Source organism: Peribacillus saganii, assembly GCF_003429095.1.
In the GTDB taxonomy this organism is placed as follows: Bacteria; Bacillota; Bacilli; order Bacillales; family DSM-1321; genus Peribacillus; species Peribacillus saganii.
Genome location: NZ_QVTE01000055.1, coordinates 57194 through 100692, shown reverse-complemented (window position 1 = coordinate 100692; position 43499 = coordinate 57194). Strand labels below are relative to the sequence as shown.

Here is a 43499-nt window from a genome sequence, read left to right as displayed (position 1 = left end):
CGCTTAAAAGCTAAAGTTACCTTTAGCCCTCCAAGACTCGCTACGAGCGAATGGCTAGTTCTTACTCGACGGGAATCCCACCCGCTATATGATACGACCTATGCTCGGCCGCACACGCACCTGTTAATTTAGTTAGTACGTTATGCAGACTCCGTTTACTGCCGCTAAAAACAAATGGGATTCCAATTATAGTTGTAAACAGCAGCATTCCTGCAATGGTACCTACACCAAATACCAGAATGTATATTGCACCCCAACTGCTATTCACCGTACTCATTGTTAACAAGACCATCGAAGCGCTTCCAGCAAGCCCGTGTATTAACGCCATAAACATCGATTTCCGGTATGAGCCACCCCTCCTTTTAGCAATTTTGGTATTACTGTGTAAATCATGATCATGTTCTGTATGTATATGTTGTTTTCTATAAGAAACTATCGTTGCTAACCCGAAGTATACAATCATAATGCCAACCAAAAATTCCATACTCATCGCCCATAATTCGGGGATTTCACCCTTAGCCAAGATAATAAACATACCGACAAACAACAATGTAGCTGTATGTCCAATTCCCCAGAATACTCCCGTCAAAGAAGACCGCATTAATTTTCTGCTGCGGCTTGCGATAGTTGAAATAGCTATAACATGATCAGGCTCTATCGCATGTTTAACTCCTAAGAGAAATCCTAACCCGAGAATCGACATGATTCCTTCTGCGCCCAAAAAAATCCCTCCAATCAGTGATAAACAAATCTATATTTTACTAGGACTACCACCGTTCCACAATTTCGTTGGAATCATTCAATTTGTTACAGAAAAATAGCAATATTATTTTCTGTTTTTTCTAAATTTATTGTATTTTCCTAATTTTTCTATCATAATTATACTAGATTACCAGTAAAATAAAAGCATCATTTTGAAATATTGTAAGCGTTCTCGCAAAGGATTGGAGTGATAGATAGCTATTCTTTAATATTTCAGCCATCTTTTCAATTGTAAGGCATTAAACAACCAATTTTATCATATATTCAAACGATTTTCATCCAAAGGAGCGTTCAGGTTAATATGCTACAGTTATAGCTAGAGCAAAAGGTTCGAAAGTTATTGTTGTTAACAGGGTTAAAAAGCAGACTTAACAGGCATGCTATTTCGTTATTGAAACGACTAATCCCTCTACAACTTTAACAGTATTAAGAGGTTTGTTTTCAGGATCACCGATGGAAATGTGACTCGTGCACCCATTTTTAGTGACCAATAAATCTAAAATATAGAAAGGCGGAAACACAATGAGTACAAATCTATTAGACTTAAACAAATTATTTATTAATGGTGAATGGGTACAGGCCGAATCAGGAGAGACATTTAACGTCTATAACCCTGCAACTGCTGAGGTAGTCTCCCCTGTTCCAAACGGTGGCGATAAGGAGGCGAGACTTGCAGTCGATGCTGCTCATGAAGCTTTCCGTACATGGTCACAAGCCACTGCCTATGAACGAAGCACATATATCAAAAAATGGCATGATATTATTTTAGAACATAAAGAAGAAGTCGCACAGGTATTGGTGGATGAACAGGGTAAACCAATGACTGAAGCCTTGGGAGAAGTAAATTATGCTGTCAGCTTCTTAGCTTGGTACGCAGAAGAAGCAAAGCGTATATATGGAGAAACCATTCCCGCCTCTGCAATTGATAAACGAATTATTATTTTAAAACAGCCTGTTGGAGTTGTAGCCGCAATTACACCGTGGAATTTTCCAGCAGCAATGATCACACGGAAAATTGCACCAGCCCTTGCTGCTGGCTGTACAGTCGTCATTAAACCTGCGGAGCAAACCCCATTGACTGCTATTAAGCTGGCGGAACTGGCTGAAAAAGCTGGGCTTCCTAAAGGTGTAATTAACGTTGTAACAGGTGATGCAAAGAAAATCGGGCAAGCTTGGCTTGAGGATGAACGAGTCGCTAAAATCACTTTTACAGGTTCTACCGAAGTCGGGAAACTGTTAATGCGCGGTGCTGCTGATACAGTTAAAAAGGTATCTCTTGAACTTGGGGGGCATGCACCTGTTATTGTATTCGGCGATGCTGATCTTGATAAAGCTGTAGAGGGTGTAATTGTCTCAAAGTTTAGAAATGCCGGACAGACCTGTGTTTGTGCAAACCGAATTTATGTAGAGAAATCTATCGTGCCCCAATTCACGGCAAAACTTCGTGAAGAAGTTGCAAAAATTAAAGTGGGAGCTGGAAATGAACCGGAAGCGAATATCGGCCCTCTGATCAATGAACAGGCCTATGAAAAAGTGCAAGCACATATTGACGATGCTGTGGAAAAAGGCGCTTCTATTGAATTGGGAGGAAAAAGAATCGCAGCATATGATAAAGGATTTTTCTTTGAGCCTACTATTCTATCAGGTGTTCGCGAGGATATGGTCATCATGCAAGAAGAAACTTTTGGCCCAGTCGCCCCGATAATCGAGTTTGATGATGTGGAAGATGTCATAAAGAAAGCAAACAGTTCCCGCTATGGACTCGCTGCCTATGCTTACACAGAAAATTTAAAAACAGCGATTACAGTATATGAAAAGTTAGAATTCGGAATTGTTGGCATTAACGATGGCTTGCCGTCAACTGCTCAAGCTCCTTTTGGCGGCATTAAGGAAAGCGGTTTGGGACGCGAAGGCGGCCATCACGGGCTGGATGATTTCTTGGAAGTGAAATACGTATCTATCAAGTTATAAATAAACTAATAAAAAATATCTCCTGAATATTATCAGGAGATATTTTTTATATTGGCAATTTGCACTTTAAGAATATATTTTAGAAAGCACTTTTTGAGGAGGAAACTCAGCTAGTTTATCGTTAACGGGATGTTATTTCATTATTACTGCTTTGAATGGTACCACCCTGCAAGAGACGCCCAATTTCTTCCTCATTATAGCCATTCTTTAATAGAATGTCTTTTGTATGCTCACCTAGTTTAGGAGGAGCCTGGTTTATAGAGGCAGGTGACGAGCTTAGTTCAAAAGGCAAACGAGGAAGACGGAAGTTTTCAATTTTACTATGCGATACTTCCTTCCACATTTTCACAGCTTGTGTTTGCTGGTCCTCTATAACTTCAGAGATTGCCTTAACTTTTGAACTCGGAACGCCAGCCTCTGCTAAAAGGGCTTCCCATTCACCTGCAGATTTTGACTGGAGAATGTTTTCGATTAACTCAGCTAATTCATTTCGATTTTCAACTCGCATAGGATTGCTCGCAAAACGAGGGTCCTCAGTCCATTCATCCTTGCCGAGAACTTGACATAAACGTTTGAATAAGGAATCATTAGATATTCCAATCATTACCGGTGCATCCGATGCCTGAAAGGCTCCATAAGGTGCAAACGCTGAATGGCTTGTTCCGTTTTTCTGCGGCTCTTTTCCGGTTGCAAGAAAGGATAGCATATGATATCCGACCCAGAAAACGCCAGTTTCATATAGAGAAGTTGTAACTTTTTGGCCCTCACCTGTTTTTTCTTTATGAAACAAGGCCGATATGACTCCAATTGCTCCCCACATAGCACTGCCCTGATCGAGGACAGAAACAGGTACACGTGATAAATCTGACCCTTGGGCACCGTTAATCCCGATGATGCCTGAATCTGCCTGAGCAATCGCGTCATAGCCAGATCTTTCACGCAGTTCCCCTTCTTGTCCGTATGCAGAAATTGAGCAGTAGATAATGGAGGAATTAATTTCCCTTAATTTATCGTATCCCAATCCTAGTTGTTCTGCTTTATTAAAACGAAAGTTTTCTACAAATACATCCGCTTTCTTGACGAGATCATATAAAATTTGCCTTCCTTCTTGCTGTTTTAGGTTAATCGCAATAGATTGCTTGTTTCGATTAATATGGAGGAAATAAACTCCCTCCCCTTCCCAAAATGGTCCCATTGCCCTTGAATCATCACCGATATCAGGCCGTTCAATCTTGATTATATCAGCACCCAAATCGGCAAGGATCATGGTTAAACTAGGACCTGAAATATTCGTCGTAACATCCACTACAGTAATACCGCTCAATGGTCCTGGCATCTTACTCTCCCTTTCAAAATCAGAGGACTTGTATAGTGACAAGTCCTCTGCGGTTTTTTAATAAGATAAGATAATTTATTTAACAAGCACTAATGTCTTGCTCCAGCATCCAGCCCCCCGAGGTCATAAGCCAATCGCTTCTGAAGGCAAAAAGCACCTTCTGTCAGCGCTTTTCTTATGCAAGTCGGGGCTGACAGGGCTCTTGCACTTTTCTTAATTAAAATGAGCGCGGCAGTCCAAGAACATGCTGACCAACATAGCTTACAACAAGATTATTTGTTACCGGAGCAACGATAAATAGGCGGGCTTCCCTGAATTTCCGCTCAATATTATATTCAGCCGCAAATCCATATCCTCCATATGTGTCCATCGCTGCATTGGCTGCCCGCCATGTCGCTTCGGATGCTAAATATTTCGCCATGTTCGCTTCAGCACCGCAATTTTCTCCGTTATCGAACATTGCCGCTGCCTTATCTCTCATCAAGGCTGCCGCCTGGATATCCATATAGGCCCTTGAAATAGGAAATTGAACTCCCTGGTTCTGACCGATTGGTCTTCCGAATACAACCCTTTCATTAGCATATTGAACAGATTTATCAACAAAGTACATACCATCACCAATCGATTCAGAAGCAATAAGAATGCGCTCTGCATTCATTCCGCCCAAAACATAGCGAAATCCTTTTCCTTCTTCACCAATCAAGTTTTCAACTGGTATTTCTGCACCTTCAATAAAAACTTCTGTAGTGGCATGGTTAATCATTGTATCGATTGGACGAATATCAATTTTATCTGCCTGGTCTTTCATGTCTAATATGAACAAGCTAAGCCCGTCTGTTTTTTTCGCTACTTGATCTTTCGGCGTGGTCCGCGCCAAGAGCATCATTAAATCAGAATGCTCTGCACGGGATGTCCATATTTTCTGACCATGAACGATATAACGGTCTCCTTTTTTCTCTGCAAACGTCTGGATGCTGGTTGTATCGCTTCCAGCTGTTGGTTCTGTAATACCAAACGCCTGCAAACGGAGTTCTCCACTTGCGATTTTTGGAAGAAACCTTTGTTTTTGCTCCTCATTTCCATGTCTCAGCAAAGCGCCCATAGTATACATTTGAGCGTGACATGCTCCTGCATTACCACCGGAACGGTTAATTTCTTCCAGGATAATGCCGGCTTCTGCCATTCCCAATCCTGCACCACCGTATTCCTCAGGGATTAAAACCGATAACCAGCCTTCTTGTGTGAGGGCTTGGACAAATTCTGTAGGATAGGAATCATCTTCATCCAGTTTTCTCCAATAGGTTTCAGGATAGCGTTCACATAGACTGCGTACACTCTTGCGGATCATTTCATGTTCAGTGTTTACTTCCGTTTTAGTAGTTGACATACAAATACCTCCAAAATTAGATTTAAATTACTTGCCTTTCCATTCCGGCTTTCGCTTTTCATTAAATGCATAAATGCCTTCCAATCTGTCTTCAGAATTAGCGCATCTGTAATAGGCTTCTAACTCGAAAGCAAGCCCTGTTGCCAAATCAGTTTCGGTGCCTTTATTTACTGCTTTCTTTAAAGATTGTAAAGACAGCGGTGCATTTTTCGCGATGTTCTCAGCCAGGTTAATAGTCCCTTCCAAAAGGGTTTCTGCTGTAAAAACTGCATTTATAAGTCCCCATTGTTTTCCTTCTTCTGCCGATATACGCTTTCCTGTATATAACATTTCTTTTGCAATACCAATTGGTAAAATTCTGGATAAAAGCTGCGATCCGCCTATCCCAGGAATAAGACCAAGCTTGGCTTCCGGTAATCCCATTTCTGCATGCTCGGCTGCTGTACGAATATCACAGCTAAGTGAAATTTCCAGTCCACCACCCAATGCATAGCCATTTATAGCGGCGATCACCGGGAATGGAAATTCACGGATCGACTCCGTAACTTCCTCAAAGTAATCATGCTGCTTTTTCCAGTCTTTCTTAGACATTCCATTCCGTTCTTTGAGATCGGCCCCAACGCAAAAACTTTTAGTGCCGGAGCTTGTTAAAACCACAACCCTTACTTTGTCGTCATATTTTAATTCTTGAAATGCTTCAATTAATTCGATAGCCATTTTCGTATTCATGGCATTCATCGCTTCCGGCCTATCGAGGGTTATTATCACAATACCCTCATTATGACTTGCTCTTTCTAATCTGATTGTTTCATAGGTTTGAACCAACATCTGCATCATCCCTCCCAAAGGTACAATTCATATATTCACTGCTTCGTTTTAATTTGGAACAGGGTATAACCGTGAGCTTTTGCCTGCTTTTGCGACCTGACCTGGCAATTCATGACCTAATATGTCTCTCAATCTCTTTGAAGCTTCAAGTAGAACATCAAGATCAATTGAAGTACGGACTCCCATTTCTTCTAACATGTGGACCACATCTTCAGTACATACATTGCCTGTCGCTCCCGGAGCAAATGGGCAGCCGCCAATGCCCCCTAATGAAGAGTCGAAAATAGATATGCCTGCTTCAAAACTGCCGATGATGTTAGCTAGTCCCATGCCTCTGGTATTGTGAAAGTGGCAGGCGAATTCAAAGTTTCTCCACTCATTAACCACTTCCTTCGTTAATGAATATACTTGTTTTGGGTTTGCCATACCTGTTGTATCTGCCAGAGTGATTCTTTTGATGTTATGTACAAGCAGCTTATCGATGATGTTCATGATTCTTTCTTGAGGTACTGTACCCTCAAAAGGACAACCAAACGACGTCGCAATGGTTACGCTTACATTTATACCGTTTGAAAATGCAAATTGAGAGATCTGGTGAAAGTTTTCTAATGATTCTTCGGTGGTTTGTCGAACATTTTGTTTATTATGCGTGTCGCTTGCTGAAATTACATAATTTACGGATTTTACTCCATTAGCTTTTGCCAATTCGAGCCCCTTTAGGTTAGGAACCAGCGCAACAAGCTGCATTTCCTCTAATTCCTTTAGGTGTGAATAGAACTCCCCGGAATTCGCCATTTGCGGAACCAGCTTTGGATGCACAAACGAACCAAATTCAATTTCGGATACATTAGCCTTTCGTAATAGATTAAATACACTCAATTTCTCTTCAACTGTTAAAATTTTAGACTCTAATTGGAGTCCATCCCTTAAACCAACCTCATAAATCGTTACTTGACCGGATAATTTCATAGTTATTTATTCCTCCATATATGCTGGAAAAAATCTATCTATAAATAGGATACTGGATCCAATTTTAATAATCAATCACTTTTTTTAGAATATTCATTAAATTTTTTATATTCCTTCATATTACTAACCTGAGTACACAGAGACAGTGAAAAAAGATACGCTAGATGTTTCAAAAGAAAATGTTTTTTAGACAGAAAAAATCCACAAATCTTGCTGTCTTCAAAATTTGTGGTTCATTTTAAAAAGCAATTTAGATTGAGTTACAGGTGATCCACCTACTTTTTTGATTCACTTTTCAAAAAAAACGTACCAAGAGCTTTTGCCACCAGTTTTTCATTCTCATCAATTATCGTGCAATCCGCGACAACTGTATTTTTCCCCATATGACTAATACTGGGTTTTGCATAAAGTTTTTCACCTTTACCTGGTCTGATGTAGTTCATCTTTAATTCTAATGTAACTACATCAGTATCTTTTGGGATTTTAGTCATAATGTAATTACCTAAAGCTATATCCGCTAATGTAAAAATGGCACCGCCCTGGGCAACATTATAAAAGTTTGAGTTTTGCTTACCTAATTGCATCGTTATTTCGCCAGCATCGTCAACATTAATGCCTAATAACGTACCATTATAGTGCAGCCCTCGTTCCGGGTTCCTCAAGGCATCAATCACATGAGAAATCTGGTCCAATTCATCAGCCGACATAGCTTGTAAGGCTTCTGAAATTTCATTTATCTTTGCATCCATATTTTCCAATCCTACCTTCTCTTTAATAAGAATTATATTTTAGTAATTTGCTACCTCAATCAAAGCTTGGTCAGGATCACTATTATAGTTAGAGGTGATTGGGCCTGCAGCACCTGTCCTGGCTATAGGTCCTTCTTCATTTCTGCGCCTGAACTCATAAGGTGGCTTATAACCTGTTTTAATGGCCTATCTGTAATAAAACAAAGATCTGCTTTCCCCGGTGCTGGATGAGCAGCTTTTGACTCGAATTCTCTTCCGGCTTCATGAAGGTTTATTTTTTGATTGCCGAATTTTTGCGCCTTCCTCCCCCCTGCAAAAGAAGCAACTTCTATCTCCATAACACGCTTAAAAAAATCACATGGGTTCTCCACGTTTTAGCAGTTAATACCAAATAACCCAGACTTTCTATTTTCAATCTATCATTGCTTTTCGCTAAAAAACATCCTCTGAATTGAGCTATTCAGAGGTAGTTTATTCATTATAAAGACCGTTAAATTCCCGCTGAGTCTAGAAGCGAAATTAAACCGGCCCCTCTTCCTGAAACTGCTGTTTACCAATCTGATACCAGTCATTTCCTTCGCTGTCGATAATCACAACCGCCGGGAAATTCTGTACGGTCAACTTATGTATTGCTTCGGGTCCCAAATCTGCATATGCAATAACTTCCATTGACTTAATGGAACGGGCGATCAAAGCACCCGAACCGCCAATTGCCGCGAAATATACGGCTTTATTCTTTTTCATTGATTCAATTACTTCCGGGCTGCGATAACCTTTTCCGACCATACCTTTTAGGCCTTTGTCCAAAAGGGCGGGTGTATATTTATCCATGCGGCCGCTCGTGGTTGGGCCTGCTGAACCTATGACCTGGTTCGGCTTAGCGGGGGTGGGGCCTACATAATAAATCGTTTGCCCAGCGATATCAAAAGGGAGCTGTTCTCCGTTTTGCAATGCTTCAAACATCCGCTTATGTGCGGCATCACGGGCAGTATAAATCGTACCGCTTAATAACACACGGTCTCCAGCCTTTAATTCCAATAAAGTTTCCTCAGAAATTGGGTTAGTAATTTGGCGAGCTGTCACTTCATCCCCTCCTAAATCCGCAGTTCTTTGTGCCGGCTAGCGTGGCAGTTTAAGTTGACTGCGACAGGTAGTGCGGCAATGTGGCACGGTTCAATTTCAATTTTTACATCGAGGGCTGTCGTATTGCCGCCCATGCCCTGTGGACCAATTCCAAGCTGATTAATTTTTTCCATCAGCTCGTTTTCAAGCGCGGCAATTTCCGGCAGCTCGCTGCGATGCCCGATATGACGGAACAGTGATTTCTTGGCAAGGTATGCGCATCGCTCAAAATTGCCTCCGATTCCTACACCCACTACTAAAGGAGGGCACGCGTTTGGTCCTGCTTTAGCCACAGTATCGAGAATAAACGATTTTATTCCCTCTAATCCGTCCGAAGGTTTTAACATTTTTAATGCACTCATATTCTCACTGCCGCCGCCTTTTGCAGACATGTGAATGACAAGCTCATCACCGGGGATCATCTCTATATGGATGATAGATGGTGTATTATAACCCTTACTCTTTTCCCTTGTAATTGGATGGTCAACGATAGAGTGTCTTAAATACCCTTCCTCATAGCCCTTTTTAACTCCCTCATTTATTGCATCATAAACACTGCCGCCTTGTATATGGCAATCCTGGCCGACCTCGACAATAAACACAGAAACACCTGTATCCTGACACATTGGAACCCGCTCGCTTTTTGCAATGTCGGCATTTAAAATCAGCTGCTCCAGAATATCCTTTCCGGTTGCAGAGGTTTCTGTTTTTAATGCTGATTGAAAAGCTGCGACAACATCCTGGCCCAGCTCGAAATTGGCTTCCTGGCACATGGAAGCTACTTGATCCACAATCTCTTTATACTGAATGGTTCGCACTTGCATCTACCCCTTTTATGGTTTCCCCCTGCTTTGTAAAGAAGAGTTCTTTTCCCAATACCGAAATGGTTAATTCCCAATCTGAACTCTGTTCCCTGAAATCCAGCAGCTTATGGGCCCCTCTGCTTTCTTTTCTGACAGAAGCAGAATGAGCAGCTGCCCAGGCAGCCCTTACCTTATCATGCAGCTGAAGTGCCGCTATTCCCTTTTCCTTTTCCAGCTGGTCCGCCAGAGTATCCAGTTCATTGGCTGCCTCCAGCAAAGACTGGGATGTCCGTTCAATTCCTGCTTTAGTCCACATGATAGTTTTAATCGCCTTAATTACTTCTTGTTCATTAAAGTCTGAAGCTGCGGCCTCATCGGCCTCCACTGCAAATTCTTGCTCAGCTGCTATTCCAATCCTGTCTTTGCTTTCTTTTGTAGCCATATATCCAGTTCGCTTGCCAAACACCAAGGCTTCTGTCAATGAACCTCCACCAAGCCGATTGGCACCATGGAGCCCCCCTGAACACTCTCCGCAGGCATACAACCCGGGCAGATTGGTTCTTCCATATTCGTCTGTCTTGATCCCACCCATGCAATAATGCTGAACAGGGCTCATAATATATTCACCCTGATATCCTTTTTTCAGTGTACGGTACAGCAATGGACTATCATGCTCAAGATCTGCTCCCGCTACACTAGAAAAGTCAAGCAGCACTTTGTGTTGCTTAAACATTTCATAGCTGATAATATCTCTTGTTTCCAGTTCCTTTCGCGGGAAAGATTCCATAAAACGCTCGTTATTTTGATTAAGAAGAATGGCACCCTTGCCAAAAATCCTAGTCATCACATCAAGGTTTGCCGGGTGCTGAAGACGATACGGATAAAATTGGATAAATTCCATATCCCGCAATACCGCACCATGCCTCCACGCCATTCCGATTGCTTCTCCGCTAACATCACGCGGGTTATCCGAAGAGGCATACAATCCTCCAAAACCTCCGGTGGCCAAAATCACTGAACCAGCATAAAAAGCCTGCATTCCCTCTTCATTTTGGACAAAGGCACCCACAATACCGGTATCACCTTTGATTAGATCAACTATGGACGATTGCTCAAAAAAATCAATCCCTGCTGACTGTGCATATTCCCTCATCGGCCTTGTAACGTTTCTTCCAACCCCGCCAGGAGCATAGGATCTTCTTGGAAACGAATGCCCCGGTGTGCTTACCTTTCTTTCCAGCTGCTGAGGAATGCCGTACTTGCTTTCGAGTTCATTTACTCTATTCGTACATTCTTCAGCCAAAATTTCAGCTAATCTGCGGTCCGATAGTCCCTTTCCGCCTGCGATCATGTCTTGGCAGAAAATCTCCGGGGAATCTCCTGGAGAGAATATAGTGGAATGCACTCCATCGGAAATTACCGATGAGCCTCCCAGCCCTGCTTTTCCTTTTGTAATTAATGCAACTGCGGACCCTTCCTCTTTTGCAGAGATAGCTGCAGCAAGTGCAGCCTGGCCGCCTCCAACCACGATGACATCATATTGATAACTGTTATGAATCCTCATTTTTTTAACCAGCTCCATAATGCGTACCGATTGCCGTCCCGGTTCAATTCCGCAATGGCTGTTGTAAGCGGGATTCCTTTAGGGCAAACCTGGACACAGTTTTGTGAACTTCCGCAATTCGCGATTCCTTCTTCCCCAATTACCACTTCAAGTCTTTCATTCTTTTGCAATGAACCGGTTGGATGCATATTAAAATATTTAACCTGGCCCATTGCTTGCGGACCAATGAATGGTGAGCCGCTGTTTACATTCGGGCATGCTTCCAGACAGCAGCCGCAAGTCATGCAGGTTGAGTATTTATATGCCTCCTGCTGATGGTCTGCAGAAATTAAGGGGCCAGATCCAAGACCGTATGTACCATCAATCGGAACCCACCCTTTGATTTTCTGCAGGGCATTAAACATCCGGCTTCGATCGACTACCAAATCCTTTTCAACTGGAAATGTATCCATGGGCTCTAGGGTAATTGGCTGTTCTAGACGGTCCACCAGGGTGGAGCAGGCCTGGCGGACCTTTCCATTGATTCTCATGCTGCATGCCCCGCAAACTTCCTCCAGGCAATTATACTCCCATGCAACAGAACGGACTTTTTCCCCTTTTGCATTGACAGGATTTTTTTGAATCTCCATTAAAGCAGAAATAACGTTCATATTCGTCCTGAAAGGGACCGAAAACTCTTCCCAATAGGATTCACCGGTTGTGCTGTCCTTTCTTCTTACCTTTAACTGTACCAATTTATCCACTGTAGTGGCTGTCATTACCATTCACCTCCTGCTCTTTATGCTTTGGCTGTTTCTTTGCTTGATGTGACAATGTCATATCTTCTTTGTCTTGGAGCAATAAACTGAGTGTCCACATCTTCATAAGAAAGTACCGGGCCTAGCGGACTGTATTCAGCGATTGTTGTCTTGAGCCAATTTTCATCATCCCGATCAGGAAATTCAGGTTTATAGTGGGCACCTCGGCTCTCATTCCTGTTAAGTGCCCCAATCGTAATAACCCTCGCTAATTCAAGCATATTTTTCAATTGGCGAACAAAAGGCACTGTCTTGTTTTGCCATCTGGTTGTATCATCAATGCCAATATTGTTGTATCTTTCAAGCAATTCCTGAAGCTTTTCATCCGTTTTTTGAAGACGGTCATTGTAACGGACTACTGTCACATTGTCGACCATCCAATCACTCATTTCGACGTGAAGCTGGAAAGGATTTTCATAACCGTCCATTTTATAAATTTGTTCTGTTTTCTCATCCTGTCTCAGCCGCTCGTTTTCGAATAGTGAGTCTGGCAGATTTTCAACGGATTTTTCCAGCCCGCTGATATAGTTCACAGCTTTAGGGCCTGCTACCATGCCGCCATAAATTGCCGATACTAATGAATTAGCTCCCAGGCGGTTTCCTCCATGAAACTGATAATCACATTCACCGCAAGCAAAAAGCCCCGGAATATTGGTCATTTGGTCATAATCCACCCAAAGGCCGCCCATTGAGTAATGCATTGCCGGGAAGATCTTCATTGGCAATTTTCTAGGGTCTTCTCCAACAAATTTTTCATATATATCTAAAATCCCGCCGAGCTTCTTCTGCAGCATTTCTGCAGGAAGATGGGAAAGATCAAGATAAACCATGTTTTCTCCATTAATTCCAAGCTTTAAATCGACACAAACAGAAAAGATTTCTCTGGTAGCAATATCCCTTGGAACCAAGTTGCCGTATGCAGGATACTTATCTTCAAGAAAATACCAAGGCCTCCCGTCGCGGTATACCCAAACCCTTCCGCCTTCTCCTCTTGCAGATTCAGACATTAAACGAAGTTTATCATCGCCTGGAATTGCTGTTGGATGGATTTGGATAAATTCTCCGTTTGCATATTTTGCACCTTGCTGATACGCAATACTATGTGCACTGCCTGTATTAATGATAGAATTAGTGCTTTTTCTAAAAATATTGCCGATTCCGCCGGATGCCAGAATAACAGCATCAGCAGGAAAAGATTGGCATTCCATTGTTTTCAGGTCCTCTGCGATAATCCCGCGGCAAGCACCCTCTTCGTCCTTAATAAGGGAAACAAGCTCCCAATACTCGAATTTTTCAACCAAACCTTCCGATTCATAGCGGCGAACCTGCTCGTCTAGGGCGTAGAGAATCTGCTGGCCGGTTGTTGATCCTGCAAAGGCGGTACGGGAGTATTTCGCTCCTCCCAGTCTCCTAAAATCAATATGGCCTTCTTCAGTCCTGTTGAACTGTACGCCCATCCTTGCCAGCAAATAGATGATATCCGGTGCCGCTTCGCACATCGCTTTGACAGGAGGCTGATTGGCAAGGAAATCCCCGCCATAAACCGTGTCATCGAAATGCTCCCATATGGAGTCTCCCTCTCCCTTTGTATTCACTGCCCCATTAATTCCTCCCTGGGCGCATACTGAATGTGACCGGCGAACCGGAACGAGAGAAAACAGTTTTACTTTCTTTTTTGCCTCTGCTATTTTAATCGTAGCCATCAAGCCTGCAAGGCCTCCGCCAACGACAATAATTTCCTGATTGCCCATTACTTTATAACCTCCGTTTGTCGGACCATATTATAGGAAGGAAAATAAACTGACAACGGCCATTCCTGCCAATATGACAAAAACACCCGTACAGATCTTCCTAGCGACCCTTTGTGACGCAGGACCGGCCGTTATTCCCCATGTGATTAATCCGGTTGTAATTCCATTTGAGAAATGGAATATAGCACTAATTACCCCAGTGATATAGAATACAAATATGAATGGATTAGCCAGATGTTCACTGACAAGGCTGTGACTGACTTCTGTGCCGCTTAATAACGGGCCCAGCCTGAATGACCATACGTGATAGATTACAAATATTAAAGTAATAATTCCCGTAACTCTTTGAAGCATGAAATATATGTTTCGCTGGTATTTGTAAACATTTGCGTTTGGTTTAGAAATAAATGATAAGTAGATGCCATAAATCGCATGAAATAATAGCGGAATTGCGATCAAGGTAATCTCGAAAAGCGGCAAAAATGGAATCGCTTGAAGCATCGCTATATGCTCGTTATATCGTTCAGCCCCAAAAATGGCTAATGCATTGGAAAGCAGATGCTCCACCATAAAAATGCCAAGAGGCAGGAGCCCTGCCAGGGAATGCAGCCTGGACAGGACAAATCTGCTCTTTCTCGTCGACGCCGTGTAATTTAGCTGGGTTACGGTATTGGATGGCATTCTGCTTCCCTCGTTTCTCCCTTCAGCCATTCACTCACATTTATTTTATCCAATCCTAAAATTGCCTGGACCTGGCTTTCGGAATCATTCAATAACCCGGCAGTCATCGTGACGAACTTCTGGATCAGCTCATCTCGGCTTGCCATATTCTCCGGATCTCCTTTTGGATAATCCGTAGACTTGGAGTACTTTTTGCCGGTTTCGAGTTCAACCTCTGTCAAAGCTCCCCACTTTTCGGGATAAGCTGATTCATAATAAGGATCGACCATAACTTCTACCTTGTTCATGACTTCTATAATTTCCTGATCGGCTAAGCGCTCTTCGTTAAAGTCCGCTAATCCTGCAGATCCTTTCACCGCCGCCAGTGCTGCGCAGAACTGGCTGCTGAATTTTGATGCATAGACTGTGTCAGGATTTGGTTTATCCGTAATATTGATGACAGTTTGATAGGTTTTGATTGTGATGCGGCTGATTTGCTTGTAATCTATGGAGTGTTCGTTCATGATGTCGAGGATGCAATCAACTGCCGGATGTGTATGACGGCAGGATGCATGTATTTTAAAGCTATTTTCAATGATTTTATATTCCTGGCCAAGATTGTTTGTAATCTTAGAAATGTCAAAGGACTCAGACATTGCATTAAAGAATCCCCTTCGCCCTTCCAGTATCTGGCTTGCTCCTGTGAAATCCTTTTTTGCGAGCAGTGCTGCCATGGCACCATTATATGCAGCTTTTGCTGTATGGAGCTGTTTAGTATTAGCACCATCTTCAATGAATTCCCATAATCCGGCTGCCTGGGTTCCTGCATTGCCGAGAGCATGCATCGTTTGTTCAACATTTAATTTTAATAGCTTTGCAACTGCAGCTGCCGAACCGAAAGTGCCACATGTTGCAGTATTGTGCCAATAATAATAATGTGATGGAGATACTGCTTCACCGATACGGTAACAAACCTCATACCCTGCTACAATAGAGGTGATCAGTTCTTTTCCGCTCAGCCCGTGTGCTTCCGCTGCTGCAACTGCTGCAGGGATAACTACCGTTGCTGCATGGATAATAGATGATTTATGAATATCGTCAAGTTCCACAATATGGCTTGCAGCACCATTTACTAAGGAAGCATGGCCAATCGATGACTTTCCACCCGTTACCAGGCTGGCCTGTTCATGTCCTCCCCATTCCTCCACTAATTCTTTTATCGACTGTACCGGCTTTTTATCTTTTCCCGCGATGGCGGACCCATACCAGTCAAGGATGCACAGCTTTGTAAATTCAACCACTTCTTCTGGCAAGTCTTCAAATTTTAAAGCAGTTACATATTCCGCCAATGCTTTTGATAATGTCATTTTGCTTCCCCCACTTTTTCTCCGAGTACGGATTTTAATAGACCAATCATATCGTCGTAACGTTCAACCACATGGGCTCCTGCCTCTTGAAGCGCTTTCACTTTTAGCGATGGGCGGCCAGTGTTGCCTGAAATCATTGCTCCTGCATGGCCAAAAACGGTACCTTCAGGCAGGTTTTCCGTAAACTTACCGGCTACAAAGGAGATTAACGGTTTTGTGAACCCGCCTTCTTTTAAAAATTGTGCTGCATCTTCTTCGAATGATGTGCCAGGTTCAGAGAAAGTAACGACAGCTTCTGTCTCTTCATCTTTTTCATATAGAGCCAGCAAATCCTTAATGGTAGATCCGATAAAACTATCGCCTCCAATTCCTACACTCGTCGTTACACCAAACCCTGCCCGCTTTACCATCCATGAAGTTTCTGCTGTCATTCCGCCGCTTCTGGAAATAACGCCAACATTGCCAGGAACAAAACAGCGATCAGGACGGTCGCCGCCAATGGAACCCATTTTTATGCGATCCTTAGGATTAATCATCCCAACTGTGTTTGGCCCAATGATGATTACATTTTCTTTTCGAGCGATATATAACAATTTTATGACATCATGCTGCGGGATATTTTCAGTAGTAACTACAATTAATTTTATTCCGTTTTTTATCGCTTCCAAAACAGCATCCAGCGTAAAGGCTGGTGGTACAACAACCAGGCTGGCATTTACGTTATGCTTTTCTACAGCTTCCTTAACCGTGTCGTAAACGGGAATGCCCTGGACTTGCTGTCCGCCTTTTCCTGGGGTGATCCCCGCATAGATTTTTGTACCGTATGCAAGGGTATGGCTGACAATCATGGAAGCTTCCCTTCCGGTGATTCCCTGGACAAAGATTCTAGTATTCTTATCAATTAGAATTGCCATTTAACATACCTCCTTCATCTTCTGCACCATAACTGCGGCTGCTTCTTCAATCGTATGATCTTCCCCAAAATAAGTAATGCCTGCTTCAACAAAAACGCGCTTTCCTTCTTCATCATTAACCCCGGCCTGCCGCACAACAATCGGGAATGTGGCTGGATCGAGACCAAGCTCCCGGACAGCTTTGACAATTCCTCTTGCCATTACGTCAATTTGCGTGTTATTTGTTATATTTTGAGAGACGAACAGCCCTTCAACGCCCGCTTTGGATAAAATCCCTTTTGTTAATCCATAAACTTTTTCCTCTGAAGGATTTCCGCCTGTTTCAGTGTAATTGGCCGGAGATGCACCCAATGAAACAAGCACATCAAAGCTCAATAAGCTTCCGCCGCCGCCGCCGCACATAAAGCCAATATTTCCGCCTTCCATTTCCGTATATCTGGCAGTACCGCGATAATCTGCATCATTTACCTTAACCATTTCTTTTTCAAGATCTGTCAGAGGTCTCCATGAACGTTCACTGCCAGATTCGACAATCCCTGCTAGTTCCGGGTGGCGATAAAGGGCTGAATCATCTACTCCCATGACCGAAGCAGCTGCCATGACATCCTCATCCTTTGTAAGGACTAAAGGATTAATTTCAAGAATGTAGCAATCGTATTTGATGAACACTTCATAAAGCTTGCAAAGCACCGATGTCGCCTTTACAAGCGGTTTTCCTGTTACCCCAAGCCTGCTCCATATTTCCTTCGCTTCATAAGGGTGCAGCTGAGAAAATGGTTCTACATTATAAATAACAACCTTTTCGGGTGAATCCTTTACCAGATCCTCCACTTCCACTCCGCCCTCTGTCGTTGCTATGATGACCGGTGTTTTTTGCAGTGGATCTATCGTAATCGAAACATACCATTCTTCATCAATATTAATTTTTTCTTCTACTAAAACTTTGTTGACTGGATAGTTTCTTACTGTCATTCCGAAAAGCTCTCTTGCTTTAGTTTGTGCATCATCTACATTATCAGCGAATTTGATCGCTCCTGCTTTGCCACGTTTCCCAACTGGAACGAGTGCTTTTAGGACACGTGAGCTATAAAGTTGTTCCTGGCTGATCTCTTCAGCAGATTCGACTACCCAATGCATAGGAACAGGAATTCCATTTTCTTTCAGAATTGTTTTACTGGCATCTTCGAGCATTCTACCCATCTTATTACCTCCAAATAGGATATTGGATCCAATTTTTTCTTCAAAAAAAGGCCGTGATTATGACTGCCCTTCTTTCTCTAAACTATTAATTAGCTTTTCACCGGTCCGCTTAATATGTTCAGCTACAAGTTTCCCTGCTTTGCCTTTTTCTTTGTTCTGAATTGCATTAATAATTGCCCTGTGTTCCTTGTTAGACATTTCAGTCTGCCCTTCAAGCAAATGGGGAGTTTGCTGCGGAAGGCCATTCCATAATGTTGTAATAAAGGTATTCAGCCGTTCCCAGTTGCAGCGCTTTATCAGAAGCTTATGAAAATCAATATTGTATTGCACAAAATCATCAACATCTTCAGCTGTTTCCATTTGATCAGCCAGGTAGCTAAGCTGCTGAGTATCATCATTTGTCAGCAGGTCTGCACTTTGCTCCACCGCTATTCTTTCAAGCTCTGCCCTCAGCGCATATATTTCTGCGACGTCTTCTACCTGAATCGATTTAACGATTGCTCCTTTATGAGGCTCCAGGATGATTAGTCCTTCTGACTCCAATTTTCTGAACGCTTCTCTGACCGGCATCCGGCTGACACCAAGCTGTTCGGCCATGTCTGATTGCTTCAGCCGTTCCCCAGGTTTAAAGTCCCCTCTGATGATTGCTTCCCGGATAACATTGCACACTTTAAGGTGAAGGGTATCCCTGTTATCAATCCGTAATCCTTGTTTCATTGACATGTAAGTAACCTTTCTTTCTGCTTAATTGGCGTTTGCATTTAGGATACTGGATCCAATTGTAAATGTCCAGATTTATCTGAATATTTTTATTATAAAAATCCAATCCAGTTCCACCAAGTTACTGCAGTAATAACAGTTATGACAGTCATAAGGAAAGTCATGATTAAACCGGGCAGTAAAAATTCTTTTTGCTGAATTTGCCCAGTGCTGTAAACAATAATGTTTGGAGTAGCTTCCACGACGAGGATGTATCCATGCAAACAGGCAAGTGATGCTGTTACACAGATTAGGACTGGATCTGCTCCCGCCTTCGCGGATAAACCGATAAAAATTGGAATGAGTGTAACTACAGCTGTTGAAACATTCGCAACCGCCAAATGAAGAATATGAGTAATTATCAAAGCTGTAATAACAGCGATAACAGGTGATTGGAGCAGCTCAATAATCAAATCAGTGCTTAAGCTTTCTCCTACAAGCGCAGCAGCCCCGGATTCATTGAAGGCATAGCCAAGCGAAAGTGTTACACCAAGCAGCAAAACCGTATCAAAATTAATTTTGACCAGGTTTTCCCACTTCGCGCACCCAATTCCCGGAAACGCCATCAATACAACACCTATCAAAGCTGGAATGCTCGGATGCAGGCCATGGAGGGATTCTGTGAACCATAGACCCATAATTACGATTAATATCCATAGGCATTTTTTTTCTTCAATCGACATCTTGCCCAGCTCTGCTATTTTATTATTAATTTCCTTCCGAACATGGGGAAAATTTCTTTCTTCCTCTTTTAACGGAAACCATTTAAGCAATAAAATCCAGACAGTCGGAATCAGGAAAAGCCAGATTGGAAAAGTATAAAGAAACCATTGCATATAGGTTATTTTTATATCAAGTATCGACTTTAATAGCTCTACTGTAAGAATATTTCCAATAGCAGCAGTCATGACCGCTGTCCCTGAGATGGTCGTTCCAAATGCAACAGCCAGATAGATCATTTTCTTAAGATTTCCATTCCCTTTTGCTCCCACAGTTTCGAGCGACATAGCTGCAACAGGAAGCAGCAGAGTCGCCCTTACAGCAGCTGCAGGAATGAAAAACGATTGAATCTGAGGAATGATTAAAATGCTGCCCAATAATCCCCTTGCAGTTCCTCCCCATTTGGCCAGGAACATATAGGCGATTCTTTTAGCAAGAGGTGTATCATTAACCCCTCTCGCCAGCATCATTCCTCCGATGATTAAAAAGACCGCCGGGGAAGCAAATCCGCTATAAATGACCTCTGTGGAAACCACACCAAAAGCCAGCATTAAAATCAGCATCAGGAGGGCAGTGACCCCAAGAGGAATTGGTTCAAATGTCCAATAGAACACACTTAACGCCAATATGGAGAGCATAATTTTTGCTGAATGGGAATAATCGGAGGGCAGTAAAAAGAACACTGCCCCCATTAGTAAAATCCCAGTAATTAAAACTGCCAGTTTAGACGGTTCAATCATGAGCGGGCTAGATTTCTTTGGAAGAACTCTCATTTTTGCCCTTGTATTGGGAGATCCCATTCATTTTCCTTCTTTCGTTCCTTAGCCTTTGCTTAAAGCGGATGCTTAGACTTGGTTCCCTTTCTCAAGAGGGCGGCATAAGTCAAAGAAAACTGTTAAGTCATCAAGCGTTTCAAATCGCTGAACCATCTCGATTAACTGATGCTTTGCGTCAACGCTGATTATAGTGCCGGTAACATCAATAAATTTATCAATTAGCAGCTGATCGCTCATCGGCTGATCCATACTTCCTATCGCATGTTCAACAAAATGTGTCAGTTCACGGCCATCTGAAAGTTTTACTACTAGTTTCGCCTGATCCTCTTTCATTTGCTCATCAATGACCAGGTGAATTTTCCCCCTAAGCCCCTTAACAGTTGGGTCGTTGACAAATTCGTCTGTAAATTCGCCAACTGAAGCCTTCAGATTAAGAAAACCTGACGCAACACAATGGAAAACGCTGAATTTACCCTCAAGACCGGTAAAAATCTCCGTTTTTCCAGTTAGTTCCTTAACAAGCGGATGTCCGAAAATGGTAATTGATTCTACCTCTTCCGCTCGCAGACTATGCTGCTTCTGTATCCCTATAATGCCGTCAATTGCAGGATGTGTAACGATACCGCTTGCAAATGGCTTATAGCTGTTTTTTTCGACTTCCCATTTTTCTCCCCAATTATCCGTGATAATGTCCATTTTGCTTTCTTCAGATAATACTTTGATAAATCCGCGTTCTGCCTCAAGCGGCTGTTTCGAGCTTGTAAAGCCCTGACCTCCCATGAGTCCGGCTAAAAGCCCGTTCATTGCAGCTTTTCCCGGATGAAACGGTTTTGTCATTGTTCCAAACATTTCCCGAAGTCCAGTTGGTTCTGTCGCTGCAATCCCAAGTGCATATTGGGTATTTTCTACTTCGAGATCCTGCATTTTACTGATTGCAGCAGCTGCTCCTATTCCGCCCACACTTCCAGTAATGTGCCAGCCGCGCCAGTAATGTGATGGATACACGCTTAAAGCAAGCCTAGCTTCCACCTCACAGCCGATGACAAACGCTTCTAATACTTCTTTTCCGCTTCTCCTTTCTTTTTCAGCAAATGCCAAAATTGCAGGATAAACTGGAGCAGACGGGTGAAGCACCGTTTCAAGCAAAGTATCATCAAAATCAAATATATGTGACGACATTCCATTTAATAATGCAGCAAAGAGAATATCTACTTTTTCTTTTCTTCCGAAAACGGTTGCTTGCGGCTGGCTTCCTGTCAGGCTGGCAACATGAAATACTTTTTCCATTGATTCATGCTCAGCAGCCCCTATTGCAACACCCAGCCAGTTCAATAAACTGCGCTTTGCTTCATAAATTGCATTTTGGCTAAGCTGTTCGTATGAAGTATTTTTAATATGTAATGCTAATTTTTCTGTTACCATTTCCTAATCTCCTTACGCAAGGCTGGCATATGCCAGTAAGTTTTTTGCCTTTTTGTAAACCGGGTAATCAACTAATTTATTGCCAACTGCAATCGAGGCTACTCCATGTTTTTCTGCTTTTTCAAACGCCTGTACTATTTCGAAAGCTTCATCAAGCTCTTGCTGGGAAGGAGTGAAAACTTCATGGATCGGTTCAAGCTGTTTTGGATGAATCGAAAGCTTAGATTTAAAACCAGCCTTTCTAGCACGAACAGCTTCATTCCGCAAGCCATCCTCATTCGCCAAGTCCGGGTAAACGGCATCAACCGGATTATCTATGCCTGCGGCTCTTGAAGCATTAACAATTTGAGACCGGGCATAAATCAGCTCTTCTCCCTCAGGTGTCAGCTGACAATCCAGATCTAGAGCGTAATCGATCGATCCAAATACAAGGCGGGGTATTAATGAATGAGATGTAGCAATATCATAAGCAAAGTGAACACCCCTTGCTGTTTCGATCAATGGAAGGACTTCAAAACTCCCTATTTCTCTTCCTGTTCTTTCCAAAGTATTCGTCACTGTCTGGCAAATTACCTTCATGTTTCCGCTGCTTTCTGATTTTGGGACAATAATTCCAAATGCCCCAGCCTCAACCGCTGCTTCTACATCCTCTTTCCAAAAAGGTGTCGTAATATCATTAATTCTTATATACACGTCTTTTACTAGCTCATTATTTTGAAGAAAAGTTTTCGCTCTCTCCCTGGCTGCCTGCTTTTCATTAAGAGCGACAGCATCCTCCAAATCAAAAATGACACAATCGGCTGCGCTGGCTAATGCCTTTTCCATTAATTTTACTGATGAAGCTGGTACGAATAAATAGGAACGTTTCGTTTTCACCTTATATTCCTCCTCCTTGGATATTGGATCCAATTTTTAAAGAAAACCTGCTTACTCAAACAATTGAGCAAGCAAATTTCCGGTTCTTATAATATGGTGTTCAACAATCTGGCGCAGCTTTATCGGGTCTTTCTCATCCAGAGCTTTTAGCATCGCCTTGTGTTCCATGTTAGAAATAGTCATCGTTTTTGGAAGCATGCTTGGAACATATACTGGATACCCCTCAGTAAATTGGCTTGTTAACATTTTTACTTTTTTCCAGCTGCATCCGTGCTGGAGAAGGATATGAAAGTCTTGGTTATGTTTCACATAGGAATCTACGTTTCTGTCAGCGATATCCATATCCATTTTTTCCACAATCTTCTCCAGTTGTGTTCTTTCAGTCTCCGTTAAAAAGTACATCGATTTTTGTACCGTTACCCCTTCAAGCAGAGACCGAAGATAATACAGCTCCTCTATGTCTTCCTTAGTAATCCCGATCACCTGGGCTCCTTTATGGGGAAGGAATTCTACTAGCCCTTCCCTCTCTAAACAGCGCAACGCTTCCCTGATCGGCATCCTGCTTACACCTAGTTTTGAAGCCAATTCATCCTGAATGAGCCTTTCTCCGGGCTTGAATACCTGTTTGAAGATGGCTTCTCTGATGGTGGCAGTCACCTGTTCCTGTAATGTAGAAAACTCGGTGGATTGTTTCATAGAATCTCCCTAGTTAAAATAATGACCATATTTATTTTGCTAGCAGCAGTGAAATTTGCGGGAATATAACTACCAAAACGAGTGCTAGGACCATAAGAGCAAAGAAAGGTACAACGCCCTTTACCACTTCTCCTACCTTTTCTCTTGTAATACCGCTTACAACAAATAGATTCAATCCTACCGGCGGAGTAATCATGGCCAGTTCCATGTTAATTGTCATGATGATAGCAAAATGAATAATGTTGATATCAAACATGGCTAGAACAGGCAGTAAGATTGGAAGAGTAATCAAAATAATAGCCACTGCCTCCAGGAACATACCCAATACAAAGAACATAAGATTTACACCAAGCATGAAAATCCATTTATTTGTTGTGCTTTCCTCAATCCATGCAGCAAAGTTCTGCGGTACTTGTTCTGTCGTCAAAAACATTCCAAAAATCATCGCAGCTGCGATAACAAGGAATATCATTGAAGTGATATTGATAGATTCTTTAAGCACTTCCCTAAATCTCGGGAAACTCATCTCCTTATAAATAAATACGGATACGATAACACCATAGAAGCAGGCAACGAATGAAGCCTCAGTTGGAGTAACTGCCCCTGAGTAAATTCCACCAAGAATAATGACAGGCAATAGGAAGCCCCATATAGCTTTTAGTGTTTTCTTCCTTCTGCTCTCCATCGATTCTTTTGGCAGGGCGCCAAAGTTATTTATACGAGCATGTATAATGGCAGATATTAATAGAATTCCCCCGAGCATTAAACCTGGAATGATTCCGGCTGCGAATAGCTTTCCCACTGATTCTTCTGCAACTGAGCCATAGATAATAAGAGGGATCGAAGGCGGAATCAGTATTCCTAAAGTTCCTGAAGCAGCAACCAATCCCATTGCATACCGCTTGCTGTAGCCGGCCTTAACCATCCCCGGAATCATAATGCTTCCAATTGCCGCTGCCGTTGCCGGGCTTGAGCCTGAAATGGCTGCAAAAATCATACAAGCTAAAATTGTAACGATTGCCAATCCACCGCGGATGTGGCCAACCCAGGATTTTAAGGCTTCAATTAAGTAAAAGGAAATTCCGCCTTTTGCCATAATGATTCCGGCAAAGACGAATCCGGGAATTGCCATTAGTGTTGCTGAATTAAGGGAGTTAAACATTTTCTGGATGACTGTATAGAGAGTGAAGTCGATCATGGAGAGTGCCAAAATGCTTGATAAACCAAGGCTGACAGCTATTGGGACACGGATAAGGCAAAGAACAGCAAAGGTAAGAAATAACACAAGAACTGGACTCATGCGCCAACCTCTTTCTGATTAGTATTTGATTGCGGATTGCTTTCTTTCATTTCTTCCATCATCATTTCCAATTCACCAACAAGTTCCTTTTGATCACCTTTTGCAGCCTTAAATGCTTTAACAAAAAAGTAGATTCCGAGCAAGCCCATTCCAATAGGGAGTACAAGATAGGTGATCCACATTGGAATGCCAACATCAATTGTTTTGATGCCCTGCTCTTTTGTAAGCGTTATCAATTCAATCGAAGAATAAGCAAGATATATAGAGTACAATCCTCCAATTAAATTAGCGATGGAAGCAACTATTCTTTTTGCCAATTTAGGAAGCATGTCAAACAGTAATTCAACCTGTATATGTCTATTATCTTTTAGCGCCATCCCAAAGCCAATAAAGATCGACCAAACCAGCATGAATTCAAATATTTCTGTAACCCATGCAGGTGGAGCGTTTATCACGTAGCGCATAAACACACCATATAAACTTACTAAAACTCCTCCAACAAATAACACGCCTGCAATTCCCTCTTCGAAGCTATCAAGTTTTTTTAGAAGCTTCATGCCTTCATTCAACTCCTTTTTCTGAATTGTATCCAATTTTTGTCCTGGACCTATTTCCTAATATACAAGATTTGAAAAGTAAAATAAACAGAAAATTTTATCTTTTTCATATATTTTTTATATTCACAATAGTGCTATGGTTTGATATACTGAAAAAGACAACGATAGAAATTACATCTTTGCGGATCACATTGTATCCAATTATCCTATTTCAAGGAGGTTAAGAAAATGGAATTAGAAATTCGGAAAATCGTTACGATTTGCGAGGAAACCTTCATTGAAGGCTTCAAGGAAGCAGAAAAACCTGTCAGGATAGCTGCGGCTATGGCCGTTATCAAAAATCCGTTTGCAGGGAAATATGTAGAAGATTTACAGCCTTTAGTAAACACATACTCGGAAAAATTAGGTGACCTTCTTCCGAAAAGGGCAATTGAAGCACTCGGCATTACAGGCAAAGAAGTAGAAGCTTTTGGAAAAGGAGCACTGGTTGGGCTTGATGGGGAGATAGAGCATGGATCCGCCATCATTCATACGCTTACTTTTGGAAACCCTTTCAGAACTATTTGTGATAATGCTGAAACACTTTTGCCCTCAGCAGAAAAAAGGGCCGCCGCTGGTGCCAGCCTCGATCTTGCAATTAAGCATAAACGGGATGCTAAAACACGGAGCCATCATATGACATTTGAAACACGGATTCCTGATGCACCGAGAAATGATGAAATTGTGATTTCTGCTGTTGTTGCATCGAGCGGCCGTGCCCATCCCAGAATTGGTTCTTTACATAAGGAGCTAGAAGGAGTCTTCCCTTCATGAGCGAAGCGATAGGTTTTATCGGGCTGGGTAAAATGGGCTTGCCCATGGCGAAAAATCTTTTAAACAAAGATTATCAAGTTTTTGGAATGGATGTAAATAAGTCTGCCATAGCAGAGTTTGAGCAGGCAGGCGGCCAAACAGGAAACCTGGAGGATATCCTGCCTCTTGCAGACTACCTTATTTTAATGCTTCCTTCCTCCACGATTGTAAATAAAGTAGTTACTGATATTATTGGTTTATATAATAAAACCGGTGATAGTAACCGAAATCTTGTCACTATCGACATGAGCAGCTCCTACCCTGCTGATACACGGAATAATGAAAAAATACTTCAAGACCATAACATCCAATTCCTTGATGCACCTGTCAGCGGCGGAGTGAAAAAAGCCATTACTGCCTCCTTGACGATTATGGCAGGAGGCGAGCCTGATCTGTTCGAAAAATGTAAGCGTTTGCTTTGCTGCATGGGTACAAACGTCTTTCACGTGGGACCAGCAGGCAGCGGGCACCTAATAAAAGCTATTAATAATTACCTTTCAGCCACCCACCTGCTGGCAAGCTGTGAAGCTATTCAATTATTAGAGTCTTTTAATGTAAATCCTGAAACAGCGATCCACGTTATTAATCAAAGCACAGGCAGAAGCGGATCGACGGAATATAAATTCCCTTCATTTATACTGCCAGAAAGCTATGATTCTGGATTTAGCCTGGAATTAATGCGGAAGGATGTAGCAATGGCCCATCAGATTTTCTCGGAGTCCTCTGCCCAAACCCTCCTGCCTGGACTTATTTTCCAAAAATTGGACGAAGCAAGCCGCGCATTGGAGGAAGAAGCCGATCACACCGAAATCAATAAATTTGTATCTACTTACTTATTAAAAAGGGGGAACTTAAATGAAGAATCTAAAAAAATTGTTTCTGGGAGTACTAACACTGGCGCTGGCATTTAGCCTCGCAGCTTGTAATTCATCCAAAGAAACAGAAGGAAGCGGCAAAGCTGAAGGCGGCGATAAAGAAAGTGCCAGCGGTATTCAGGAAATGACAATTAAAATCTCACACGTTGTTGCTGAAAATACTCCTAAGCACCATGGTGCATTGAAGATGAAGGAAGTCATTGAAAAAGAATCCGGCGGCAAAATCAAGGTTCAAGTTTATCCAAACAGCCAATTATTTGGTGATAAAGATGAATATCAAAACCTCGTCGCTAATAATGTTCAGTTTATTATTCCTGATATGTCAAAAATGGTTGGTAACGACCCTGGCTTTAACATCCCTGCAATGCCTTTCTTATTTGAAAGTGACGATGCTGCCAATGCCTTCTGGGATGGTGAAAAAGGAAAGGAGATCTTCAAGCGTTTGGAAAAGGACGGAGTTCTCGGTCTTTCTATGTGGCCAAATGGCGCAAAACATATGACAAATGATAAAAAAGCAATCAAAACTCCTGAGGATTTAGATGGCATGAAAATCCGTACGCAAGGCGGTCAGCTGCTTGAGGCATTATATGGACAATTAGGAGCAGGTTCTGCTTCCATCCCATTTGGTGAACTATACACAGCTCTACAGCAAGGTACTGTTGACGGACAGGAAAACACTTTTAGCAACATTGAATCTAAAAAGTTTGACGAAGTGCAAAAGTACATGACAATTATGGGCCACACCCGCGTTGACTATGCCCTCTTAACAAACACAAAATTCTGGGATGAGATGAATGAGGAAACAAAAGCAATTGTACAAAAAGGCGTAGATGAAGGTACTAAGGTAGCACGTGAATCAGCTGAGCAGTTGAATGAAGACGCTCTTAAGATAATCAAGGAACGTGGTCAAACAAAAGTAAATGAACTTTCTGAAGCAGAAATAGAAGCCTTTAAGAAAGCACTGCAGCCTGTATACGATGAGTGGAAAGAAAAAATCGGTGCTGACATCGTTAGCGATGCTGAAAGCAAGTAATATTTAATTTATAAAGGGCAAGGATCATTAGCAATCCATCATAGGGAGCTGGGTTCCTTGCCTTTCATTTGTATCAATAGTTGATTCTTCTTTTTTCTAGCAGCTGAGTAATTGAAACCCTATCTATTCGAATCTTTCTCTATTATTCTCCTAAATTTGTTCTATTTCCCATCTGCTAATCAATTAATCTGCTATTTAGCCCATTTTTTTGTACTTCAGAACATGCTTCCGAAACATTCAGAACCCCTCCGGCAGGCAATCTTTCAGCAAATATACATATAATTCCCCTCTCCAATTTGCTTTTCGTACACGTTAAACCTAATTGGTGAGTAATAGAATTATTAGCTCTAAATTGAGTATAATAGAACCGCATTTCCTATCGCGAGCTAACATACTCATTCAATTCTCTGTACTTTACAATATTCTCTTAACCTATAACTAAACACTAAGCAAAAAAAGAGATCCGATCCAGCATCACATATTGTGACTTTGGATCGGACCCCCTTCTCTTATATTCGGGCTATCTTGTTTTCTTAAGAAACAGCAGCGGTTTTCTTCAATCTGCTGCAGATTTCATCAGCCACCTCATCTGTAGTGGAAGTTCCGCCAATATCCGGAGTTTTGAATCCGTCATTTGTTACTTCTTCAACAACATCTAGAAGCTTTTTGCCAAGTTCGTATTCTCCAAAATGGTCAAGCATCATTTTAGCTGTCCAGATTTGGCCTATCGGATTGGCAGTTCCTGTGCCAACGATATCCGGTGCAGAACCATGCACCGGCTCGAACATGGACGGATATTTGCCATTAATATTAATATTTGCTGCCGGGGCGATTCCAATGCTGCCCATAATTGCTCCGCCAATATCTGTTAAAATATCGCCAAATAGATTGCTGGCTACGATAACATCAAAGATTTGCGGTCTGGTAACAAAGAATGCAGCCAAGGCATCAATATGGTAGGATGCTGTCTGGATGTCCGGATAATCCTGCTTAATTTCATTGAAAACATCATCCCAAAACGGCATCGAATGAACAATTCCATTGGATTTTGTTGCGGAAGAAACATGTCCTCTTCTTTTCTTTGCAAGGTCAAACGCATACCGCATGGCCCGCTCTGTACCTTTTCTGGTAAAGATAGCATTCTGGATCGCAATCTGGTCTTCGCCTTTATGGATCCTTCCGCCAGACTCGCTGTACTCCCCTTCACTATTTTCCCTGACAACAATCAAGTCAAAGTCGTTCGGATTCACAAGCGGTGATTTTAACCCTTTAAAGTACTTGGCAGGACGGATATTAATAGACTGTTCAAATTCTCTTCTAATTTTAATCAAAAGGCCCCACAGGGAAACATGGTCAGCTACCAGCTGCGGGTTGCCAATCGCGCCTAGAAAAATAGCCTCAAAGTTTTGAAGAGTGTTCAGTCCATCATCCGGCATCATTTTGCCGTGTTCAACATAATAGTCACAGCTCCAAGGGAATTCTGTAAATTTAAATTTGAGGCCGCCATGCACGTCTGCGACAGCATTTAACACCCTAGTTGCTGCCGGCACTACTTCTTTTCCAATTCCGTCTCCTGGTAAAACTGCGATATCAAACTGTTTCATAATTATGATACAACTCCTTTATTATTTTGGTAGTTTTCGTATTTAGGAATTTCCTGTTCATATAAATCGTCGCCGTAAGAATCATAAGCCACCAATAGAGGGAAATCTTCCACTTCAAGCCTTCTGATAGCCTCAGGACCCAAGTCCTCGTAAGCTACCAGTTCCACATCCGTGATCCTCCTGCTCAATATGGTAGAAAGGCCGCCGATCGCCGCAAATGAAATCGCTTTAAATTCTTTGCATGCTTCTTTAACCATTTCCCTTCTTGGTCCTTTTCCGATAGTCCCTTTAACTCCATATTCATACATGGCAGGTGCATAAGGGTCCATTCTGTAAGCAGTTGTCGGAGCTACAGGACCAATGATCTGGCCTGGTTTTGGCGGGCACGGACCGGCATAAAAAATGATCTCTCCCTTTAAATTAACCGGAAGGGGCTTATTGGCTTCCAGCAGTTCAACCATCCTTTTATGTGCGGCATCCCTAGCCATATAAATCGTACCGGTTAACAGGACACTGTCGCCAATCCTCAACATTTCGATGTCTTCATCTGTCAGCGGAGTCTTAAGCCTATATTCAGCCATTATTATTCCTCCTCTTTAAACAATTGCTGTTTTCTTCCTGGCAGCATGGCATTGAATATTTACGGCCACCGGAAGCGCAGTGATATGGCATGCATATGTTTCAATCGGCACCCATAATGCTGTGCTTGTTCCGCCTAACCCTTGTGGCCCGATACCTGTGTTATTGATTTCTTCGAGAAGCTCAGCCTCCAGCTCGGCAATATGCGGATCCGGGTGATGTACACCAATTTCCCGAAGAACGGCATGCTTTGCGAGGTTGGTAACCTTATCAAAGCTTCCGCCGATTCCCACTCCAACTACTACAGGCGGACATGCTTTTCCACCTGCATTTTTGATTGTCTGAAGAACAAAATCCTTAACCCCTTTTGCCCCTTCACCCGGCAGCAAAAACTTCATGGCACTCATATTTTCGCTGCCGCCTCCTTTTGGAAGAACGGTTATTTTAACTTGGTCTCCCGGAACGATATCTGTATGTACGACTGCAGGTGTATTATCATTTGTGTTAACACGCAACAATGGATCCCCAACAACCGATTTTCTTAAAAATCCGTCCCGGTATCCTACTCTTACTCCTTCCTGCACACAGTCCAGGAAGTTCCCTCCCGTTACATGGACATCCTGGCCGATTTCAATAAAAACAACCGCCATCCCCGTATCATGGCAATATGGCATATGATTGACCTTTGCTTCCTCTGCATTGACCAGCAGCTGCTGAAGGATTGATTTGCCGATTGGCGATGCCTCTGTCCTTTCAGCTTCTTTAAACCCTGCTAATACATCCTCTGGCAAGTAGTAACATGCCTCCCAGCAAAGTTTTGCAACCGCTTCCGTAATTTCCTTTGCCTGTACGATCCGCAAATTCATCTCTCCCCTTTTTGTTCGATGATTTGTATAATATTCGCAAGATCCTCCCGGGTATGGTCGGCTAATTTTCTGGATGCTTGTTCCGGGTCTCTTTTTTTTATCGCTTCAAAAATCTCTTTATGCCCCTTTAAAATCGTTTCTCCACGATTAGGGCCCTCAATATTAATGACTCTGAAAAAATGCGTTAAAGACTGTAAATCATCAACCAGCTTTTTCAATCTTGAATTTCCGCTGCAAATAATAATGTACTGGTGGAATTTTGCATTGCAGGCGACTAGCCCTTCCTTATCACCCTGTTTTATTGCAGTCTCCGTTTCTTGTAATATCTTTTCGAGATCCGATACCTGCTCTTCTGTGATTCTCTCAGCTGACAACGCTACTGCTGCAGACTCCAGTGCAATACGGCATTCATAAATTTCCTTAACATCTAATATTGAAGGTTCATAAACAATAATTTGGGACTTTTCATCCGTGACAAGCAATCCTTCATTAATAAGTGCCCTTATTGCTTCTCTTACCGGACTCCGGCTAATCGAAAGTTCCTTAGCGATTTGGGCCTCGATAATTCGTTCACCAGGTTTGTATAAACCATTCCAGATTCTCGTTTTTAAGGTTTGCTGAAGTTGTTCATAATACGGCACAGCCTTCTGCAACTGATTCTGTTCCAGCTCCATTTCACCTCAATTCTTTTGTTCGAAATTATGTCGGCTGTCGACAGGTTATAAATTAATAGTAGTCTAAGTTTTCAGTTTTTTCAATTCTTTTTTCATCTTCAATAATTTTTTAATCAAAGAACTCAGCGGTGAAACAGGAGTTTCTCCATCAGGTCCATTTCTTTTAAGGTCATAAATCTCCGTTCCTCATCATTGCTAATAACGGGCTTTTTGAATGTTGAAGCTCCACCTTCGCTTTCTCACTAATTGATTCTGCTGATTTTTGCATTTCTTTAATTGCTTGTTTTTCATCGACAGTTGTAATGTTCCTATTAGCCATAATAAATTTTCCGTCAATCATTACAGATTCAATTTCACTTCCGTTTGCAGAGTATACCAGGTTTGGAACGATGTTACGTATAGGAGAAGTAATAATAGGTGCCATGCTTGGCACTTCCAAATTCATAATTAAAAGGTCTGCTTTCTTTCCTGCCGCCAGAGATCCAATTTCATGCTCCAGCCCAATCGCCCTTGCAGACTCAATGGTTGCCAGCCTTAGCGCCTTCGTAGCCGTAAATGTTGCCGGATTTCTCGTTTTGACTTTATTGAGGATTGAAACAAATTTCATTTCATTAAACATATTATTGCAATTGTTTCCAGGAGCCTGGTCTGAGCCGAGGGCAGCCGTGCCATTTGCTTCTAAAAATTCAAGTAATGGAGGAACGATTCCATCAATGATCCCAATGCTGCCTGCACAGTTAATCATCGAGGCTCCATGTTTCGCCACAAGTGCTGTTTCTTCCTTTGTTGCCTCTGTAAGATGAACGGCAAGCAATCTATTACTTAGATACCCGATTTCTTCAAGAAAAGGAATAGAGCGTTTTCCATATCGTTTTTCCATTTGCATTATTTCACGATCACCCTGGGCGACATGCATATGAAGTTTTGTATCATACTTCTCAGCAAGAGCCTTTATCTCGAGCAATAATTCTAGCCTCATCATATCCGGGCCATGCGGTCCGAACATGCATGTAATCCGACCGTTTTCTGCTTCGTGCCACATGTTTAGCAGCCGGATATTATTATGCAGTTTTCTTTCTCCAATGGATGAATAAAAAGGATAAAGCTCACCAACAGGTATGTCCCCAATATTATCAGGAATTTCATTAATTAATTCAGCGACCCTTGCCCTTGCACCGATTCTGGCATAATTAGTGACGATATCATTCATGTTGGCATCATAGTCGCAAAATGTTGTCGTGCCTGCTTTGATGCCTTCAATAATATTGACCATGGAACCGGCAAGGCTGTCAGCAGGGGATACAAACTTGGTAAACGGCCATAAACCTTCCTGCATCCAGTTCATCATATCCTGGGCTACACCTCTGACGATTGCCAATCCTGTATGTATGTGGGCGTCTATGAGGCCAGGCATAACCAATTTATTTTTCGCATTAATACATTCATCAGCAGAGAATTTTGCCATCACTTCCCGGGTTGTCCCTACAGCTGCGATTTTATTGCCTTTGATGGCCACCGCTCCATCCTCAATCATCCCTACTCCAGGCCCTTCCATCGACAACACAAATGCATGAGAAATAATAATATCCGCCTTCACGCTGTTTCCCCATTTCAAAATAAAAATGATTTCGTTTTCCGGGATTTATTATCTGTAAACATTAATTATAGGCGGGAAAATTCTCCCGCCTTGCATGAATTAGACAGGCTCACGCTTCAAAAATGCTGTCATACAGTGAATCGCTCCCCAGCCATTCATAATTTCATCCATTTCTGCTTCAATTACTTCAATCCCATGTGACTCCAGTAAGGTTTTAGTATATGGATTGCCGGATGGCATGACTAATTTTCCAGGTTCCAGAACTACAAAGTTCATGCCCATACCCTGTTTTAATTCATTGATATCCGTAAATTCTATCAGTTCGATACCCCAATCCAGTAACTGTTTGGCACAGTTATAGGTAACATGCCAAGGAAAAATTAATAGCTTATTTTGATCAACCATGTTCATATATCCATCCAAGTGGATGGATCCAAATGGTATTTGTGTCCTGATAATATTTTTTACGCCTATATTTCTTAGTTCTCCTTCAACCTGCTGTGCTCCCGACTCGTTTGTCCTGCTTCCTGTACCAATTATCACAGTTTCCCGATTAATCCACATGGCACTTGCCCCTTCAAAGTATCCATCTCCATTTATCGTTTTGATAATTGGCACACCAAGTGAGGCAAGAGTTTTCGCAACGGCCTTTTCTTCTCCGCGCCTTGCAGGGATTGCGGGACGGCAAACGATGGCTCCTTCCGGGGTCATGAACATTAGGTCACGCATAAACATTGCATTGGGCCTGTCAGTCCGCTGTCCTTCAACATAATGCACCTGAACACCATGCTGTTTGTATATATCTGCAAGTGCATCTTGCTGGGCCCTTGCCTTTACTGGCTGAATAGGAGCACGAAACCGGAATTCTGCAAAGTTTTCCTTTGTAATTCCTTCAATTTCCTGACCCGGACGATGCATTAAAACCGCTTTAAGCTTTCCTATTTCCGAATCGCAATACCAGTCTCCCCATAACTGCTGCATTTCTTCAAAAAAACTGGACTCAGAAGGAAACCACCTTTCCCCTTGTACCTTCAGTTGCTGAATCATTAACTATCCTCCTTAATGGTTAAGTACTTTCGATAAGAAATCCTGTGCCCGCGGTGATACCGGATTGGTAAAGAAGGTTTTCGGCGGGGCAACTTCGATGATGCTTCCATCAGCCATAAAAACAATCTGGTCACACATTTCCTTCGCAAATCCCATTTCATGGGTTACTACCATCATCGTCATTCCTGACTTGGCCAGCTTTCGGATTGCATCAAGTACTTCTTTGATCATTTCCGGGTCCAGTGCGGACGTGGGTTCATCGAATAACATCACCTTTGGATCCATCGCAAGCGCCCTGGCAATTGCAACCCGCTGCTGCTGTCCACCGGAGAGCTTCGAAGGGTACGAATGGAACTTATCCTCCAGGCCCAATGAAGAAAGCAGTTCTCTTCCCCTTTCTATCGCTTCAGCTTTATCAGTTTTTTTTACATTTATTGAAGCAATTGTCACGTTTTCAAGAGCGGTTAAAAAGGGGTACAAATTAAAGGATTGAAAGACGAAGCCGATTTCGGTTCGGATTTTATTGATATTCGTTTTTTTATCATGTACGGAAACCCCATCCACAATGATTTCTCCGCTGTCGATATCCTCAAGCGCATTTACAGCACGAATGAGAGTACTCTTTCCTGCACCGCTCGGTCCGATAATTGCGGACACATTTGATTGAGGGATTTCAAGATTTATATTGTTCAGAACCTTTAAGTCTCCAAAACTCTTTTTGACTCCTTTTATCCTTATCATATTTCAGCACCTCGTTTGGTTCTATAGCTATTATTACGAAGAAATTATTCACGCAGCTTAAATTTCCGTTCAAATATCCGAATGATCTGGGAGAGGGTAAAGGTGATAATAAAGTATAAAATCGCTACTGCAGTCCAGACTTCCAATGAACGAAACGAAGTTACGATAAGGTTCTTGGCCACTAGTGTCAAATCTGTTACCGAAATAACAGATACAAGGGATGAATCCTTGATCAAAATAATGAATTGCGATGCTAATGGCGGAAGCATTTTTCTAAATGCCTGCGGCAGGATGATCAGGCGCATTGCCTGGAAATATGTCATGCCTGAAGAACGGGCAGCTTCCATTTGACCTCTTGGGATTGATTCAATTCCTGCACGGATAATTTCAGCTACAAAGGCTCCTGAAAACGCCGCTAAACCCAGTACTGCTGACCAATATGGTCCGAGCTGCAGGAACTTTCCTAAAACAAAGAAGATCCAAAAAAGCAGGACGAGGAGCGGAACCCCTCTGATGAATTCTATATAAGCTGTTGCTAATAATGATAAGATTTTGTTCTTGGAAATCCTGCAAAGGCCCAGGATTACACCAACAGGGATACTAATGATTAATGCCAGGGCTGATATTTGAAGTGTCAGCAGGACTCCGTCCAGCAAAAGACCGATATTTTGCGGAATAACACTCCAGTCGGCTTGATACATGGGTTTTCCTCCAATAGCACCGATTATTTTTTCGTTTCTACCTTGTCAAGCCAATCAGCATTTTCAAACCATTTTTCACGAGATTCCAACTCTTTCGGACTTCCAATATATGATTCTAGGAATGAATTAATCCATTGGATAGACCGCAAGTCGTCTTTACGCACAGCAATGCCCAGGTTCTCTGATGAAATCAGGTCATATACTCCCCGGACGCTATCAGGGTTCATCAATTCATATGTGCGGACACCTGGTTCATCATATATAATCCCGTCAGCCTGGCCTTGAATCATCGCCATTGAAGCGGTTGGAAAGTCTTCAAAATCAAGCACCTGAGCATTTTTATAAAGTTGTTTTGCGAGTAAAGCACCGGTGGTACCCAGCGAAACGGCTATCTTCTTCCCTTTCTTATCGAGGTCCTGCCAGGATTTTGTTGCAGTATCCTTTTTTGGAAGCATCATCACCTGTCCAGTTTTAAAGTATGGATTTGCAAAAGAGACAGAAAGTGCCCGGTCACCCCTTATAGTCATTCCTGCAACGACCATGTCAATTTCCCCGGTTTGAAGTGCTGGAATTAGTCCATCGAAGCCAAATTGCTTAAATTCAATATCGACCTTTAACGATTCGGCAATCGCGTTAGCGGTATCGATATCATAACCAATAAAATTACCATTCAAATCCTTCATTTCGAATGGAAAATACCCGGGAGCAGTACCGACGATAAGTTTTTTCTTCTTCAGAACGCTATCAATTGTAGAAGGATCGCTTCCTGCTTTCTGCACTTCAGAATCATTGCTGCACCCGGATACTACCAATGTAAAAAGAAGCAACAATACAAAGATCAGCCTTTTCCTCATTTTCATTCCCCTTTTTTTATATAGATTAATAAATTGGATCCCTTTTTAAGAAAGCTGTCATACAATGCATAGCTCCCCAGCCGTTCAATATTTCACTCATATCTGCTTCAATAACTGCAACACCGGCTTCCTCCAGCTTGTGTTTCATTTCAGGACACCCTGATGGCATGACAACCTTCCCCGGCTCAAGGGCAACGAAATTTATGCAGGCATTGATTTTAATTTCATCAAGATTGGTAGCTTCAATAATTGTAAAATCACGTTCCAGCAGAAATTTTACTACCTCATATGGAACCTGCCATGGGAATATGGCAGCTGTTTTCCGGTCAGCAAAATTAATCAGTCCATCGAGATGGGCATGGCCATAAGGAATCTCAAAATGAACAATGTGTTTGACGCCGATATTTCTCAGCTCGGATTCAACTTGGGCAGCACCTGAGCGATTTGCCCGTGCGCCTGTTCCGAGAATCACTGTTTCGCGATCAACCCACATTGCGCACGCTCCGTCAAACCATCCATCCCCATTAATCGTCTTAATGATAGGCACACCCAACTTAGCTAAAGCAGCGGCCGCAAAACGCTCCTCTCCCCTTCGTGCCGATATGCCATTTCGGCATACGATCGCCCCCTCAGGTGTCATTAATACTTGGTCTCGTACAAATAGTGCATTTGGCCTATCTGTCCGCTGCGTCTCTACATAATTCACCTGGACACCATGTGCACGGTAAATATTTGTCAATAGGTCATGCTGCTCACGAGCCTTGTCGGTATTCATCGGTGATTTCCAGCGAAAAGTTGAATAATTTAATTGTGTTACTTGTTCAATTTCTTCCCCTGGCCTTCGCATCAGAACAGCCCGCAATTTCCCTACCTCTGAATCACAATACCAGTCTCCCCAGACTTCCTGAATCTCTTTTGAAAAGCTTATTTCTGATGGAAACCAGCGTTCCCCTTGTACAGTAACTTTCGCCACAGATGGCCCCTCCCCCTCATACCTTCTACTGAAAAATCAAACATTTTTCAAATCTATTTACAAACATAACTATGACAAGCAGTCCACTTTCATTATCGAATTTTAATAAAAATTAATATAAAATTGATGAAACCGCTAGCATTTTAAAGAATAAAAAAGATTCCTCTTATACGTTTTCTAAGAGGAATCTTTTCAGCTAGTATGTTAGCTTTCGAGGAACTTTTAAATATTTATACTCTATTTCAGCCCCTCTTCCGAATAATTTTTTCATTTGTTATTAATAAAATGTTTTTATTTGGTACTGAATACATTTGTATGTCTAAACAAACTCCTCGTTTTTAAACCTGAATTTAAGGTCTATTTCAAAGAAATTCATTTCCGCTTAAATCGCCTCCCTTGTTTTCTTAACCCAAAATACGCCAGTTGAAAACGATAGAATATTGACCGTTAGGTTGATTGCTGCTACATCATTAGTCTGACTTCACTTTCCGGCAAACTTTTGCTGTATTGTTTGCTCGGCATTTTGAAGGAGCTGGTATGCGATATACGAAACCAAAAAGATGAAAATCGCGATAGATATATTCCATAAAAGGTTATCGATTAGATGATTCAATCCCAAGCTTTCTCTTGCAATCGTTACTAAATTGATGAAAAATACATGAATCACATATATTCCTAATGACCTGCCTCCTATTTTTGTGATTAGCCATCCCTTGCCAAGATGCACACATTTCATGACCAAGAGAAATAGCGCCGTTGTCAGGAAAATAGTCGAGATAAAATATTCACCGTGGCTGCCTTCGAGTATTTTATCTATAAGGTAACTCTCCCCCAGTTGTAAAAACGAAAAAGCAATCAGCAGTAATAAAATGATTTTCAAGGATAACTGACTAACTTTTTGAATACCAATTGCAAACATGAAGCCCAGTGTGGTGTAAAAAAGACCAAAAAACAAAGCATCCCGTGTCGTTTCTACTTCCAGCTGATAAAACACTGAATATGACTGGCCGAAGACCCCGATAATATTTAATGTCAGGCTCGATACGAACAGGAAATGAATTATCTTTAATCTATAAAACGTAAAAATGGCTAAAACGCTCCACATTAAAGCAGGCAGAAACCATAATTGATAACCACTGGTTCCCCTTCCGTAATACACTAAATTCAGTAATGTAAATTCCTCCCGGTATTTATTCCATTCCGCCTGAAAATGTCCATCAAAATACATCATGAGAATATCGTAAAGGAAATAGAATAAAAACCAATAAATATAGAGCTTCAGAATTTTCATCATATATTTTGATAAATACTGTTGTTGGCGGCTGCTATTCTGAATCTTACTGCCGAATAAATAGCCTGAAGCAGCAAAGAAAAACGGAACCGCGAACCTTGATAAGTTATCTAAACTAAAATAACCGATTTCATGATCTGCTGGAAATGTATGAATAACAACCACCGCAAATATTGCAAAAAATTTAACCAAGTCAATCGCATAGTTTCTCTCCATTATGTCCACCTGCATTCTGCTAGTATTTCCTTTATCATTATTGACCAAAAACTATTCGGTTATTGGCGATAGAATCATAAAAGTCCAGGTTCATGAATATCCTGCTTTCTCATGAAAAAGCATTTAGCGTGTATTTCATTCAGTCCGGCGAGTAAAGGACCATATTTGGCGATTAAAGCTTTGACTTTAGCGAGTAATTTATAGGTTCGCCGAGTAAATTGAAACATTCCTTCTCTGCAAGCTAATCCAGCTGTCAATTAACAGGTCCAACCATAAAGAAAGGCCAGCCAGAAATATTCCGGCTGACCTGTTCCAATATCAATATTCATTGTGGCTGAATTCAAAGTTTCAATGGTTTGTCGTCCAAAGAAAAAAGCTTGCAGCAAGGAGTAGGATCGTAGGAGAAGCAAGCGAGGAGCGGAAATGGCTCCCCTTTATAAGTTATTTGTTTTCCCGGCATTATTTTATCTTCAATGGATATGAAAAAAACAAGCGAAAAAGGCGAGCTTGGTAACGATGACATAAGCACATAATGAGAAGAAGAAATTCCTGAACAAATCGTTTAGGAATTGTTAATATGAAATTAGAAGCCCATTGGAATTTGTCCAGGGAATTGCTGGGCAAGCAGTGCTCGGTAATGATATGCTCTTGCCTTATGCTCGCTTTCTTTTTCACCATAACTGAAATATGCCCTCGGATCCTCTGCACAAGCCTCTTTCAATCTCTTAAATTCCTCTGAACATCCTAAATGGTACAAAAACTGATTGTATAGCTCTTGGTATCCCATTGTTTATCCTCCTCCAGATTTGCTAAGCTAACAAGATCAATGTATGAATGAATCATATATCAACTGCCTGGCAAATCATGAGAAAAGAAAACTCACTGGTCAGCGCTGGAGTTAGACATCTATACTTCTAAAAGTTACTTATCTAGCACATAAAAAATCGTGGCAGTTTTATATATAAGCTTATTCACTTTTAGCTGTGTAAGCTTTGGGATCATTATTTTTAATAAAAAAAGAGGTGATCAAAGCAAAAATACTTCCGATGAAACCAAATAGAAATAAATGGTGTATACCTTCCATAAAATCTGCACCGCCTGCTAATAACGCTCCCATGATGGTTACTCCGACAGCTGTGCCCATGTTGCGGCAAAACATGAAGAACGAAGTGGAAATACCTTTTTCATGAGCTCCCACCAGCTGCTGGCTGCCAATTACTCCAACAGTCGATAATAAACCGTACGCCAATCCTTGGATTGCCATGATGAAAAATACATACCAATAGCTGTGATTTTCATTCAGCATCCACAGTAAAAGCCCTGATATAAATAATAAAGCATTTCCTATCATCAGCAATTTCCGATAGCCGTATTGTAAGATCCATTTACCGGCAGGAACAGCAGCAGCCATCCATCCTGCAGACATACCAAGCAGGACGACACCGCTCAGGAAAACAGATAGCCCTGATATATCCTGCAGAAACAGCGGAATAAAGCTGGAAGTGCCGAATAAGGCAGCTGTCCCTATAAATCCATTAATATTAATCCAGGAAATCGTTTTATTTTGAAACATGCTAAGCGGTACGATTGGTGACTCTTGTTTTCTTTCATAAAAAAAGAAGACAGCTATTAATATTAATCCAAGGAAGCTGTATAAAAGCTGATTCTCTTTTACAACGGTTACTAAGAGAAGGAATGTGATGCCCGCTCCAAAAAGAATTGCCCCGATATAGTCTACACTTGACCTTTTTGGCTGATAATCTTCCTTATAAGGCATGAGTGTCAGTAAAGCAATCACACAAACAGGCAAATTAATAAAGAAGATCCATCTCCATGTCATATACTCAACGAAAAATGCTCCCAGCATCGGGGCAATAATGGCTGAAATTCCCCACATTGCGGAAAACAAAGCCTGTATCTTACCTCTCTTCTCAATCGGGAAAAGGTCTCCGGCGATAATCGCAGGAAACGGCATCATGAACCCGGCCCCAATTCCCTGTATGGCGCGGAAAATGACCAATTGAACCATACTTCCTGAAATTCCGCATAAAAGTGACCCGATCAAAAATAGTATAATTCCTGATGCAAAAACTCTTTTTCTGCCGAAAATGTCAGACAATCTGCCAGCCACTGGCGAAAGAATGGTAGTCGTAATCATATAGGATGCAAACGACCAGGCGTACAAGTCGAATCTCCCCAGTTCATCTGCGATAATCGGCATCGTTGTATTCATAATCGTCGTGTCAATTGATGCAACCAACATTGCAAGCACTATGCTTATCATTACTGAAGTTCTGCTTTTCATATGAGTATCCCCTTTTTCTATCTGAACAGGTATTATACCATAAAATGTCCAATAAATGGCACTTCATTGCTTAGTCTCACTTTAACCCGGAAATCAGAATTTCTTGATGTTAGTATTTACTTCTGGCTAAAATCACGCTCTTGTTTTACTTCTATTAAATCGGATATGTATAATAATATGGCTCAAGTATATAAAAAAGGATGGTAAAAATGAGTAAAATTATTATTGTTGGCGCAGGAATACTTGGGGCTTCGACGGCTTACCAGCTAACTAAAAGGGGCGCAGAGGTAGTCATCGTTGACAGGAAAGACAAGGGGCAGGCCACCGACGCAGCTGCGGGAATAGTTTGCCCATGGCTTTCTCAGCGCCGAAACAAAGCATGGTATCAGCTGGCCAAATCCGGAGCACGGTTTTACCCCGGCTTAATTGAAGAGCTAAAAGAGGATGGAGAAACTGCTACTGGCTACGCAAAAGTAGGGGCCATTAGTATACATAAAGATTCCGATAAGCTTACGAAAATGGAAGAACGCGCTTCACTGCGAAAGCAAGATGCGCCGGAAATCGGCGCAGTCAGCAGGCTTTCCCCGGGTGAGACAAATTCGCTGTTCCCCCCGCTCACCGACAGCTATTCTTCTGTCCATATCAGCGGTGCTGCCCGGGTCGATGGCAGAGCTCTCCGTGATTCGCTATTGCGCGCTGCCCAGAAAAACGGTGCCGTGCTAATTCAAGCTGATGCCTCCCTTCTCTTTGAAGAAAATACAGTAACTGGCGTCAAAGCAGGAGATCAATTATTTATGGCAGAAACTGTGATTGTCTGCGCTGGTGCCTGGGCAAATGAGCTATTATTACCCTTAAGCCTTCAATTTAATATAAGCTACCAAAAAGCACAAATAGTCCATCTCGAACTTCCAGATGCCAAAACAGATACCTGGCCCGTTGTTATTCCTCCCCATGACCAATATCTCCTTGCCTTCGAGAATGAACGAATCGTCGTCGGGGCCACTCACGAAAATGATTTTGAAGGATATGATACACGGATAACAGCCGGCGGCTTACAGGAAGTCATCAATAAAGCTATAGAGGTGGCTCCTGGTTTGGCCTCTGGAACCTTTAAGGAGGCAAGAGTCGGGTTCCGTCCCTTCACTCCCGGATTCCTCCCTGTCATTGGTGCACTGCCCGGCTGGAATGGGATTTTAGTTGCCAATGGTTTAGGGGCGTCCGGCCTGACGATGGGCCCCTATATCGGTTCACAGCTCGCAAAGCTTGCCCTAGGTCAGCAATTGGAAATTGATTTAAATAACTATGATGTTAGAGGAGCACTGGAGGATTGAATCTCCCAGTGCATTTTTTCATTATCTGGCTAACAGCGGTTTCGCTATTGAATACAACTTTCGCTTCATAAGGCTGCAAGTTTTGCCTAATTTTCCTTATCAAACACTGAACTTTATTCCATCATTATTAATAAAATTCGAATATCTTTATAAGAATAATTTTCATAGAACTTTCACCCTTAAAAATGTAAGCGTTTTTAATTAATCAGAATTAAAAAAGTTATTTACATATTCAGAAAACTTATGTTAGTATAACAAAATCAACTAAGACCAGATCATAGGTTTTTGAAAGAAGGGTGCAGGAGATATGAATAAAAAATACGTTGTCGACCGAATGTATAAAGCTTCTACAGGGATAGCAAATGCTGTTCTGGTTACATTGGGAATTGGACTGCTGTTTGAAACATTCGGTAAATTTTTGGGCTGGGAAGCTTTTATTGAAATCGGGTCTGCAGCAAAGGTTCTGCTTGCTCCGGCAATAGGAGCAGGAATTGCTTATCAATTAGGCGGTAATACGCTAGTTATTTATAGTGCGATGGCTTCCGCTGCCGTAGGCGGAAATGCGATTAATCAAACGGCTGAAGGCTTGTTCACCATTGTCCCCGGCCAGCCGGTCAGTGCTGTTCTTGCTGCTGCCATTGCTACTTATGTAGGAAAAAGGCTAACTGGAAAAA

Annotated in this window: 41 protein-coding genes (1 of these 41 cut by a window edge); 6 read left to right on the top strand and 35 right to left on the bottom strand. The window is 42.0% G+C overall.

Features of this window, described 5'->3' with window-relative positions; all coding sequences use genetic code 11:
- Positions 1-61 precede the first annotated feature (61 nt).
- Complete coding sequence (locus D0469_RS18580; protein WP_158553583.1) at positions 62-703, bottom strand: HoxN/HupN/NixA family nickel/cobalt transporter; 642 nt, start codon at positions 701-703, stop codon at positions 62-64.
- A gap of 581 nt (positions 704-1284) precedes the next feature.
- Here D0469_RS18580 and D0469_RS18575 point away from each other — a divergent pair.
- Positions 1285-2733 carry an NAD-dependent succinate-semialdehyde dehydrogenase gene (locus tag D0469_RS18575; protein WP_117328221.1) on the top strand — a complete coding sequence of 483 codons (1449 nt, stop codon included), beginning with the start codon at positions 1285-1287 and terminating at the stop codon, positions 2731-2733.
- 121 nt (positions 2734-2854) lie between these two features.
- On the opposite strand, the gene D0469_RS18570 is transcribed toward D0469_RS18575, so the two are convergent.
- From D0469_RS18570 to D0469_RS18465, 21 genes are all read right to left on the bottom strand, one after another.
- A complete protein-coding gene (locus D0469_RS18570; protein WP_117328220.1) occupies positions 2855-4069 on the bottom strand; it encodes a CaiB/BaiF CoA transferase family protein in 1215 nt (404 codons plus the stop codon).
- A gap of 217 nt (positions 4070-4286) precedes the next feature.
- Entirely contained in the window at positions 4287-5456 is a 1170-nt protein-coding gene (locus D0469_RS18565) for an acyl-CoA dehydrogenase family protein (RefSeq protein WP_117328219.1), read from the bottom strand.
- 27 nt (positions 5457-5483) lie between these two features.
- Positions 5484-6284, bottom strand: a complete 801-nt coding sequence (locus D0469_RS18560; RefSeq protein WP_117328218.1) for an enoyl-CoA hydratase/isomerase family protein — start codon at positions 6282-6284, stop codon at positions 5484-5486.
- Between the two features lie 48 nt (positions 6285-6332).
- A complete protein-coding gene (locus tag D0469_RS18555; RefSeq protein WP_117328217.1) occupies positions 6333-7253 on the bottom strand; it encodes a hydroxymethylglutaryl-CoA lyase in 921 nt (306 codons plus the stop codon).
- Between the two features lie 275 nt (positions 7254-7528).
- Positions 7529-8002, bottom strand: coding sequence for a PaaI family thioesterase (locus tag D0469_RS18550; protein WP_233523118.1), 474 nt, complete (start codon positions 8000-8002; stop codon positions 7529-7531).
- A gap of 519 nt (positions 8003-8521) precedes the next feature.
- Entirely contained in the window at positions 8522-9085 is a 564-nt protein-coding gene (locus D0469_RS18540; protein ID WP_233523116.1) for a Fe-S-containing hydro-lyase, read from the bottom strand.
- 11 nt (positions 9086-9096) lie between these two features.
- On the bottom strand, positions 9097-9948 hold the full coding sequence (locus D0469_RS18535; protein WP_325048979.1) for a fumarate hydratase: 852 nt from the start codon (positions 9946-9948) through the stop codon (positions 9097-9099).
- Complete coding sequence (locus tag D0469_RS18530) at positions 9923-11491, bottom strand: FAD-dependent oxidoreductase (RefSeq protein WP_158553579.1); 1569 nt, start codon at positions 11489-11491, stop codon at positions 9923-9925. The genes D0469_RS18535 and D0469_RS18530 overlap by 26 nt, the downstream gene beginning before the upstream one ends.
- Positions 11488-12249 (bottom strand): succinate dehydrogenase iron-sulfur subunit, encoded by a 762-nt coding sequence (gene sdhB / locus D0469_RS18525; protein WP_117328213.1) that lies wholly within the window; start codon positions 12247-12249, stop codon positions 11488-11490. The genes D0469_RS18530 and sdhB overlap by 4 nt, the downstream gene beginning before the upstream one ends.
- A gap of 20 nt (positions 12250-12269) precedes the next feature.
- Positions 12270-14039, bottom strand: coding sequence for a succinate dehydrogenase flavoprotein subunit (gene sdhA / locus D0469_RS18520; RefSeq protein WP_117328212.1), 1770 nt, complete (start codon positions 14037-14039; stop codon positions 12270-12272).
- A gap of 30 nt (positions 14040-14069) precedes the next feature.
- Complete coding sequence (locus D0469_RS18515; protein WP_117328211.1) at positions 14070-14720, bottom strand: succinate dehydrogenase cytochrome b558 subunit; 651 nt, start codon at positions 14718-14720, stop codon at positions 14070-14072.
- Positions 14702-16066, bottom strand: coding sequence for an MmgE/PrpD family protein (locus tag D0469_RS18510; RefSeq protein ID WP_117328210.1), 1365 nt, complete (start codon positions 16064-16066; stop codon positions 14702-14704). The genes D0469_RS18515 and D0469_RS18510 overlap by 19 nt, the downstream gene beginning before the upstream one ends.
- Positions 16063-16980, bottom strand: coding sequence for a succinate--CoA ligase subunit alpha (locus D0469_RS18505; RefSeq protein WP_117328209.1), 918 nt, complete (start codon positions 16978-16980; stop codon positions 16063-16065). The genes D0469_RS18510 and D0469_RS18505 overlap by 4 nt, the downstream gene beginning before the upstream one ends.
- Positions 16981-18180, bottom strand: coding sequence for an ATP-grasp domain-containing protein (locus D0469_RS18500; protein ID WP_117328208.1), 1200 nt, complete (start codon positions 18178-18180; stop codon positions 16981-16983).
- 57 nt (positions 18181-18237) lie between these two features.
- On the bottom strand, positions 18238-18903 hold the full coding sequence (locus D0469_RS18495) for a GntR family transcriptional regulator (protein ID WP_117328207.1): 666 nt from the start codon (positions 18901-18903) through the stop codon (positions 18238-18240).
- Positions 18904-18992: 89 nt separating this feature from the next.
- A complete protein-coding gene (locus D0469_RS18490) occupies positions 18993-20459 on the bottom strand; it encodes an SLC13 family permease (protein ID WP_117328206.1) in 1467 nt (488 codons plus the stop codon).
- 45 nt (positions 20460-20504) lie between these two features.
- Positions 20505-21857: an MmgE/PrpD family protein gene (locus D0469_RS18485; protein ID WP_117328205.1), complete on the bottom strand. Its 1353-nt coding sequence runs from the start codon at positions 21855-21857 to the stop codon at positions 20505-20507.
- A gap of 12 nt (positions 21858-21869) precedes the next feature.
- Positions 21870-22733, bottom strand: coding sequence for an HpcH/HpaI aldolase/citrate lyase family protein (locus D0469_RS18480; protein ID WP_117328204.1), 864 nt, complete (start codon positions 22731-22733; stop codon positions 21870-21872).
- Positions 22734-22784: 51 nt separating this feature from the next.
- Positions 22785-23429, bottom strand: coding sequence for a GntR family transcriptional regulator (locus D0469_RS18475; RefSeq protein ID WP_117328203.1), 645 nt, complete (start codon positions 23427-23429; stop codon positions 22785-22787).
- 31 nt (positions 23430-23460) lie between these two features.
- Positions 23461-24729 carry a TRAP transporter large permease gene (locus D0469_RS18470; RefSeq protein ID WP_117328202.1) on the bottom strand — a complete coding sequence of 423 codons (1269 nt, stop codon included), beginning with the start codon at positions 24727-24729 and terminating at the stop codon, positions 23461-23463.
- Positions 24726-25286 (bottom strand): TRAP transporter small permease, encoded by a 561-nt coding sequence (locus D0469_RS18465; RefSeq protein ID WP_117328201.1) that lies wholly within the window; start codon positions 25284-25286, stop codon positions 24726-24728. Before D0469_RS18465 ends, D0469_RS18470 begins: the two co-directional genes overlap by 4 nt.
- Before the next feature lie 228 nt (positions 25287-25514).
- On the opposite strand from D0469_RS18465, the gene D0469_RS18460 reads away from it, so the two are divergent.
- From D0469_RS18460 to D0469_RS18450, 3 genes are read left to right on the top strand one after another with little or no spacing between them, the layout of a single operon-like run.
- Positions 25515-26099, top strand: a complete 585-nt coding sequence (locus D0469_RS18460; RefSeq protein ID WP_117328200.1) for an amino acid synthesis family protein — start codon at positions 25515-25517, stop codon at positions 26097-26099.
- Entirely contained in the window at positions 26096-27049 is a 954-nt protein-coding gene (locus D0469_RS18455) for an NAD(P)-dependent oxidoreductase (protein WP_117328199.1), read from the top strand. The genes D0469_RS18460 and D0469_RS18455 overlap by 4 nt, the downstream gene beginning before the upstream one ends.
- Positions 26994-28046, top strand: a complete 1053-nt coding sequence (locus tag D0469_RS18450; protein ID WP_117328198.1) for a DctP family TRAP transporter solute-binding subunit — start codon at positions 26994-26996, stop codon at positions 28044-28046. Before D0469_RS18455 ends, D0469_RS18450 begins: the two co-directional genes overlap by 56 nt.
- A gap of 533 nt (positions 28047-28579) precedes the next feature.
- Here D0469_RS18450 and D0469_RS18445 read toward each other — a convergent pair.
- From D0469_RS18445 to D0469_RS18385, 13 genes are all read right to left on the bottom strand, one after another.
- Entirely contained in the window at positions 28580-29650 is a 1071-nt protein-coding gene (locus tag D0469_RS18445) for a tartrate dehydrogenase (protein ID WP_117328197.1), read from the bottom strand.
- Between the two features lie 2 nt (positions 29651-29652).
- Complete coding sequence (locus D0469_RS18440; RefSeq protein ID WP_117328196.1) at positions 29653-30231, bottom strand: FumA C-terminus/TtdB family hydratase beta subunit; 579 nt, start codon at positions 30229-30231, stop codon at positions 29653-29655.
- Between the two features lie 15 nt (positions 30232-30246).
- On the bottom strand, positions 30247-31095 hold the full coding sequence (locus D0469_RS18435; protein WP_117328195.1) for a fumarate hydratase: 849 nt from the start codon (positions 31093-31095) through the stop codon (positions 30247-30249).
- Positions 31092-31769 carry a GntR family transcriptional regulator gene (locus D0469_RS18430; RefSeq protein WP_117328194.1) on the bottom strand — a complete coding sequence of 226 codons (678 nt, stop codon included), beginning with the start codon at positions 31767-31769 and terminating at the stop codon, positions 31092-31094. The genes D0469_RS18435 and D0469_RS18430 overlap by 4 nt, the downstream gene beginning before the upstream one ends.
- A gap of 169 nt (positions 31770-31938) precedes the next feature.
- Positions 31939-33366, bottom strand: coding sequence for an amidohydrolase family protein (locus tag D0469_RS18425; protein ID WP_117328193.1), 1428 nt, complete (start codon positions 33364-33366; stop codon positions 31939-31941).
- A 99-nt stretch (positions 33367-33465) separates the two neighbouring features.
- Complete coding sequence (locus D0469_RS18420) at positions 33466-34413, bottom strand: dimethylarginine dimethylaminohydrolase family protein (RefSeq protein WP_233523115.1); 948 nt, start codon at positions 34411-34413, stop codon at positions 33466-33468.
- Between the two features lie 12 nt (positions 34414-34425).
- The gene (locus D0469_RS18415) at positions 34426-35154 is read right to left on the bottom strand and encodes an amino acid ABC transporter ATP-binding protein (RefSeq protein WP_117328192.1); all 729 of its coding nucleotides are present in this window, start codon (positions 35152-35154) and stop codon (positions 34426-34428) included.
- A 44-nt stretch (positions 35155-35198) separates the two neighbouring features.
- Positions 35199-35855, bottom strand: a complete 657-nt coding sequence (locus tag D0469_RS18410; RefSeq protein WP_117328191.1) for an amino acid ABC transporter permease — start codon at positions 35853-35855, stop codon at positions 35199-35201.
- 23 nt (positions 35856-35878) lie between these two features.
- On the bottom strand, positions 35879-36709 hold the full coding sequence (locus tag D0469_RS18405) for a transporter substrate-binding domain-containing protein (RefSeq protein WP_117328190.1): 831 nt from the start codon (positions 36707-36709) through the stop codon (positions 35879-35881).
- Between the two features lie 25 nt (positions 36710-36734).
- Positions 36735-37682: a dimethylarginine dimethylaminohydrolase family protein gene (locus tag D0469_RS18400; protein ID WP_117328189.1), complete on the bottom strand. Its 948-nt coding sequence runs from the start codon at positions 37680-37682 to the stop codon at positions 36735-36737.
- Positions 37683-38163: 481 nt separating this feature from the next.
- Positions 38164-39189, bottom strand: a complete 1026-nt coding sequence (locus D0469_RS18395) for an acyltransferase (RefSeq protein ID WP_158553577.1) — start codon at positions 39187-39189, stop codon at positions 38164-38166.
- 583 nt (positions 39190-39772) lie between these two features.
- Positions 39773-39976, bottom strand: coding sequence for a hypothetical protein (locus D0469_RS18390; protein WP_117328187.1), 204 nt, complete (start codon positions 39974-39976; stop codon positions 39773-39775).
- A 180-nt stretch (positions 39977-40156) separates the two neighbouring features.
- Positions 40157-41494, bottom strand: coding sequence for an MDR family MFS transporter (locus tag D0469_RS18385; RefSeq protein ID WP_117328186.1), 1338 nt, complete (start codon positions 41492-41494; stop codon positions 40157-40159).
- A gap of 209 nt (positions 41495-41703) precedes the next feature.
- Between D0469_RS18385 and D0469_RS18380 the strand changes: the two genes are divergently transcribed.
- The gene (locus D0469_RS18380) at positions 41704-42825 is read left to right on the top strand and encodes an NAD(P)/FAD-dependent oxidoreductase (RefSeq protein ID WP_117328185.1); all 1122 of its coding nucleotides are present in this window, start codon (positions 41704-41706) and stop codon (positions 42823-42825) included.
- A 307-nt stretch (positions 42826-43132) separates the two neighbouring features.
- Positions 43133-43499: the beginning of a PTS transporter subunit IIC gene (locus D0469_RS18375; protein WP_117328184.1), read on the top strand. The gene runs 653 nt beyond the window's last position; the window shows 367 of its 1020 coding nt (coding positions 1-367); the start codon lies at positions 43133-43135; the stop codon falls past the right edge of the window.

Coding starts and splice junctions, on each gene's coding strand:
- D0469_RS18580 (WP_158553583.1), bottom strand. CDS start 703: ATGTCGATTCTCGGGTTAGGATTTCTCTTAGGAGTTAAACATGCGATA.
- D0469_RS18575 (WP_117328221.1), top strand. CDS start 1,285: ATGAGTACAAATCTATTAGACTTAAACAAATTATTTATTAATGGTGAA.
- D0469_RS18570 (WP_117328220.1), bottom strand. CDS start 4,069: ATGCCAGGACCATTGAGCGGTATTACTGTAGTGGATGTTACGACGAAT.
- D0469_RS18565 (WP_117328219.1), bottom strand. CDS start 5,456: ATGTCAACTACTAAAACGGAAGTAAACACTGAACATGAAATGATCCGC.
- D0469_RS18560 (WP_117328218.1), bottom strand. CDS start 6,284: ATGTTGGTTCAAACCTATGAAACAATCAGATTAGAAAGAGCAAGTCAT.
- D0469_RS18555 (WP_117328217.1), bottom strand. CDS start 7,253: ATGAAATTATCCGGTCAAGTAACGATTTATGAGGTTGGTTTAAGGGAT.
- D0469_RS18550 (WP_233523118.1), bottom strand. CDS start 8,002: ATGGATGCAAAGATAAATGAAATTTCAGAAGCCTTACAAGCTATGTCG.
- D0469_RS18535 (WP_325048979.1), bottom strand. CDS start 9,948: ATGCAAGTGCGAACCATTCAGTATAAAGAGATTGTGGATCAAGTAGCT.
- D0469_RS18530 (WP_158553579.1), bottom strand. CDS start 11,491: ATGAGGATTCATAACAGTTATCAATATGATGTCATCGTGGTTGGAGGC.
- sdhB (WP_117328213.1), bottom strand. CDS start 12,249: ATGACAGCCACTACAGTGGATAAATTGGTACAGTTAAAGGTAAGAAGA.
- sdhA (WP_117328212.1), bottom strand. CDS start 14,039: ATGGGCAATCAGGAAATTATTGTCGTTGGCGGAGGCCTTGCAGGCTTG.
- D0469_RS18515 (WP_117328211.1), bottom strand. CDS start 14,720: ATGCCATCCAATACCGTAACCCAGCTAAATTACACGGCGTCGACGAGA.
- D0469_RS18510 (WP_117328210.1), bottom strand. CDS start 16,066: ATGACATTATCAAAAGCATTGGCGGAATATGTAACTGCTTTAAAATTT.
- D0469_RS18505 (WP_117328209.1), bottom strand. CDS start 16,980: ATGGCAATTCTAATTGATAAGAATACTAGAATCTTTGTCCAGGGAATC.
- D0469_RS18500 (WP_117328208.1), bottom strand. CDS start 18,180: ATGGGTAGAATGCTCGAAGATGCCAGTAAAACAATTCTGAAAGAAAAT.
- D0469_RS18495 (WP_117328207.1), bottom strand. CDS start 18,903: ATGTCAATGAAACAAGGATTACGGATTGATAACAGGGATACCCTTCAC.
- D0469_RS18490 (WP_117328206.1), bottom strand. CDS start 20,459: ATGGGATCTCCCAATACAAGGGCAAAAATGAGAGTTCTTCCAAAGAAA.
- D0469_RS18485 (WP_117328205.1), bottom strand. CDS start 21,857: ATGGTAACAGAAAAATTAGCATTACATATTAAAAATACTTCATACGAA.
- D0469_RS18475 (WP_117328203.1), bottom strand. CDS start 23,429: ATGAAACAATCCACCGAGTTTTCTACATTACAGGAACAGGTGACTGCC.
- D0469_RS18470 (WP_117328202.1), bottom strand. CDS start 24,729: ATGAGTCCAGTTCTTGTGTTATTTCTTACCTTTGCTGTTCTTTGCCTT.
- D0469_RS18465 (WP_117328201.1), bottom strand. CDS start 25,286: ATGAAGCTTCTAAAAAAACTTGATAGCTTCGAAGAGGGAATTGCAGGC.
- D0469_RS18460 (WP_117328200.1), top strand. CDS start 25,515: ATGGAATTAGAAATTCGGAAAATCGTTACGATTTGCGAGGAAACCTTC.
- D0469_RS18455 (WP_117328199.1), top strand. CDS start 26,096: ATGAGCGAAGCGATAGGTTTTATCGGGCTGGGTAAAATGGGCTTGCCC.
- D0469_RS18450 (WP_117328198.1), top strand. CDS start 26,994: ATGAAGAATCTAAAAAAATTGTTTCTGGGAGTACTAACACTGGCGCTG.
- D0469_RS18445 (WP_117328197.1), bottom strand. CDS start 29,650: ATGAAACAGTTTGATATCGCAGTTTTACCAGGAGACGGAATTGGAAAA.
- D0469_RS18440 (WP_117328196.1), bottom strand. CDS start 30,231: ATGGCTGAATATAGGCTTAAGACTCCGCTGACAGATGAAGACATCGAA.
- D0469_RS18435 (WP_117328195.1), bottom strand. CDS start 31,095: ATGAATTTGCGGATCGTACAGGCAAAGGAAATTACGGAAGCGGTTGCA.
- D0469_RS18430 (WP_117328194.1), bottom strand. CDS start 31,769: ATGGAGCTGGAACAGAATCAGTTGCAGAAGGCTGTGCCGTATTATGAA.
- D0469_RS18420 (WP_233523115.1), bottom strand. CDS start 34,413: ATGATTCAGCAACTGAAGGTACAAGGGGAAAGGTGGTTTCCTTCTGAG.
- D0469_RS18415 (WP_117328192.1), bottom strand. CDS start 35,154: ATGATAAGGATAAAAGGAGTCAAAAAGAGTTTTGGAGACTTAAAGGTT.
- D0469_RS18410 (WP_117328191.1), bottom strand. CDS start 35,855: ATGTATCAAGCCGACTGGAGTGTTATTCCGCAAAATATCGGTCTTTTG.
- D0469_RS18405 (WP_117328190.1), bottom strand. CDS start 36,709: ATGAGGAAAAGGCTGATCTTTGTATTGTTGCTTCTTTTTACATTGGTA.
- D0469_RS18395 (WP_158553577.1), bottom strand. CDS start 39,189: ATGGAGAGAAACTATGCGATTGACTTGGTTAAATTTTTTGCAATATTT.
- D0469_RS18390 (WP_117328187.1), bottom strand. CDS start 39,976: ATGGGATACCAAGAGCTATACAATCAGTTTTTGTACCATTTAGGATGT.
- D0469_RS18385 (WP_117328186.1), bottom strand. CDS start 41,494: ATGAAAAGCAGAACTTCAGTAATGATAAGCATAGTGCTTGCAATGTTG.
- D0469_RS18380 (WP_117328185.1), top strand. CDS start 41,704: ATGAGTAAAATTATTATTGTTGGCGCAGGAATACTTGGGGCTTCGACG.